Source organism: Roseomonas populi, from assembly GCF_024594815.1.
Taxonomy (GTDB): Bacteria; Pseudomonadota; Alphaproteobacteria; order Acetobacterales; family Acetobacteraceae; genus Roseomonas; species Roseomonas populi.
In genome coordinates this window covers 1-55,629 of sequence record NZ_JANJOU010000017.1, presented here as the reverse complement: position 1 = coordinate 55,629, position 55,629 = coordinate 1, and the positions used below count along the sequence as shown (strand labels likewise).

Genomic DNA, 55,629 nt, shown 5'->3' with positions numbered 1-55,629 from the left:
CTCCAGCCGCCCGAAGGTCAGGCCATAGCCGCGCGTGAACTGCGGCGGCTCGCTGCGCGATCCCTTGAACTGGTTCACCATCTCGCACTCGGTGACCTCGATCTCGCCGATCTCGATCGGGAAGCCGAGTTCCTCCGGCACGATGGAGACGGCGACCGAGCCCTGGCGCAGCTCGCCCACGAAGGGGTGGCTGTTGCCGTAGCCGCGCTGGGTGGAATAGGCCATGCCCAGCAGGAAGCCCTCGTCGCCGCGCGCCAGCCGTTGCAGACGCAGCGCGCGGGTGGCGGGGTAGGTGGTGGGCGTGCGCGTCACGTCCGCCGGCTCTTCGTCGCTGGCGACCTCGGGGGCCATCAGCCCCTCGCCCGCCAGCAGCCCGGTCACGCGCGGGAAGGCGGCGTCCTCGCCAGGCTCGGCTTCCTCCGATCGCGCAGGGGCGTAGCCCTCGGCCGCCAAGGCGAAGTCCAGCAGGCGGTGCGTGTAGTCGAAGGTCGGGCCCAGCACCTGGCCGCCCGGCAGGTCCTTGTAGGTGGCGGAGACGCGCCGCCGCACCGCCATGGCGCCCGTGTCCACCGGCAGGCTCGCCGCGAAGCGGGGCAGGGTGGTGCGATAGGCGCGCAGCAGGAAGGCGGCCTCGATCCCGTCGCCGCGCGCCTGCTTCACCGCCAGCGCGCCGAGGCCGGGATCGTAGAGCGAGCCCTCCGACATGGCGCGATCCACCGCCAGCGTCAGCTGCCCCGCCACCTGATCGGTGGTGAGCTCCGGCACGGAAGGATCGCCGCGCCGCGCCTCGTCCAGCCAGGCATGGGCGTTGGCGATGGCGGTCTCGCCGCCCTTCACCGCGACGTACATGGCCTCAGCCCTCCTCGATCATCGTGCCGCGCGGCAGGGCCGCGACGCGGTCGCCAGCGCAAAGGATGATGTCCACGCCGCGCGGGGAGAGCGCGCGGTTGGCCGCCCACTGCGCCAGGAAGCCCTCCGGCGCACCGGCCACGCGCAGACGGTGCTCGCGCTCAATCCCCGGCCCCGTCAGGCGCCAGCCGGCGCCTTCCTCCAGCGCCTGCACCTGCAGGATCAGCGTGGCGGAGCGGTGCGGGTCCTCATCCGTGCCCACTTGCAGGGCGGAGAGGGCGGGCGGCGCGCCGATGGCGAGCACGAACTCCGCCTCACCCGCATCGGCCACCACCGGGCAGCCCGCATGGAAGCGCGCCCATTCCGTCGCATCCGCCCCGGCATTGAGCCAGAGCGGCGTCTCGCCATCCGCCAGCGCCAGCAGCACCGCGCCGGCCGCCGGGGAGAGCGGCGCGGGTGCGGCGGGAGGCGCGGAGAGGCGATGCACGCGGCCCGGGCGGGCCATGGCCTCCAGCACCGCGCGGAAAGTGGATTGGGCATCGACGACAGGATCGGCGAAGCCGGGGAGCAGGCCGGTCATCGGGTGGTCTCCATCGCCAGGAAGCGCACGCGAGTGGCGGCGGCGCGGCGGGCCTCCCGCTCGCGGGCCTCGGTCTGGGCGGCGGCCAGGGGCTCCACGACCGAGGCCATCAGGGCCGGGCGGCGGGCGGGGTCCTGCAAGGCGGCGTCCAGGGCTGCGGCCAGTTCCGCCGCACGCGCGTCGCGCCCGGCTTGGTAAGCGTGTCCCACCGTTCCGTCCGCCAGACGCACGGCGCAGCGGGTCACGGTCATCTCGCCGAGGTTGAAAGGGGCGCCGTCGCCGCCGGCGCGGCCGCGCACCATCACCAGCCCCGTCTCCGGGCCGCGCAGGCGGGTGTGGGACGGCAGCGCGGGGGCTTCCGCCAGCCGCGCCTCGATCGCCGCCGCGTTGGATCTGGCAAGAATGCCCATCCAGCGGCGACGCTCCGCGTCGTCCGCGCGCTGGCGTTCCTGGGTGCCCTCCATCACGCGGCCTCCGCCACCGCCATCATGGCGGGCGACCAGCCGTCGGAATGGATCATCCGCCCCTCGCGCCACACGGCGCGCACGCGCGGGGGCGGGGCGCCGGCGGCCTCGGAAGTTTCCAGCAGCACCAGGTCGGCGCGCAGGCCCGGGGCGATGGCGCCCCGATCCGTCAGCCCCGCCGCGCGGGCCGGGTTCACCGTCAGCAGCGCGATCGCCTCGTGCAGGGGCAGCCGCCCGTCCCGCACCCAGGTGGCCACTGCCGGCAGCATCGCGCCCTGGTGGTAATCCGCCGCCAGCGCGTCCAGCAGCCCCGCCTCCATCACGGAGAGCGCGGTGATATTCCCCGTCATGCTCCGGCCGCGCAGCGCGTTCGGCGCGCCCATCAGCGTCGCCATCCCCATCTCCCGCGCCGCGCGCGCGGCCTCGATCGTCACGGGGAATTCGGAGATGGTCGCGCCGAGCGAGCGCATCAGCGCCACCTTCTCCGGCGTGTCGTCGTCGTGCGAGGCGATCGGCAGGCCCTGCGCGCGGGCCAGCTCCGTCACGGCGCGCGCGATCTCCCAGGCGGGCGGGGCGGCCATGCGGGCCTCGGCGCGTGCCCGCGCCTCCTCCTCCGTCCGGTTCTGCGTGCGGCTGTAATAGGCGACGTACTGCTCGACGTTGCGGTACTGGCCCTGCCCCGGCGTGTGGTCGGTCAGGGACACCATGTCCACCATCCCGCGCGCGATCAGGTCCCGCATCACGGGCTCGGCGCGGGCGTTCGTCACCTCGAAGCGGGCGTGCACGCGCAGATCGGTGCGGGCATGGCCGCGCAGCCGCGCCAGGGCCTCCACCAGCTCGCCCGCCCGCTCCTCGCTCCGCAGCCCCTTCTTGCCCTCGGCGAAGGAGACGCCGGCATAGGCGGTGGTGACGCCCGATGCCGCCAGGCGGGAATCCAGGTTCGCCACCGCGACATCCAGCGGGAAGGCGCAGTCCGGCCGAGGCTCCACCTCCTTCTCGATCATGTCCCCGTGCAGGTCCACGATCCCCGGCATCAGCGTCAGCCCGGCCGCCGGGCCGGCACGCTCCACCACCTCGGCGATGCGCCCGTCCTCGATCCGCACGGCGCCGCGCGGCACGACACGGTTCGGCAGCACCAGGCGGATGTCATCCAACCACATCGGGCATCTCTCCAAGATCAGCGGCATCCGCCGCGGCATGTGCATGGTCTACCGAGAGCTGCACCCGCTCCCCGGCCCAGACCGTTTCCGAATAGGCGACCGGCACTCCGGCCAGGTCGGCGTCCACCTTCCGCACCACCAGCACCGGCCAGCTCGCGGGCTGGTCCAGGTGCCGCGCCTCTTCGGCGCTGGGCAGGCGTGTCAGCACCGTGCTGCTCAGCCGCCGGTAGTCCGGCAGCCCGCAGGCCGCGAGCAGGGCTGTGACGCTCTCCACCCTCGCCCAGGCCTCGATCAGCCCGGGGAAGCGGCGCGCGGGGTAGTAGGAATCCGAGAGGTTGATCGGCACGCCATCGCCGAGGTTCAGCCGGCGGATGTTGTGCACCGGCTCCTCCGGCGGCAGGCGCAGCGCCCGCGCCACCTCCGGCGTGGCCGGCACCAGCGCCGTCCCGAGCGACCGCCCGGAGGGCTCCCGCCCCTGCTCCAGCAGGTTCTCCGAGAAGCGGGTGCGCTCGGAGAGCCGGTAATCCAGCACCGGCGCCGGCCGCACATAGGTCCCGCTGCCCTGGCGCGTCTGCACCAGCCCCTGTGTCTCCAGCCCGCCGACAGCACGGCGGACGCTGTGCCGGCCCACGCCGAAGCGCGCCATCAGCGCCGGCTCCGTCGGCAGGCGCTCGCCGGGACCGGGAACCCCGGCGCGGATCTCCGCCGCGAGGGCTGCCTCGACGTCGCGCCAGGAGGTGATGTTGTCGGGTGCTGTCATTTCGGTGTCCGGGGTACACCTATAATTCGTTCGAATGATTTTAGGATGAAGGATGGATGACAAGCTGAAGTCAAGCGCTTCGTCCGTCCCGAGAGGGGCTCCGGGAACCCTTCCTGCGGGCGCAGTCCGTCCCGGGAAGAGAAAGAAGGAATTCTTCCTCTCCCCGGACCCCTCGCCGTCATCTTCTTCTATCTGCTTGGAATCGCTCGGCTAAGGGCACGCCTCGGCTCCTGGAGCCGAGGCGACCGCAAGGGCAGGAATTGGTCGTTGACCAGGGACTCCGGGTCAGGACGGCGCGGCGGCAGCCCGATCGCGGGGTCCGGGGGGCCCGCTGGCCCCCCGGCGGGGGTTCCAGGGGGCGGCGCCCCCTGGTTCCGAAAGTTCAGGACGAAGTCCAGGCCACGCGGCCCGGGTGGCGCTTCAGTTCAGCCGCCCCCGCCACTCGTCGATCATCTCCCGCCCGCGCGCGGCGGCGTCGCCGACGGGCACGAGGTCCAGGAAGCGCTCCATGGCCTCGATGGCCGCGCCCAGCTGGCCCAGGCGGGCGTTCATCACCGCGGCTTCCCGCCACAGCGGGGCGGCGTCGGGCGCCAGGCGCAGCATGTCGGCGGTGCAGGCCAGGGCGCCGTCCAGTTCGTTGACCTGGAGGCGACGCAGCCGGATGTTGGTCTGCAGGCGCAGCAGAACGGCGCGGCGGCTCATCGGCGCCAGCATGCCCGGCCGCAACTCCGCCTCCGGGCCCTCCACCCGCTTGATGAGGGCGCGCAGAGCGGGCGCCGGCAGGGCCGCGCCGCCGCCGAAGGGGTCCACCACAACCGATCCGCGCCGCGCGTCGCCATCGATCGCGATGAGGAAGTGGCCGGGGAAGTCCAGCCCGCGCGCAGCCCATCCCGCCGCTTCCGCCGCGTGCAGCCAGAGCAGGCCGATGGCGACGGGCAGGCCGCGCCGCCGCTCCGTCACCCGGATCAGGTTGGCGTTGCGGAGATCGTCATAGGTCTCGGAATCGCCGGAATAGCCGCTCTCCTCGTGGATGACGCGGGCGAGGAGAGCGCGGCGCGCCTCCGCGTCGCCCGGGGCAGGGGCGGAGAGCACGGCGCGCACGAGGTCGGAGACGCGGTCGGCGGCGGCGCGCCAATCGGCCTCGGGCGCGTCGATGCGGGCGAATTGCAGCGCGACCGCGGCGAGGTCCAGCTCGTCGTCCGGCAGCCGCCCGGCAGCCTCGATGGCCGCGCGCGCCTCGGCGACGGGATCTGCCATCAGGCCCCGCCGGCCCCGATCATGCGCCCCAACGGCCGGCCGCCGAAGAGGTGAACATGGAAGTGCGGCACCTCCTGCCCGCCCTGCGGCCCCATGTTCGTCAGCGCGCGGTAGCCCTGCGCCTCCAGCCCCAGCTCCTTCGCTACGTGGCCGACGGCGCGCCAGAACCCGACGATCTCCGCCTCCGAGGCGGAGGCGCTGAAATCGGCGATGGAGACGTAGGCGCCACGCGGGATCACCAGCACGTGCACCGGCGCCTGCGGGTTGATGTCGTGGAAGGCGACAGCGAACTCGTCCTCGTAGGCGCGGCGGCTGGGAATCTCCCCTCGCAGGATGCGCGCGAAGATGTTGGTCTCGTCATAAGGCGGCAGGCCGGTCGGGGGCATGGGCATATCCTGGCGCAATACTCGGTCTTTCCTGCGACCATGCCGGGGATCGCGCAAGGGGTGGTGCCTCGGTGGCCCCGGGGCAGGGAGACGGAATTCTCCTCTCCCCGGGGCCGCCCCACATCGTCCTCTGTTAGGCGCCCGCGGATTGTTGAACCTGAGGCTCGCCAAGCGGCCACGCCGCTCGGCGCGGGATGGGTCCTTGCCGGTTCCTGCCGGTTCAGGATGTCTGCCCCGCGGGCCGGATTCGCGTTCCGCGGCAGCCTTGAGGAGAAGGGGGGCGGAAACCTGCGGGGGAATTTCCTTCGCCACCCGGGCCGTCAGCTCCTCCCGATCCGCCCGTCCAGAACCGGTGCCACCGGTCCCCGCGCCTGCAGGTGGTCTGCCACCACCTCCTCCAGCGGGGGTCCGTCGTCATAGGCCTCCAGCGCCTCGTTCCGCAGCACCGCGTAGCCGTCGCCGCCGCCGCGCATGAAGTTGTTCGTCACCACGCGGTAGGCGCGGTCCGGGTCCAGCGGGCCATCGGCCGTCCGCACCTCCCGCAGGCGCTGGCCGGGCGGGGCGGCGGGGTCGAAGGTGAGGCGCAGCCCGGCCAGCTGGGGGAAGCGCCCGGCGGGGGTGGGCAGGCGGGACAGGCCGTTCTCCAGCGCCGCGCGCAGGGCGCCGCCGCGGATAGTGAGGGTGGCCAGGGTGTTGCCGAAGGGGAGCACGGCGAGGACGTCGCCGTAAGTGAGGGTGCCGGCGGGCAGGCCGGCGCGCATCCCGCCGCCGTTGACGATGGCGATCTCCGCGCCGGGGGTGCGGGCCAGGGCGGCCTCGGCGACGAGGTTGCCGAGGCCGCACTCGCCCTCCCGGCAGGGCTCGTTGGGAAAGGGGGCCTGGGCCAGCCCGACGGGGCGGCGGCGCAGCTCGCCCAGAGGCTTCGCGTACTCCGCCACGATGGCGGCGACCTCCGGGTCCGGCGCCACGTCGGGGCCGATGGGGCGGACGGTGCCGACATGGGCGGCCACGCGGCCGTCCGGGGCGAGATCCAGGTCCAGCCGGCCGAGGTAGCGGCCGTGGCAGGCCACCTGGGTGATCCGCACATCGCGGTCGCGGCCCTGGACCGTCGTGGGATAGGGGCCGACGGCGCCAGGAAGGCCGTTGGCGAGGAGGAGGTGGGAGTGGCCGCCGACGATGGCGTCGATCCCCGCCACCTCCGCCGCCAGCCGCCTATCCGCGGGCAGGCCGAGATGGGAGAGGACGACCACGGTGCCGATCCCCTGGCGGCGCAGTTCGGAGGCAGCGCGGTCGGCGGCCTCCATCGGGTCGGTGAAGCGGAGGCTGGGGCCGGGGGAGGAGGAGGTGGCCGTCTCCGGCGTGGTCAGGCCGATCACGCCGATCCGGGCGCCGCTCGCCTCGAGAATCGCGGTGGCCGTGACGCGGTCCCGCAGCATCGGCTCCGCCCGCGCGTCCAGGTTGGCCGAGAGCAGGGGGAAGGGCACGGCGGCGGCGTAGCGGGCCAGGGTCTCCGGCCCGTTGTCGAACTCGTGGTTGCCCAGCGCCATGGCCATGGTCCCGACCGCGCGCTGCACCGCCGCCTCCGCCAGGCCGCGGTGGTGGGTGTAGAACAGGCTGCCCATGAACTGGTCGCCCGCATCCAGCAGGAAGGGCGCGCGGCCTTCCGCCAGCGCGGTGGCGCGGGCCTCCCGGATCGCGCCGGCCAGGCGGGGGGAGGTGCCGGCGCAGGGCGTCCCCTCGCGGCAGGCGGCGCCGCCATCGGCCACGCCCTCGTGCTTGGAGTGGAAGTCGTTCAGGTGGACCAGGGCGATTCGCGGCCCTTCCGCCGCCAGGGCCCGGCGGATGGCCGGGGCAGCCAGCGGGACAGCCAGCGGCAGGGCGGCCACGGCGCGCATCAGCGCGCGGCGGGAGAGGCGTTTCTCGGGATGGTGCCGCATGATCGCCCTTTTCGGCCGGCATATTCGCCGGGCCGTCCTTGTGGGATGCCAGGGTTCTAGCGCTGTCGGGTTGCGGTGCGGAATGGGCCTTGCACCGGGCGGTTCGCCGGTCCAAACGGCCCGGAACGGCCGCCCGACCAGCGGCCGGTGATCGCGCCGCGCAGCACGCGCGGCCCCGCCCGCGCGCGGCCCGCGCGGATGCTGTCTTGCCCCTCTCGCCGGGGGCGGAGCGGGAAACCTATGCCGGTTTACCTGCCGATCGCCGAGATGTCGGTGGATGCCGGGCTGCTGCTCGGCATCGGCCTCGGCGTGGGCTGGCTCTCCGGCCTCTTCGGCGTGGGCGGCGGCTTCCTGCTGACGCCGCTCCTCATCCTCATCGGCATCCCGGCGCCGGTCGCCGTCGCCTCCGGCGCGAACCAGACGCTCGGGGCCTCCGTCTCCGGCCTCATCGCCCAGTGGCGGCGCGGCAACGTGGACGCGCGGATGGGGGTGGTGCTGCTGGTGGCGGGCCTGGCCGGCTCCTTCGCGGGCACGCAGCTCTTCGTGCTGCTGCGGCGGCTGGGGCAGGTCGATCTCGCCGTCTCGCTCTTCTACGTCGTCGTGCTCGGCACGGTGGGGGCGCTGATGGTGCGCGAGAGCGTGCGCGCCATCTTCCGCCGGCGCCGCGCGGCGCCGGCGCGGACGCACCAGCACTCCTGGCTGCACGGCCTGCCCTTCAAGATGCGGTTCCGCCAGTCCCGCCTCTATATTTCCGTCATCCCGCCGGCGCTGGTGGGCTTCGGGATCGGCATCCTCTCCGCCATCATGGGCGTGGGCGGCGGCTTCATGCTGGTGCCGGCCATGATCTACGTGCTGGGCATGCCCACGGGCACGACCATCGGCACCAGCCTGTTCCAGGTGACCTTCGTCAGCGCCAACGTCACGCTGCTGCAGGCCCTCCAGACCGGCTCGGTGGACGTGGTGCTGACGCTGCTGCTGCTGGCCGGCGGGGTGGCGGGCGCCCAGTTCGGCGCGGCCATGGGCACGAAGCTGCGGGGCGAGGAAACGCGGGCGCTGCTCGGGCTGCTGGTGCTTGGGGTGGCCATCAGCCTTCTGGTGGCGCTGGTCCGCACGCCGGGTAGCCTCTACCTCCTCGGCCCCGTGACATGAGGCGGGCCACGTGAGGGGGGCGACGCTGGCGGCAGCCCTGCTGGCCGCCGCCCTCATCGCCGCCCCCGCGCAGGCCCAGCGCGAGGGGCAGCCCGCCCCGCCGCCCCAGGCCGGGCCGGCGCTCGCGGCGGAGCTCGCCCAGCCCCGCATCGCCGTGGACACCGCCTTCACCGGTGCCGACCTGCTGGTGTTCGGCGCCACCGACCGGCTGCTGGGCCCTTCGGGCGACAACGTGGTGGTGCTCGGCCTCGGCGCGCCACGGGACGTGGTGGTGCGGCGGCGGGTGAGGCGGCTGGGCATCTGGGTCAACGGCCCCTCCGCCCGTTTCCGGGAGGTGCCGAACTACTACGCCCTGGCCGCGACCGCCCCGGTGGCCGACCTGCTGGACGAGCCGGCGCGGCGGGAGCGGCGGCTGGGGCTGGAGTTGATGACCGCCCGCCTTCCCGGCCCGCGCGAGCCGGAGTTCCGCCAGGCGCTGATCGACCTCAAGCACGCCTCCGGCGGGTGGAACGAGGAGGCGAGCCCGGTGGAGATCTCGGGCGGGCGCCTGTTCCACGCGCGGCTTCCCCTGCCCTCCACCATCGCCACGGGGGACTATGTGGTGCAGGTGATGCTGGTGCGGGCCAACCGGATCGTCGCGCGGCAGGAACTCTCCTTCCGGGTGGACCGGGTGGGGGCCACGGCGCGGATCGCCGACTTCTCCCGCGGGCAGCCCCTGCTCTACGGCCTGGCCTGCGTCGTCCTCGCCGCCCTGGCCGGCTGGCTGGGAAGCGTCGTCTTCCGCCGCGGCTAGGGCCCGCGCGCCCGAGGGTGTAGATCCACGCGTCGGACAACAGGCTGGGGGTTTGCATGCCGCAGGACCGCGTCTTCCTCGTGGTGGTGGACGACAGCCCGGAGCGGGCGGTGGCGCTGCGCTACGCCTGCCTGCGCGCGCGGAAATCCGGCGGGCGCGTGGCGCTGCTGCGGATCACGGAGCCGCCGGAGCTGCAGGAATGGGCGGGGGTGGGCGCGCTGATGCAGGAGGAGCGGCGGCAGGAGGCCGAGCAGCTCCTTTCCGCCCTCGCCGCCCAGGTGCAGGAGATCACGGGCGGGCTGCCCCTGCTGCTGATCCGGGAAGGGGACGCGGTGGAGGAGGTTCTGGGCGTGCTGGCGGAGGACCCGCGCATCTCCATCCTGGTGCTGGCCACCGCGACGGAGGGCGGGCCGGGGCCGCTGGTGACGGCGCTGACCGGCCGCCAGGCCGGGCGGCTGCGCTGCCCGATGACGATCGTGCCGGGCGGGCTGGCCGATGCGGAGCTGGACCGGGTAACCTGAGGGGCGGCCCCGCCGCCGTCGCGCCCCACCTTTGCGCCGGGCGCCGTTGCACCCCCGCCCGGCCTGCCCCACATGCGCGGAAAGACCGCGGCAGGCCCGCTGCAGAGGAAATACCCCCATGTTCATCGAGACCGAGGCGACGCCGAACCCCGCGACCCTGAAGTTCCTTCCGGGCGAGACGGTGATGGGCGAGCGCGGCACCGCCGACTTCACCGGCGCCGAGGTGGCCGCCCGCTCCCCGCTCGCCACGCGGCTCTTCGAGCTGGAGGGCGTGGCGCGGATCTTCCTCGGCGCGGATTTCATCACCGTCACCAAGACGAACGAGGCCGACTGGGCCACGCTGCGCCCGCAGGTGCTGGGCGCGGTGATGGAGCACTTCATGGCCGGCCGCCCGGTGATGGCGGGCGACGAGGCCGAGGACATGGCGGAGGATACCGATCCCGCCGATGCCGAGGTGGTGGCCCAGATCAAGGAGCTGCTGGACACGCGCGTGCGCCCGGCGGTGGCCGGCGACGGCGGCGACATCGTGTTCCGCGGCTTCCGCGACGGCATCGTGAAGCTGCACATGCAGGGCGCCTGCTCGGGCTGCCCCTCCTCCCGCGCCACGCTGAAGCACGGGGTGGAGAACATGCTCCGCCACTACGTGCCGGAGGTGGTGGCGGTGGAGCAGGTCGAAGCCTAGCGGCTTCGCCCGGGGTCGAGGCCTGGCGGCCTCGCCCGGGGATCGGCCCGGCGCGGTTCACGGCGGGGCAATTCATAACGAGTATGGCGGCGATCCCCGACGGGGATTGGCCGCATCCCCCGGGGCGGCCCATCATGCCGGGCAAGGAGACCCTCCCATGCCCGATACCCACGTGACCACCCCTGGCGACCGGCTGGACGACGCGGCGCTGGACCGCCTGTTCCGCACCGCCCGCACCGCCAATGCCTGGCAGGACCGGCCGGTGACGGACGAGACCCTGCGCGAGCTCTACGGCCTCGTCGCCCTTGGCCCCACCAGCGCCAACCAGTCCCCGGGCCGCTTCGTCTTCGTCCGCAGCCCGGAGGGGAAGGAGAAGCTCCTTCCCACCGTCTCCGCCGGCAACCAGGACAAGACGCGGACCGCCCCCGTGACCGCGATCGTCGCCTTCGACCCGCAGTTCTACGAGCACCTGCCGCGCCTCTTCCCCCACGCCGACGCCAGGTCCTGGTTCACCGGCAACGCGGCCTTCGCGGAGCGCAGCGCCTTCATGAACTCCACCCTGCAGGCCGCCTACCTCATCCTCGCCGCCCGCGGGCTGGGGCTGGATGCCGGGCCGATGGCCGGCTTCGACGCCAAAAAGGTGGACGAGCTGTTCCTGGGCGAGAGCGGGTGGAAGTCTACCATGCTCATCAACCTCGGCTACGGCGACCACTCCAAGACGTTCGGCCGCCTGCCGCGCCTGGGCTTCGACGAGGCGGCGGCCCTGGCCTGAGGCTGCGGGGGCAGGCCCCGCGCCACCTCCCTCGTAACCGACCTTCGCAACCAACCTTCCGGGGCCGCCACGATGTGCCGGGCGGCCCCGCGAGGACAGCGCCTCCGGGCCGGGCCCGCGAATGCCGGGTCAGCCGCGGACCGGGCATTCCGCCCGCCCGTCCAAAAAAGAAGGCGGCGGCGGGGCCTGCCGGAGGAAGAATTCTTCCCCTCCCCGGCCTCGGCCACAACCATGACGCATGTTCCGCGCTTGACCGTCTCCCGCACCAGGAGCAATCGGCCGATGTCATCATCAGGACATCCGGCATGCTGGCCCTTCGCGTAATTCCCTGCCTGGACGTGAAGGACGGGCGCGTCGTGAAGGGCGTGAACTTCGTCTCCCTGCGCGACGCCGGTGACCCGGTGGAGCAGGCCCGCGCCTATGACCGGGAGGGGGCGGACGAGGTCACCTTCCTCGATATCGGCGCCACGCACGAGAACCGCGGGACGATGCTGGACGTTGTTTCCCGCACGGCGGCCGAGGTGTTCATTCCACTCACGGTCGGGGGCGGGGTGCGGAGCGTGGAGGATATGCGGGCGCTGCTGCTGGCAGGTGCCGACAAGGTTTCCGTCAACTCCGCCGCGCTGGCGGACCCTGACCTCGTGCGGCGGGGGGCCGAGGCCTTCGGCAGCCAGGCCATCGTGGTGGCGGTGGATGCGCGCCGCGTGGCGCCGGGCCGGTGGGAGATCTTCACCCATGGCGGCCGGCGGGAGACGGGGGTGGACGCGGTGGACTGGGCGCGCCGGGTGGAGAGCCTGGGCGCCGGGGAAATCCTGCTGACCTCCATGGACCGCGACGGCACGGGGGAGGGCTTCGACCTCGACCTGCTGGGCGCCGTGCGCGCCGCGGTGCGGCTGCCGATCGTTGCCTCCGGGGGCGTCGGCAAGCTGGAGCACTTCGCGCAGGGCGCGGCGGCCGGGGCGACGGGGTTGCTGGCGGCCAGCGTGTTCCATTACGGCCAGTTCCGGATCGCGGAGGCGAAGGCGGCGCTGGCGGGGGCCGGCTGGCCGATACGCCCCGTGCCGGAATCAAGGGAGGCGGCGTGATGGGGAAGGGAGCGAAGAAGGCCACCGGAACGAAGGCGACGCGCGGCAAGGCGGCAACCAAGTCGGCGGCCCAGACGAAGGCCACCCCGGCGGAGACGCGGAAGAAGTCGACCAAGCTCAAGCCGGCGAAGTGGAAGGAGGACCTGCGCGTCCGCCAGCCCCTGCCCGTGCCGAAGGACCTCGCGGACGCGCCCATTGCGGCGGATGCGCGCGCTCCCAAGCGCGTGCGCCATGCCGAATCGCGCCATCTGGCGCCCCTGGATCCTGGCCCGGGCGTGGCCGAGGCGGCGGTGCTGGACAGGCTCTGGGAGACGGTGGAGGAGCGGCGCCTCTCCGGCGACTCCACGACCTCCCACTCGGCCCGCCTGCTGGCGCGGGGCACGGCGAAGGTGGCCCAGAAGCTGGGCGAGGAGGCGGTGGAGGCGGTGATCGAGGCCATGGCCGGCAATCGCCGCGCCCTGATCGGCGAGAGCGCGGACCTGCTCTACCACCTCATCGTCACCTGGGTGGACGCGGGGATTCGGCCGGAAGACGTCTGGGCCGAGCTGGTGCGGCGCGAGGGAATCAGCGGCATCGCCGAGAAGGCCGCGCGCCAGAACTTCTCCTCGGCCGGGGTGGTCAGGGCCGGGGATACGACGAAGCTGCCCTGACCAGGGGAACCCGACGGGGTTCAAGCACCCTCGGCGCACCTCCAACGAAACATCCCGCGGAAGCCCCGAGAAAGAAGATGAGAGGCGGTCCAGGGCGAGAGAACTCTTTCTCTCCCTCTGGCTCTCTCCCTGGGGCCGCCCGCGCCACACCCCACCGGGGTCGCGTTGCATTCCAACTCCCTTGTCATCGCCCCGCGCTTGCGCCGGGCGGCAACGGCTCCGATCCTCGGGCACAGCGAGGAGAACGCCATGCCGGACGACCTGACGCATGCCCCTGCCGGGGCGGAGGGGATGCGGAGCGCGCTGCTGGCCGAGGCCGGGGCGGCGCTGGTGCGCCTGGCGCCGGCGCTTCCTCCGGCCGCCGGGGCGCTGCTGCGCGGCCTGGGCACGGCCATGCCCCTGGAGGAGCTGGCGGGGATGCCGCCGGAGGGGCTGGCGGCCTGGGCGGCCTCGCTGTTCGGCGTGGCGGCGGCGCGCCGGCCGGGGGAGGTGGCGCTGCGGCTGACGCCGCCCGCGGGCGGCATGGGCGCGGGGGCGGTGGCGGAGATCGCCACGGAGGACATGCCCTTCCTGGTGGACAGTGCCCTGGCGGCCATCACCCTCTCCGGCCGCAGCGTGCGGCGGCTGCTGCACCCGATCCTGGCGGTGCGGCGCGGGCCGGATGGCGGGGTGGAGGCGATCGGGCCGGCGCTGCCGGGTGGGCCCAATGAGAGCGTGATGCGGATTGAGATCGCGCCGCACGGCAGCGGGCGCGGTGCGCCGGCGGACTGGCCGGCGGTGGAGACAGCGCTGCGCGGGGCCCTGGCCGAGGTGCGGCTGGCCGTGGGCGATTTCGGGCCGATGCTGGAGTGCCTGCGGGCCGCGGAGGGCGAGGTGGCGGCGGCGCCCGAGGGGGCGGAGGCGGCGGCCTTTCTGCGCTGGCTGGCGGAGGACAACTTCGTCCTGCTCGGCCATCGGCTGCTACGGATCCCGGCGGATGGCGGGCCCATCACGGCGGAGCAGGGGCTGGGGCTGCTGCGCGATCCCGAGATGGCGCCCTTCGACGCGCTGCGGGACCTCTCCGCCGTGCCGGCGGCGGTGCGGCACTCCCTGACCGAGCCGGTGGCGCTGGCCGTGGCCAAGGGCAACCTGCGGATGCGCGTGCACCGGCCCAGCCACGCGGATGTGGTGGCCACCCGCATCCTGGGGCCGGATGGCCGCGTGGCGGGGATACGGCTCTTCATGGGGCTCTTCGCCGCCACCGCCTACAACCGCAACCCGCGCGGCATCCCCTGGCTGAAGTCGAAGGTGGCGCGCATCCTCACGGCCTCGGGCGCGGCGCCGGAGAGCCACGACGCGCGGGCCTTCCAGTCCATCCTGGACACCTGGCCGCGTGACGAGCTGTTCCAGGCGAGCGAGGCGGAGATCCTGGCGGGCGCCCGGCGCGCGCTGGACCTGACGATCCGCCCGCGCCCGGCGCTGGTGGTGCGGCGGGACGCCTTCGGGCGCTACGTCTCCGCCATCGCCTGGTTCCCGCGCGAGGTCTTCGACACGCAGCTGCGGGAGAGGGTGGCGCGGCTGCTGGCAGCGGCCTTCGGCGGGCGGCTCTCCGCCTTCTACATCGCCATCTCCGACACGCCGCTGGCGCGGGTGCACTACGTGATCGGCACCGATCCCGGCGCAGCCCCGGAGGTGGACGTGGCGGCGCTGGAGGCGGCGGTGGTGCAGGCCGCGCGGGGCTTCCCGGAGGCGCTGGCGGGCGCGCTGGCCGACGCCTCGGGCGAGGCGGAGGGGGCGCGGCTGGCCGCGCGCTGGGCGGAGGCCTTTCCCGCCGCCTATGCGGAGGCGATGACGCCCGCCCAGGGCGTGGCGGACCTGCATCTGGCCGAGGCGGCGCTGGCGGCGGGGCGGCCCGTGGCCGACGTGTCCCGCATTCCCGGCGAGGGGGCGCGGCGGCTCCTGCTGCGGCTCGCGAATCCGGGCGGACCGCTGCCGCTGGCCGACGCGCTGCCGCTCTTCGAGAGCCTGGACCTGCGCGCGATCGAGGAGCAGCCCTGGCGGCTCACGCCCGCGGGGGGCGGGCCTGTCGTGCTGCACCTCTTCACGCTGGAGGCGGGGACGGAGGCACCGGAGGACCGGTTCGACGAGCTGCTGGGCGCCCTCTCCGCCCTGCTGGAGCACCGGGCGGAGGCGGACGGCTTCAACCGGCTGGTGCTGCGCGCCGGGCTGGAGTGGCGCGAGGCCTGGCTGATCCGCGCCCTGTTCCGCTGGTGCAAGCAGGTGGGCTTCGCCTTCCCGCAACCGGCCGTGGAAGCGGCGCTGGCCGCGAACCCGGAGGCGGCGCGGCTGCTGGTGGCGCTGTTCCGGGCGCGCCTGGACCCGGATGGGGGGAGCCAGGAGGCGGAATCGCAGGCCCGGGCCGGGTGGGCGGCGCTGATGGAAGCGGTGGCGGACCCGGATGCGGACCGCATCCTCTCGCGCCTCCGCACCGCGCTGGATGCGGTGGTGCGGACCAACTACTTCCAAGGCAAGGACTACCTCTCTCTCAAGTTCGAGAGCGCGCGGGCCGGCGAGATGCCGGATCCCCGGCCCTGGCGGGAGATCTTCGTCTCCGCCATGCACATGGAGGGCTGCCACCTGCGCGCCGGGCCCGTGGCGCGCGGCGGCATCCGTTGGTCCGACCGGCGCGAGGATTTCCGCACGGAGATCCTCGGCCTGATGAAGGCGCAGCGGCTGAAGAACGTGATCATCGTGCCCACCGGCGCGAAGGGCGGCTTCATCCTGAAGGGTACGGTGCCGCCGCCGAGCGAGCGCGAGGCCTTCATGGCCGCGGGCGTGGCCGCGTACAAAACCCTGATCCGCGCCATGCTGGACGTGACGGACAACCTCGGCGCCGATGGCGGCATCATCCCGCCGGACCGCGTGGTGCGGCTGGACGGGGACGATCCCTACATCGTGGCGGCGGCGGACAAGGGCACGGCCACCTTTTCCGACATCGCCAACGCGCTCTCCCTCGAGTACGGCTTCTGGCTCGGCGATGCCTACGCCTCCGGCGGCTCGGCGGGGTACGACCACAAGGAGATGGGCATCACCGCCAAGGGTGCCTGGGTCATGGTGGCCCGCCACTTCGCGGAGATGGGGCGCGACATCCAGGCGGAGCCCTTCACCTGCGTCGGCGTGGGCGACATGTCCGGCGACGTGTTCGGGAACGGGCTGCTGATCTCGCGGAAGACGCGCCTGCTGGCGGCCTTCGACCACCGCCACATCTTCATCGATCCCGATCCCGACACGGAGGCCTCCTTCAACGAGCGGGAGCGGCTGTTCCGGTTGCCGCGCTCCTCCTGGGACGACTACGACAAGGGCCTGATCAGCGCGGGTGGCGGGGTGTTCCCGCGCAACGCCAAGACGATCCCGCTCTCGCCCCAGGCGCGGGCGCTGCTGGGGATCGAGGCGGAGCGCGCGGAGCCGGCGGCCGTCATGCGCGCCATCCTGAAGGCCGAGGTGGACCTGCTCTACTTCGGCGGCATCGGCACCTACGTGAAGGCGAGCACCGAGAGCCAGGCGGAGGCGGGCGACCGCGCCAACGACGCGCTGCGCGTGGACGGGCGGGAGATCCGGGCCAAGGTGATCGGGGAGGGGGCGAACCTCGCCGTGACCCAGGCAGGGCGGATCGAGGCCGCGCGCGGAGGCGTTGCGATCGACACGGACGCGCTGGACAACTCCGCGGGCGTCTCCACCTCGGACCATGAGGTGAACATCAAGATCCTGCTGGCCGCCGCCGAGCGCAACGGGGCGCTGACCCGGCCGCAGCGGGACGCGCTGCTGGAATCCATGACGGACGAGGTGGCCGCGCTGGTGCTGGCGGACAATGCCGCGCAGTTCGCCGCCCTGACCCTGGAAGGGGCGGCGGGCACGGAGGCGCTGCCGGCCCAGGCGGCGCTGATGTCGCGGCTGGAGGTGGCGGGGCTGCTCGATCGCGCCGTGCTCGGCCTGCCCTCGGCGGCCCAGATGGCCGAGCGGATCGGCTCGGGCGACGCGCTGACGCGGCCGGAGATCGCGGCGCTGCTGCCAGTGGCGAAGCTGTGGCTGACGGACGCGATCGAGGACGGGACGCTTGCCGACGACCCGGCCTTCCTGCCGCTGCTGCGGAGCTACTTCCCGCACGCCTTGCAGGAGCGCTTCCCGGAGCTGATCGAGGGGCATCAGCTGCGCCGGAACCTCGTCGCCACCCTGCTGGCGAACGCGGCGGCGAACCGGCTGGGCCCGGCGGGTCTCTCGCGCCTGGCGGAGGGCGACCCGGCTGCGGTGGCGCGGGCGGCCTGGCTGGCGGACCGGCTCTTCGGTATCGGCGCCGCGGCGGATTCCCTGGACGCGGCGGCGCTGACGCCAGAGGCGCGGCGCTCCGCCCTGCTGGCGCTGCGCCGGCTGCACGAGGACGCCGCGCGGGCGCTGCTGGACGACAGCGCGCCGCTCGCGGAGGCCGAGGCGCGGCTGCGGCCGGGCATCGCGGCCCTGATCGAGGCGGTGCCGGTGCCGGAAGGGAGCGGCCTGCCGGAGGCGGCGGCGCGGCTGGTGGCGGGGGCGGGCTCGCTCTCCGCCGCCATCGGCGTCGTGCGGCTGGCCGAGGCGGCGGGCGTGGCCCCGGCGGACGCGGCCGGGGCCTGGAACACGGCGGGGCGCGACTTCGGGCTGGAGGCCCTGCGCGCCACCGCCCGCGCGGCCCCGGCCCCCGGCGCCTTCGGCCCGCGTGCCCGCACGGCGCTGCTGGAGGACCTGGGCGCCCTGCAGATGCGCCTGGCCCGGGCCGCGCTGTCCGGCACGGCGCCGAGGCTGCCGGAGCCTGTCCTGCGCATGGCGCGGGAGGCGGCGGGCTCGGGCGAGCTGGCGGCCGTTTCCGTCGCGCTGCGCGCCCTTTCGATAGCAACCAGCACCGGGGCAACCGAGGCCGGGGGAATGGAGGCCGCTTGAACCGACGCGAATTCGCCTGGGCCCTCTACGACTGGGCGAACAGCGCCTTTCCCACCGTCGTCACCACCTTCGTCATCGCCACCTGGTTCGCCCAGGGCGTGGCGGGGGATGCGGTGGCGGGGCAGGCGCAGTGGGGGTGGATGCAGACCGGGGCGGGGATCGCCATCGCCTTTCTCTCCCCCGTGCTCGGCGCGGTGGCGGATGCGGGCGGGCGGCGGCGGCTGATGCTGGCGCTCTGCACCCTTGCCACCGCCGCGCTGACCGCCGCCATCTGGTTTGCCCACCCCGCGCCGGCCTGGGCGGGCTACGTGCTGCTCTGCGTGGGGCTGGCGACGGTCGCCTTCGAGGTCGGCACGGTGTTCTACAACTCCATACTGCCCGACGTGGCGCCGCCATCCCGGATGGGCCGCATCTCCGGCCTTGCCTGGGGCCTGGGCTACGCGGGCGGGCTGGCCTGCCTTCTCGTCTGCCTCTTCGGCCTGATCCGCCCCGACCCCGCCCCCTTCGGCCTGGACCGCGCGGCCGGCGAGCCAGTCCGGGCTACCGCCCTGCTGGTCGGCGCCTGGATCCTCGCCTTCGGCTGGCCCGTGCTGCTGGCCATGCCCGACCCGCGCGGCCCCCGCCCGGGCTGGGGCGCCGCCGCGCGCGCGGGCCTGGGCGAGATCGCCGCCGTGATCCGCGGCCTTCCCGCCCGGCCGAACATGCTGCGCTTCCTTGTCGCGCGGCTCTTCTACACCGATGGCCTGAACACCCTTTTCGCCTTCGGTGCCATCTTCGCCGCCGGCGTCCACGGCATGTCCTTCCAACAGGTCCTGCTGTTCGGGATCGCCATGAATGTTTCCGCCGGCCTCGGCGCCGCCCTGGCCGGGCTGGTGGAGGACCGTGTCGGTTCCAAGCGCATGGTGCTGATCGCCCTGTGCTGCCTCGTCGCCCTCGGCATTGCCATCGTGCTGACCGACGGCGTGGCCCTGTTCTGGTGCCTGGCCCTCCTCCTCGGCTTGTTTTTTGGCCCGGCCCAGGCCGCTTCCCGCACCCTCATGGCCCGCCTTGCCCCACCGGAGGAGATGGCGGCCCATTTCGGCCTCTTCGCCCTTTCCGGCCGCATCACCGGCTTCCTCGGCCCCGCCGTGCTGGCGGCGGTGACGCAGGCCAGTGGCAGCCAGCGCGCGGGCATCGCGACGACGGCGGCCTTCATGGCGGTGGGGGCGGTGCTGCTGGCGGGGGTGCGGGAGAAGGCCTGATCTGCCCGGCCCAAGGGGCTCTGCCCCTTGGATCCCCGCCAGGAGGCTGAGCCTCCTGGACCTGCATCGGGCTGCCGCGGGACCGACTTGAGACGGGGACTCCGGTGCGGGTCTCTATCCTGCCCTTGCAGTCGCCTCGGCTCCACGAGCCGAGGCGCACCGTCAGCGAAGCCCAGACCAACTCCTGAAAAAAGATGATGGTGAGGGGTCCGGGGAGAGGAAGAATTCCTTCTTCCTCTCTCCGGGACAGACCCCCAGCCCAGAACCGGGGCGAAGCCGCGCCGCCGGAACGAGGTTCACGCCGCCCCGCATCGGGGCCACAAGGGTTCGTGCCATGACCCTGCGCCGCTATCTCGACCAGCGCCTGAAGCTGCATCACCTGCGGGCGGTGGAGGCGATCGTCGCGCAGAGCAGCCTGTTGAAGGCGTCCGCGGTGCTGGGCATCACGCAGCCGGCGCTGACGCGCACGGTGCAGGAGCTTGAGGAGATCCTGGGCCAGCGGCTGTTCGATCGGCTGCCGCGCGGCGTGCGGCCGACGGAGGCGGGGAACCTGCTGGCGGCCTCGGCCCGGCGCATCCTGGTGGAGTTGCGGCGCCTGGACGAGGCGCTGGACCGCCTGGAGGACCCGGAGGGCGGGACGGTGGCGATCGGCACCCTGCCGGTGGCGGCGACGGGGGTGCTGCCGGGGGCGCTGACGCGGCTGACGAGCGGCCATCCCGGCATTCGCGTGCGGCTGGAGCAGGGGCGGACGGAGGAGTTGCTGCCGAAGCTGGCCTCGGGGGAGATCGACCTCATCGTGGGGCGCCTCTATGAGCCAGCCAGCCCGGACGGCTTCCCGAGGGAGCCCTTGTGGGAGGAGCCTATCTCCATCCTGGCCCGGCCCGGGCATCCTGTTTTCGCCATGGGCGCGGTGCCGCTCGAGGCGCTGCGCCGCTACGACCTGATCCTGCCGACGGTGAGCCAACGGGTGGGGCAGGAGATCGAGGCGCTGCTGGCCATGCTGGAGTTGGAGCCGGCCAGCTCCATGCGCTCCAGCTCCTACGGCTTCATCCGGGAGATGCTGCTGGCGACCGACCTGATCGCGGTGATGCCCCGGCTGATGATGGCGGGGGACCTGCTGCGGGGAATGCTGCGGGTGGTGCCGCTGCCCGTGCCGGCGCCGCGCCGCCCGGCAGGGATCATCCGGCCGCGCGACCGCGCGGTGCCGCCGGCGGGAGAGGCGTTCATCGACTGCCTTCGCGCGCACGTCGCGGAGATCGGGCAGCGAGGGCTTACCGATATAACCTCCGGTCATACCGCGCCTGTGGAAAGCGATAGGACAGGGGCGCGAAGCGGGTCTAGGGAGCGGGCGCAGCCCCGGCAGCGGACGGGGCGGGAGGAACCTTCCCATGACGGCACCGGATAACGGGGCGCCGGCCCCGCAAGAAACGACCGCGCTGAGCGCGGCGATCGGCACCTACCCGCGCACCCGCGCGCTGAAGGAGGGCTCCGTTCCCTCCCCCCTATTGCGGCTGGACTTCGCCGACATCCCCGTGATCAGCCGCGCCTTCGCGCCGATGGTGCGGGAGCTGCGCTTCGACGTCTCGGAGATGGCGATCGCCACCTTCCTGCAGGCCCGCGCGGCGGGGCGGCCCGTGGTGCTGCTGCCCGTGGTGCTGGCCTCCCGCTTCCAGCAATCCGCGCTGATCTGCCGGGCGGAGAGCGACATCCGCGGCCCTGCCGACCTGGCCGGCCGCCGCATCGGCGTGCGCGCCTACAGCCAGACCACGGGCATGTGGCTGCGGGGCATCGTCATGGAGGAGGGCGGGCCGAGGCCCGACGCGATCCGCTGGATCACCTTCGAGGACGCGCATGTCCAGGGCATCGCCGACCCGCCTTTCGCGGAGCGGGCGCCGAAGGGTGCGGACATGATGGCCATGCTGAAGGCCGGGGAACTGGACGCGGTGATCGTCGGCAACGACATGCCCGACGATCCCGGCCTACGCCCCGTCTTCGCGAACCCTGACGCTGCCGCCCAGGCCTTCTACGCGCGCCACCACCTGGTGCCGGTGAACCACATGCTCTGCGTCACCCGCCGCCTGGCGGATGAGCGGCCGGAGCTGGTGCGGGAGGTGGTGCGGATGGTCCGCGCCTCCGCGGCCCCCGTGCCGCCCGGCCCGCACGGCGCCCCGCCTGCCACGCGCGCGGCGCTGCGCCCGGTGATCGAGCTGGCCCTGCGCTACATGACCGAGCAGGACATGCTGCCCCGCCCCCTGACGGTGGACGAGGTGTGGGACGGACTGCCCAAAGGCATCGAGTAAGGAGGAAACGGCGCCATGACGGATTTCGCGATCATCGGTTTCGGCGAGGTCGGCAGCATCTTCGCGCGGGACCTGCGCGCGGGCGGGGCCGGCGCCATCCACGCCTTCGACGTGCTGGAGGCCGCGCGCGAACGCGCCAGGGAGTTCGGCGCCACCGTCCACGGCACGGCGGCGGAAGCGGCGGCGAAGGCACAGGTCGTCTTCGTCTCCGTCACGGCCGGATCCGCGCTCGCGGCCTGCCAGTCCCTTGCGGGCGGCCTGTCCCACGCGCCCTTCGTGGTGGACGTGAACTCCATCTCCCCCGGCGCGAAGATCGAGAACGGGCAGGTCGTGAATGCGGCCGGCGGGCGCTACGTGGAGGCCGCGGTGATGGCCAGCGTGCCGCCCAAGGGCCTGCGCTCCCCCATCCTGCTCGGCGGGGCGGACGCGCAGGGCTTCATCGACGTCATGCAGCCCTTCGGCATGGACCTGACGATCTTCTCCGAGGAGATCGGCAAGGCCAGCTCCGTGAAGATGTGCCGCAGCGTGATGGTGAAGGGGCTGGAGGCGATCACCACGGAGTGCATGCTCGCCGCCCGCCACTACGGGGTGGAGAAGGAGGTTCTCGCCTCCCTCAAGGACACGCTGCCGCATGAGGACTGGCGGGGCCTGGCGCGCTACGTCATCAGCCGCGCCCTGATCCACGGCAAGCGCCGCGCCGAGGAGGTGCGGGAGGTGGCCCGCACGGTGGAGGAGGCGGGGCTGGAGCCACTGCTGAGCCGCGCCATCGCCGAGCGCCAGGACTGGGCGGCCGGCCGCGGCCGCGAGATGGGCAAGGCGCTGCTGGCGACCGACGACCTGGACACGCTGCTGGACGGCATCACCGCGACGATGAACCGGAAAGCCGCCGCGGAGTAACCGCACGTCAAGCGTGCCCCGATAGAGGGCACGCACACCGAGGAGAGACGCACATGACCATCACGCGCCGCGGCGCGCTGCGGCTGGGCGGGTTTGCCGCCACGGCCCTCGCCATTCCCAACTTGGCGCGCGCCCAGAGCCCGCTACCCGACAAGCCCATCCGCCTGCTGGTGCCGAATGCGGCTGGCGGCGTGGCGGACCTCACCTCCCGCACCGTGGGTGCCGCGTTGTCCGAGCGCATCGGCCGCGCGGTGGTGATCGAGAACCGGCCGGGGGCGGGCGGAATCGTCGCTGGGCAGGCCCTGCTCTCGGCGCCGGCGGACGGCTCCACCTTCATGGTGGCGACCAATGCCAATGCCATCAGCAAGTCGCTGTTCCGCAGCCTGCCCTTCGACCCGATCAAGGACTTCGCGCCGGTCGGGCTGATGGGCACCTTCGCCATCGCCATCCTGGTGGCCCCGTCCTCCCCCCTCCGTACCGCGCAGGACCTGATCGCGGCGCTGAAGAAGGACGTGCGGAACACCAATATCGGCACGATCAGCGTGGGCAGCACGCAGAACCTGGCGGCGGAGCTGTTCAAGACGAGCGCGGGGCTGGACACCACCACCGTGCCCTTCTCTGGCACGCCCGCTCTGCTGACCAGCCTGCTGCGCAACGACGTGACGGCGGCCTTCGAGATCGTCGCGCCGCTGATGGGGCAGATCAAGGACGGCTCGCTGCGCGCCATCGCCGTCACCTCCTCCACCCGCGCCGCAAACCTGCCGGATGTGCCGACGCTGCAGGAGGCGGGGGTGAAGGATTTCGACGTGACCTCCTGGAACGCCATCGTGGCGCACGCCAAGGCGCCGCAGCCGGTGATCGAGTTCCTCAACCGGGAGCTGAACGCCGTGCTGGCCGATCCCGGCGTGCGGAGCAAGCTGCTGGAGGCGGGCGTGGAGGCGAAGGGCGATTCCCCCGCCCAGCTCGGCGCGCTGATGACGAGCGAGGCGGAGAAGTGGCGCGCGGTGATCGAGCGCGCTGGAATCGAGAAGCAGTGAGCGAGAGAGCCATGGCCATCAAGACCTGCAAGGGGCCGGACCCCAACACGAAGACCCCGAAGTACAAGCTGCCGGCCGGCTCCGTGGACGCGCACTGCCACGTCTTCGGCCCCGCCGATAAGTTCCCCTACGCGCCGGACCGTTCCTACACCCCACCCGACGCGGGGGTTGAGGACCTGCGGCGCGTGCACAAGATCCTCGGCGTGGATCGCGCGGTGATCGTGCAGGCGAGCTGCCACGGCACCGACAACTCCGCGATGATCGACGCGATCGAGCGCAGCAACGGCGCCTACCGCGGCGTGGCGATCGTGGACGGCACCATCACCGACAAGGGGCTGGAGGAGCTGGACGCGGGCGGCGTGCGCGGCGTGCGCTTCAACTTCGTCAAGCACCTCGGCGGCACGCCGGACCTGGATGTGTTCGACCGCGTGCTGGACAAGGTGAAGCCGCTGGGCTGGCACGTGGTGCTGCACCTCGACGCCGGCGACATCCTGGAGCACGCGGAGCGCATCTCCCGCATCAAGGTGCCCTTCGTGATCGACCACATGGGCCGCGTGCAGGCGAAGAACGGGCTGGAGCAGGAACCGTTCCGCCGCCTGCTGGAACTGATGAAGAACGAGCTGGCCTGGGTGAAGATCTGCGGGCCGGAGCGCGTGACCTCGGAGGGTGCTCCCTTCCACGACGCCGTGCCCTTCGCCCGCAAGCTTGCCGAGGTGGCGCCGGACCGCGTGCTCTGGGGCACCGACTTCCCGCACCCGAACATCGCCGGCGACATGCCGAATGACGGCGACCTGGTGGACCTGCTGGCGCTCGCCGTCGAGGACGAGTCCGCCCGCCGCAAGGTCCTGATCGAGAACCCCGACCGCCTCTACTGGGCGCGCTGAGAGGAGCCCCCGATGTCCGACAAGCAGAAGTCCGGCCTCGTCGTTACCGCCCATCCCGGTGATTTCGTTTGGCGCGCGGGCGGCGCCATCGCGCTGCACGCGAAGCTCGGCTACCGCATGAAGATCGTCTGCTTCTCCTTCGGGGAGCGCGGCGAGAGCCAGGGCGCCTGGAAGCAGCCGGGCATGACGATGGAGCAGTGCAAGGCCGGCCGCCGCGCCGAGGCCGAGGCCGCCGCCGCCATCCTTGGCGCCGAGATCGAGTTCTTCGATTCCGGTGACTACCCCCTGAACTTCACCGACGGGATGATGGACCGCCTCATCGACATCTACCGCGAGGTGAACCCCTCCTTCGTCCTCACCCACGCCGTGCGCGATCCCTACAACGTGGATCACCCCAAGGCCTCCGCCATCGCGCAGGAGGCGCGCATCATCGCCCAGGCCGCCGGCCACAAGCCCGGGCCGTCCGGCGTGACCTACACCGCCCCGCAGGTCTTCCAGTTCGAGCCGCACCAGCCCGAGCAGTGCGACTTCAAGCCGAACCGCATCCTCAACATCACCGAGGTGTGGGACACTAAGTGGAAGGCCTTCCAGGAGCTGCCCGCGCAGCGCCACCTGTGGGACTACTACGAGCGCGTGGCGCTGAACCGCGGCATGCAGGGCGGCCGTAACTCCGGCAAGGCCATGAAGTACGGCGAGGCCTACCAAACCATCTTCCCGGATGCGGTCGAGGTGCTGGCGTGACCCCCGTCGTCGTCCGCCACAACCCGCGCGCCGATCTCGCCACGATCGACCGCTTCGCCCCCCTCGGCGTCTCCACGACGCATGAGGCGAGCGGGCGCGCGCCGAACCTGATGAAGCCCTATATGCGCCCGGCCTGGGCGGGGGCCTCCATTGCCGGCAGCGTCGTTACCGTGCTGCTGCAGCCCGGCGACAACTGGATGATCCACGTCGCCGTGGAGCAGTGCCAGCCCGGCGACGTGCTGGTGGCCGCCTGCACCACCGACAACACGGACGGCATGTTCGGCGACCTCCTCGCCACCTCGCTCAAGGCCCGCGGCGTGCGCGGGCTGGTGATCGATGCCGGCGTGCGCGACGTGGCCGTGCTGAAGGAAATGGGCTTCCCCGTCTGGTCCCGCGCCATCTCGGCCAAGGGCACGGTGAAGGCCACCCCGGGCTCCGTGAACGTCCCCATCGTCTGCGCCGGCGTCGCCGTGCGCCCGGGCGACGTGGTGGTGGCCGATGACGACGGCGTGGTGGTGGTGCCCGCCGCCGACATCGCCTCCACCCTCGCCGCGGCCGAAAAGCGCCAGGCGAACGAGGGCGAGAAGCGCGAGAAGCTGGCCTCCGGCGTTCTCGGCCTCGATCTCTACAATATGCGGCCGGCGCTGGAGAAGGCGGGGCTGCGCTACGTGGACAGGCTCGAAGACCTGTAAGGGTCGCGCCTGTTGCCTCAGGGGGGAGAGAAGGAATTCTCTCCCCCTGGCCCCCCACTCATCTTCTTCTAGAGGGCTGCCGCGGAATGCTGGGCTGGCCCGCGAAGCAAATTTCCTGATTCATCGGTAGCGCGGGCTGCCCTGTCCCGCGCCTCGGGTCATGGACCCGAGGCGAACCGCCAGTCCCGCATTCCGCGGCAGCCCTCTAGAAGAAGATGAGGGCGAGGGGTCCGGGGAGAGGGAGAATTCCTTCTCCCTCTCGCCGGGACATCCCGCAGGCGGAGAAGCAGCATGCCCCCCTATCTCTGGATCGCCCTCGGCGGCGCTATTGGCAGCGTCGCACGCGGCTGGTTCAGCACCGCCGCCGCGCGCTGGTGGGGCTCGGGCTTTCCCTGGGGCACGATGGCGATCAACGTCGGCGGTTCGTTCCTCATCGGCCTGTTCGCCGCGCTCACTCTTCCTGGCGGGCGCTTCGCGGGGAATGCCGATCTCCGCGCCTTCGTCATGGTTGGGATCTGCGGCGGCTTCACCACCTTCTCCTCCTTCAGCCTGCAGACGCTGGAACTGTTGAGAGAGGGGAGGGGGCTGGCGGCCCTGGGGAACGTCGCGGGCTCGGTGCTGCTCTGCCTCGCGGCCACGGCCGCAGGCTATGCCCTGGCAGCGCCGCCAGTTCCGTCATCAACGGTGGCGGCGATGGCGGATGAGGAGACGGGGCGTCCCGGGCCGCGGCCGCCGGCCAGGGGCTGATGGCCTACTGCACCCGCAGGGCCTGCACGCGGCGGTTCAGTTGCCGTCCGGGCTCGGTCCTGTTGTCGGCGATGGGCTCCGCCGGCCCGCGGCCTTCGGCGCTCAGCCGGGCGACATCCACGCCGTTCGTCACCAGCCAGGCCCGCACGGATTCCGCGCGGGCGATGGAGAGCGGGGTGTTGATCCGGTCGTTCCCCGTGTTGTCCGTGTGCCCGACCAGCCTCAGCCTCAGCGTCGGATCGGCCACCATCGCGTCCCGCACCTGCATCAGCACCGGGGCGGCCGTGATGTCGAGGTCGGCGGAGTTGGTGCGGAAGGTGACGTAGAGCTGCACCTGCCCGGCGCGCCGAAGGGCCTCTGCCACCGGCGCCTGAACCGGGCCGATGGCGCGGGGGCCGAAGCCGGTGATGCGGTAGCTGGCCCGGTAGGCGCCGTAGTTTTCGCTGCGCACGCCGTTGCGGGTGGTGCCGGGATAGCGTGTCTGCGCCGGCAGCATTTGCACCGTTACCATCCCGCCGATCTGCGGGATGGCGCCGGCATGCACCGCCGCGCGGCAGATGGCGCTGTCGGCGGTGTAGGTGTCGGTGCCCCAGACCGGGCCGCGCACCGTTGCCTCGCCGGGGCAGAGGCAGGTCAGCTGCTCGCTCGAATCCGCGTAGACTCCCATGTTGTCGGGGCATTGAGTAGGACCGGTGGCGGCAGGCGCGGGAATCGCGGCCGGCTGGGCGGGCGGTGCCACGCCCTCGAAGCGGAAGCTGGCCCTGTACTCCCCGTAGTTGTTGCTGCGGACACCGTTGCGGGTGGAACCGGGATAGCGCGGCTGGCCCGGCAGCATGCGCACCGTCACTGTGCCACCCTGCTGTCTGATCGCGCCCGCATGTACGGCCGCCGAGCAGGTGCGGCTATCCGCCGTGTAGATCTCACTGCCCCAGACGGGGCCGCCCGCGCCCGCAAGGCAGGTGCAGGTCACCTCCTCGTCCGAGTCGGCGTAGGCCAACATGTTGTCCGGGCACTGGCTGGGTGGCACGGCCGAGCTGACAGCGGGCGACCCGGCGGCGGGCGCGCGCCCCACCGGCGGTACAGGCGGTGCGGGCGGTGCCACGCCGGCGAAGCGGTAGCTCGCGTCATAGGCGCCGTAATTGTCGGACCGCACACCGTTCCGCGTGGATCCGGGATAGCGTGGCTGCCCTGGCAGCATCTCCACTGTCACCAGTCCGCCGCGGGGCCCCGTGGCCCCTGCATGGACCGCTGCCCGGCACACCCGGCTGTCGGCGGTGTAGGTGTCGCTGCCCCAGACCGGCCCGCCCACGCCCGCCGGGCAGAAGCAGGCCAGCGTTTCGCCCGAGCCCGCGTAGGTTCGCATGTCGTCTGGGCACTGGGTAGGAGGCGCTGCCGTGGAAGCCGCCGGGGATGGTATCGGTGGCGGGGCTGAGGGATCGGGCGCAGCCGTCTCTGGCGCATCCAGTGGTGGCGGCTTGGTCAGTTCCTGCCCCACCGCGGGCGCCCCGGCCAGCAGCACCAACACCAGGAGCGCGGAACGACGAAGGGCGAAGGGCATCGCTGGCCTGCAGGAAAGTTCCGGAATCCGGACTATTTGCCGATCGACCCGAGCCGCCAACCGTTCCGGGCGCATCCCGCACGGCCCCTCACGCGATTGCTACGCGTGCCCCCCGGGACCGGGCGGCCGGAACCTTCGCCCACCACCCATTCTCACCCGGAGCCGTGGCCCCGGCCTGGCCGGAGGCGTGCGGCCCCTGCAGGTGCCGGCCCGGTCGCGGCAACCCGGACGGGGTGCGCCACCGGCACCAGCGCGCCGGCCCGCGGCGGGGGCCTCGTCTTCCTCCGGGCTTTCCATAGGTAAGTGGTCCGGATTCAAGGAACACCGGCCCTGCCCCTTGGCGATCCGGCCCCCCGCGCAAACAATGACGGCATGACGATGGAACGACGGACCCGGGGCTGGACCCTGCATCGCGGCGGGCGCGGCACGCCGGGCGAGGTACTGCGCAAGCTGACGCGCGCGATCATGGGCGTCTGCCTGTGGGACCCGCAGGAGGAGGGGGTGTCCTGGGCGCTCGGCGACATGCGCTTCCTCACCGTCTCGGCCATGCTGCCGGATATGGGGGAGGCGGCCTATGCCCAGGTCTTCTCTGCGCCCTACGCCAGCAGCGCGGTGGAGGTGGCCTCCGGCCGCTTCGCCGCGCGCGGCGCCTTTGCGAAGCTGCCCGTCTCCGCCCGGAAGCGCGCCTCGGTGCTGAAAGAGTTGGGGTTGACCCTGCCGCCCCAGGGCCGGGAGGACTGGTCGCGCGACCTCCCTCCCCTGGACGAGGCCGGCTGCGCCTCCCTCGCCCGCACGGTGCTGGAGGCGCTGACGGGAGCCTTCGGCTGGACCCCGGACGTGCCCCTGCAGGCTTCGGTGATCCATGAGACGGCCCTGGGCGAGACGGAGGCCTTCATGGAAGGGCTGCGCCCCATCCATGTGGAGGGCCTGCTGCGCGAGGCCGGGCTGGAGATCGTAGAGGGCGAGCCGGAGGACGACGACTCCGCCCCCGCCTTCCTCGTCCAGCACGGCGCCCCGCTGCCCTTCCAGGTGGAGCTGACCGATCCGGTCGAGGAGGAGGACCCGCCCGCCCTCGCCTGGCACTACGGCACGATCGTCTTCTCCCTCGCCATCAACGTGGAGGAAGGGGACGCGCTGGCCCTGGCCCTGGCCCTGCACGCCCTGACCCGCTGGGCCCGGGTGGAACTGCCCGAGGAGAAGCGCGTGGTCGTCTCCCGCCTCGACGGGGTGGAGGGCGTCACCCCCGAGGGCCTGCGCGCCATGCTGGACCGATGGCTGGAGGAGCTGACGGCGGTGCGGAGCCGCCTGGAGCAGGGGCCGCCGGAGATGCGCGAGGAGGAAGACTGATCCGCGTCACCATGGAGCGCGGGCCCGCGGCCGCGCGTTAGGCCAGGGCAGCGAACCGGAGTCCTGGCATGGCCTACATCCTCGCGGCGATCGCGGGCGTCCTCAACATGCTGCAGTCCGGCAGCAACGCGACGCTAAACGGGAAGCTGGAGGCAGGGCCCGTGGTGCCGGCCCTTGTCGTCTACCTCGTCGGCATCCTCGGCGTGCTCGCCGCCTCCCCCTTCATCGGCAAGCCGGCGGAGGGCCTGCTCCGCAATGCCGGCACGGTGCCGTGGTGGGGCTGGATCGGCGGGCTGCTCGGCGCCTTCTACGTCGTTGTCACCCTCACCCAGGCGAAAGCCATGGGCGCCGGCCCCTTCACCGCCGTGACGCTGACGGCGGCCGTGGTCGCCAGCCTCGTGCTCGACCACTTCGGGCTGCTGGGCTTCGACGTGCACCCGATCTCGGCGCTGCGCCTGCTGGGCGGCGCGCTGATGGTGGCTGGGGTGGTGCTGGTGGCGCGGTTCTGATTGGTCCGGGACCAGGGGGCGCTGCCCCCTGAAACCCCCGGGCAAACGCGAAGTGTTTGTCCCGAGCCAGGAGCCCCGGGGCACCTGGACCTGCATTGGGCTGCCGCGAGACTGGCTTGAGAGAGGGCACCCGGTGAGGCGCCAAGCTCTACCCTTGCAGTCGCCTCGGCTCCACGAGCCGAGGCGCACCGTCAGCGAAGCCCAGACGAACTCCTAGAAAAAGATGATGGAGAGGGGTCCGGGGAGAGGAAGAATTCCTTCTTCTCTCCCCGGGACAGACCGCTGCCGGAGAACCCAGCCCTCTCAATCCACCTTCAGGAACAGGAAGCCAACGGCCGCGATCAGGCAGGCCATGGCGGCGAGGTAGTTCCAGCGCAGCGGCTCGCCCAGCACCGTGACGGAGAAGCCGGCGAAGACGGCGAGGGTGATCACCTCCTGCATGACCTTCAGCTGCTGCCCGGTGAAGGTGCCGTAGCCGATGCGGTTGGCCGGCACGGCGAGGCAGTACTCGAAGAAGGCGATGCCCCAGGAGGCGAGGATCGCCAGCCAGAGCGGCCAGGACGGGCGCTTGAGGTGCCCGTACCAGGCGAAGGTCATCAGCACGTTGGAGCCGATGAGGAGGAGGGGGGTCCAGATCGCGGCGGGGATCATGCGAGGGGCTCCACGATCCGCGCCGGCTCGGCCGGCGGCAGGCGCCAGAGGAGGAAGAGCATGATCGCCATGGCGGGCAGGGCGGCGGCGGTGGTCATCAGGAAGAAGCCCGGCCAGCCCAGGGATTCCGCCAGGCTGCCGGAGAAGGCGCCGAGCGTGCGCAGCGGCACGGCGGCCAGCGAGGAGAGCAGGGCGTATTGCGTGGCCGTGAAGGCGCGGCTGGTGAGCCCGGAGAGGTAGGTGACGAAGGCGGCATCGGCCAGGCCGTCCGTGAAGTTCTCGATGCCCACCTGGAGCCAGAGCATCGGCAGGTCGTGCCCGGCATGGGCCAGCGCGACGTACATGAGGTTGGAGAGCATCTGGCCGAGGCCGGTGAGGATGAGGGCGCGCGCGGTACCAAGGCGCGCCACCACCCATCCGCCGGCCAGCGCGCCGCCAAGCGTGGCGAAGAGGCCGAAGACCGTGCCCACCGCCGCCACATCCTCCCGGCTGAAGCCGAGGGAGCGGTAGAAGGGCGTGGTCATGATGCCCGCCAGCGCCTCGCCGAGCTTGAAGAGCGCGATGAAAAGCAGGATCGCCAGCCAGTAGGGACGCCGCATGAAGTCCGCGAAGGGCTGCACGACGGAGGCGCTGAGGCGAACGGCCCAGGAGAGGGGTGGGGCGGGGCGCGCCGGCCCTTCCCGCGAGGCGAGGGTGGCCGCCACGCCGACCAGCATCAGCGCCGCCGCGTAGGCGTAGGCCCCGCCCCAGCCCAGCGCGCCGACGAGCCAGAGCGTGCCGCCGCCGCTGGCCAGCAGCGCCAGCCGGTAGCCCCAGACATAGCAGGCCAGGCCGTAGCCCTGCTCCTTCTCCTCCAGGATCTCGATGCGGTGGGCGTCCACCACGATGTCCTGGCTGGCCGAGAGGAAGGCGACGGCCGCGGCCAGGGCGGCCGTGGTCAGCGGCGCGGCCGCCGGATCGCTGAAGCCGGTGGCGAGGATGGAGAGGATCAGGAGCGGCTGGATCAGCAGCAGCCAGCCGCGCCGCCGGCCCAGCCGCGCGGCGAGAGGCGGCGCCACCGCGTCCAGCACCGGGGCCCAGAGGAACTTCAGCGAGTAGGCGAGGCCGATGAGGGCGGTGAGGCCGATGTCGGTCAGGGAGAGCCCGCTCTCCGTGAACCACTGGCGCAGCACTTGGCCGGCGACCAGCGGCAGCGGCACGCCGGCGGAGAAGCCGAGGGCGAGAAGGACGAGGAAGCGGCGTTCGCGGAGCGGGTGCATCGCGCCCGACCCTGCCACGGGCCGGGCCGGGGTGGGAGGGCCGTGCGGCGTGAGGGGCGGCCCGAGGGCTGACGCGAAGGGCGTCCGGGGCGGCCACGGCCGCCCTGGGATCGGTCCTCCGGGAAGGCAGGGCCTTCCCGGAAGGTTCGGCGGGATCAGACCGTCCAGATGTCGTCGGCGGTCAGCCCGGCATTGGCCTGGGTGAGGCCGATGACGATACCGGCCTCGCCGCCGGCACCATCGGCGTCGTAGACGATCCTGCCGGTGGACGCGTCGTAGATCACCCGCTGCTCCGCCGTGGTCGCGACGCGGCCGAGGCCGAACTGCTCCGCCGCGATCGGGCCGGCTTCGGAGAAGGCGGTGAAGGCCGAGCGGTCCAGCTCGATCCGGTCCAGGCCCGCCTCGAAGTCGCGGATGGTGGTGCGCGTGGCGCCGTCCGCCGGGCCGTCGAAGCGGAAGCGGTCCGCCCCTTCGCCGCCGGTCAGCGTGTTGCGGCCCGCCCCGCCGATCAGCAGGTCATCGCCGTCGCCGCCGAGCAGCGCGTCATTCCCCGCGCCGCCATCGAGCACGTTGCCCAGCTCGTTGCCGATGATGTGGTTGGCGAGCGCGTTGCCGGTGCCGCGGATCGCCGTGCCGAGGAGGGTGAGGGCCTCCACATTCTCCGCCAGCGCGTAGTCGATGCTGGCCAGGACGCGGTCCGTGCCCCCGTTGGCCGCCTCGACCACGATGTCGCCGGCATCTTCCACGCTGTACCGGTCGTCGCCCGCGCCGCCGGCCATGAGGTCGTTCCCGGCGCCACCCACCAGGCGGTCCGCGCCCTCGCCGCCCAGCAGCGTGTCGTTGCCGTCGCCGCCGACCAGCGCGTCATCGCCGTCGCCGCCCTCAAGGCGATCGTTGCCACGGCCGGCGGCGATCCAGTCATCCCCGCCCAGGCCCTGGACGATGTCGTCGCCGGAGAGGTTCGTGGCCGTGCCGTAGTAGCTGGCGAAGGTGCTCGGATTGATCACGTCGTCGCCCTCGGTCGCGAGCGCCGCGGAGCGGGCCAGCACGAAGGAGACGACCGACGGGTCATGGTCCGAGATCTGGTCGGCGAACTCGGCGTTCATGTGCACCGCGTCGTACTGCATCCCGGCATTGGCGGCGCCGGAGAGCAGGATCTGGTCGAGGACCTGGGAGTTGCCCTCGAAGACGTAGGTGTAGCGCTCGTTCTCCGGCAGGCTCTCGATGGTGGGAAAGAGGATCTGCGTGCCGGGGATCAGGGTGGGGGGCGTGTTCTCCGCCGCGCCGCCCTGCCACTGGCCCGTCATCTCCAGCTCACCCGTCAGGATCTTCGTCGCCGGGAAGAACTGGTACTCGTTCAGGTCACCGGTCACGACGACCTTCGGCACGGTGCCGAGCATGCTCTCGATGTAATCGCGCACCGCCTCGGCCTGGGCCTCGCGGCGGTAGCCGGACTGGTTCATGTCCTCGTTCGGCAGCGGCGTGTCCTGGTCCGTGCCGAAGAGGGCGTTGGAGCCGCCCTTGGAGTTGAAGTGGTTGTTGACGACGAGGAAGTTCTCGCCGCTCAGCACGCTCTCGAACACCACGGGCACGGACTTGCGGGTGCCGCCCTGGGTGGCGCCGCTGGCGTCCACGTAGGGCTCGAACTCCGGGGCGTCCACGCCGATGCGGTTCTCGGTGGGGTAGCTGTAGATCAGCTCCTGGTAGGCGGTGGAGGGGTCGTCGGAGCCGGAGACGAGGGTGAGGTTGTTGATGCCGTCCAGCTCCGCCGTGCCGCCGGCGCGCACCGCGGTGGGGTCGAAGAGGTAGGCCACGCGGATGTTGCCGCCCGGCGCGCCGCCGTCCCCGTTGTTCTCGGGCGGCGCGTCGATCGCGGCGTAGAGCTTGCCGGTCTGGTTGTAGATGGCCTGGATCAGCTCGCGCAGCGTTGCGGTGGCGTCCACCACGCCGTTGTCGGTGGCGCCGCTGCTGTCCTGCACCTCCTGCAGGGAGATGATCTCGGGCAGCTTCAGGTTGTCGCGGATGGCGCTGACAAGGCGGTCCAGCTTGTCCGGGGTGGCGTCGGGCTCCGGCGTGCCGTCGTTGGGGGCCAGGTTCTCCACGTTGAAGCTCGCGATGCGGATGCGGTCCGCATGGGCCTCGATCGTGGTGACCTCCTTCTCAGTCAGCGTGCTCACGGGGGCTTGGCCCTCGGTCACGTGCACCTCGAAGGCGCCGCGGTCGTAGCTGACGATGCCCGTGGCGTCGCCGAACCCCGCCCCGGTGTTGTTGGTCCAGGTGAAGTCGTAGGCGCCGTCCTTGTTGTTATCCAGGTCGTTCTCGAGCTGGATGCGCTCCGGGTTGAAGTCGTAGGTCCCGGTCTGGCCAGGCTCATGGCTGACGAAGGGCGTCTCCTCGGAGGCGATCACGCCGCCGTTCGGCGTCTCGTCCGGGTTGGAGGCGCCGTTGGTCACGCCCCAGGTCTCGGTGAAGGAGGAGGAGGGGGCGGTGGCCTGGAAATCCTCCAGCGTGACCGCCATGCCCTCCAGGCTCTCGTAGAAGTCGATCGCGTGGTTGGCGATGTCAAAGGTGCCGGTCTCCGGATCGTCACCGAAGCTGCCGGTCGGGGCCACGCGCTCGCCGGGCGTGTCGCCGTTGCCGATCACCACCGGGGTGATGTTCACGGGCAGGCCGGTCTCCGGGTTCACCTCCACGGCGCCAGTCTTGAGGACGGTGGCGCCCGTCAGCTCGGTGAGGGAGAGATTCCCGGCCTGTCCCGCGCGGGTGAACTCGGTGACGCGGGCGGTCACCTGCACCACGTCGCCCACAGCGACGTCGGCGTAGCTGCCGCCGGTGAAGACGAGGATGCCGTCGGAGGTGGCGTCGTTGCCGTCACCGCCCGGGTCCTGGATGAAGAAGCCGCGCTCCCCGGTGGCCTTGCGGTAGATGCCGGTTACCACGCCCGTCGTGGTCACGGTCTGGCCGGCATGGTCAGAGGTGTGGCCGGCGCCCTGGATGTCGAAGATCCGGGTGATCTCGACGTCGTCGTTGGTGATGGTGCCGGTGCCCGTGGCGTCGGTGATCTCCACCCCGCCGGTCGCGCCGGAGAGGTTGAGGGTGAGGATCTCGTTCCCCTCCACCACCGTGTCACCGGCGATTGCGACGGTCACGGTGCGGGTCAGCCCGTCGCCCAGGCCGAAGGAGAGAGTGCCGGCAACGGCGGTGAAGTCCACGCCCTCGGTCGCCGTGCCGGCGGCGGTGGCGAAGTCCACCGTGAAGGCGGAGTCCTCGTTGCTGCGGGTGACGGTGAAGACGAGGTTCTGCGTGCCATCGTCGCTCTCGACCACCTGGGCGTCGGAGACCGTGAGGGTGGTGGAGCCAGCCCCGAGCGGGGAGGAGGTGACGGCGATGTCGTCGATGCCGACCCACTCGTCGTTGCCGGCGGCGTTGGTGGTGATGATCCGCACCTCGACCTGGCCCTGGTTCGCCGCGTCGGGCGGCAAGGTGACGGAGACGTCCGTGGCCTGGGTGGCCAGGTTCGGGCCGGTGGTGGCGTCGGCGATGGTGCCGGCGGGGAGGTCCGTCCAGTTGCCGGTCCCGCCCACGCGGTATTGCACGGCGAGCTGCTGCACGGCGTTGTCCGTGGTGCCGTCGATGTCGCGGGCGGTGAAGGCGAGGTTCACGTTCTGCACGCCCGTGGTGTCGAGATAGATCACCAGGTAGGGGGCATCGGCCGTGCCCGAGCCCTGCAGGGCGACAGTGGGGTTCGCGATCTCGAACTCGGCCACGCCGCCGTTGTTAATCGTCGTGCTGGTCTGGTTGGCGATCACATCCACCGGGGTCGCGGTGCCGGCCGTCAGGGTCCGCGGGTCCGTGCCGGTCGCGGCCGTCAGGTCGTCGCCGCGGTAGCCCATGATGGAGGGCGCGCCGGACCAGTCGTCGTCCGCGGTGATGAGCCCGGCATCGGTCCAGTTCTGGGTGAGGCTGCCCTGGGTCCGCAGGGACCAGTAGGTGGTGCTCATGATCGCTCCCCGTCGCCCGCCGTGCCGGGCGCAACCTCCCGGGCGGCGGCCCAGGCCGGGGGTGCTTAGGAGAGTTCCATGACAGCCCGATGATGGAGATGTTGCGGCACGTGGTTTTCCGGCAATCGTTCCTTAAGGTGTGAACGGGTCGCGGGCAGGTGGGCGGGCACCCGGGAAATGAGCCGCTGGAGCTTGTTTTCTCGGAATTTTACACCATCTCGAGGATTGACGCCGGACCGGCGAGGCCCTTAGGCTCAGCTTTGGTACGGGACCACGAACGATCCCTCATCGGCGTTCGTCCGCTGCCACCATGCCCCTGCCCCAGTAGCCCTCTGCCCCGCAGAGGGGCCCGGCAGAAGGCGCATCGTCCCCGGAACCCCGCCGCCCGGCGGAGGCGCGCCCCGCGTCGATCCAGGTTCCGCGCACCCTCCTCCCCCTCGGCCACGCCGATCGAGACCACCCGAATGCACCTATCCGAATTGAAGGCCAAGAGCCCCGGCGACCTCCTCGCCTTTGCGGAGGAGGTCGGCGTCGAGAACGCCTCCTCGCTCCGCAAGCAGGACATGCTCTTCGCCATCCTCAAGCAGCTCGCCGAGAACGACCAGGCGATCTACGGGGACGGCACACTGGAGATCCTGTCCGACGGCTTCGGCTACCTGCGCAACCCGCAGTCCAACTTCCTGCCCGGCCCGGACGACATCTACGTCTCTCCCGCCCAGGTCCGCCGCTTCGCGCTGCGCACCGGCGACACGGTGGAGGGACAGATCCGCGCCCCGAAGGACGGGGAGCGCTACTTCGCCCTGCTCAAGGTCAGCTCGGTGAACTTCGAGCCGCCCGAGGCCGTGCGGCACCGCGTGAACTTCGACAACCTCACGCCCCTCTACCCCACCCGCCGCCTGCGGATGGAGAACCCGGAGCTGGAGGCCCAGCCCGCCGACAAGAAGGGGCCGCTGAAGGACAACACCCACCGGGTGATCGACCTCGTCTCCCCGATCGGCATGGGGCAGCGCGCGCTCATCGTCGCGCCGCCGCGCACGGGCAAGACGGTGATGCTGCAGAACATCGCCAAGTCCATCTCCGCCAACAACCCCGACGTCTTCCTCATGGTGCTGCTGATCGACGAGCGGCCGGAGGAGGTGACGGACATGGCGCGCACGGTCCGCGGAGAGGTGGTGGCCTCCACCTTCGACGAGCCGGCGACGCGGCACGTCCAGGTGACGGAGATGGTGCTGGAGAAGGCCAAGCGCCTGGTGGAGCACAAGCGGGACGTGGTGATCCTTCTGGACTCCATTACCCGCCTCGGCCGCGCCTACAACTCCGTCGTGCCCTCCTCCGGCAAGGTGCTGACAGGCGGCGTGGACGCGAACGCGCTGCAGCGCCCGAAGCGCTTCTTCGGTGCCGCGCGCAACATCGAGGAGGGCGGCTCGCTCACCATCATCGCTACCGCGCTGATCGATACCGGTTCGCGCATGGACGAGGTGATCTTCGAGGAGTTCAAGGGCACCGGTAACTCGGAAATCGTCCTGGACCGCAAGCTCTCCGACAAGCGCGTCTTCCCCGCGATCGACATCACCAAGTCCGGCACCCGCAAGGAGGAGGTCCTGGTGGACCGCTCCGAGCTGTCGAAGATGTGGGTGCTGCGGCGTATCCTGAACCCGATGGGCACCCAGGACGCGATGGAATTCCTGCTGGACAAGCTGAAGTACAGCAAGACGAACCAGGACTTCTTCGACGCCATGAACACCTGAGGCAGGCCCGGCATCGTTCCGGTCCCGGTGGCCTTCCTCTTCCCGGGGCAGGCCGCCTCCAGGGGATCGGAACAGAGGTGCCGGCCTCCCCGCCTCGGGCACATACTCCAGAAATGAGAAGGGCCTGTCCGGCTTCCCGGACAGGCCCTTTCTACGTCAGCGCCTCACGCCGTGGTTCAGTTGCCCTGCTGGGACGGGGGCTGAACGCCCTGCGAGCCGGCCTGCGGGTTCGGCGGGCCGCCGGCGCTGCCCATCGGGGCGGCGGGGGAGGCGGACATGCCGGGGGCGCCCGCGCCCTGGTCACGGGTCACGCCGCCCGGCGCGCTCGGGGTCGGGGCGGTGGACACCTGGGCGAAGGCCGGGGCGGCGATCAGCCCGGCAGCGAGAGCAAGCGCGAAAGCCGTGGTCTTCATGACTGTCTTCCTCTTCTGGTCAACATCGTCTGCCGTGGACCAACGCCGCCCCTCAGGGCCGGTTTCGTGGACCGGATCGCCGACCGGGCATTTGGCAGGGTGCCGCCGAAGGTTCATCCTGCCAGGCGAACCGGGGGCAGAAGACAGTGATGGATCACACGGCGGTGGCGGATGCCGCGCTGCTGGAGCGGGCGGCACTGAACGCCGTGCCGGCGCCCCGCGTGGCCTGGGACGGGCCCTTCGTACTGCGGGCCTTCCACGGGGGCACAGGAAGGGCGAATGCCGCTTCCTCGCTGGATCCCGCGGAGGATCCGGACCTGCCTTCCCGCGTGGCGCGCGTGGAGGCGCATTACGCGCGCCTCGGCCTGCCCTGCCGTTTCCGATCGACGCCCCTGGACCCGCCGGGGCTGCCGGGGCTGCTGGCCGAGCGGGGCTACAGCGAGGCCGAGGGCGCGCTGGTGATGACCGGCCACGTCACCCCGACTGACGATCCGGCAGCCCGCTGGTGCGACGAGCCGGACGCGGAGTGGCTCTCCGTCCTAGCCACGGTGGAGTACCAGGGTGCCAGCCGTCGGGCGGAAAAGGAGGAGGCGGTGCCGCTGATGGCCCGCCCGGCTGCCTGGCTGGTGCTGCGAGTGGATGGAATGGCCGCCGCCTGCGGCCACGCTGTCGCCGACGGCGGGCTCTGTGGCCTGTTCGATCTAGCAGTGCGGCCGGAGTTCCAGCGTCAAGGGCTGGGCCGGCGGCTCCTCGGCGCCCTGGCTGGTTGGGGTGCAGGGCAGGGTGCCGGGTTGTGCTGGCTGCAGGTTGCGCCGGGTAACGCGGCGGCGCGCCGGGTCTACGAGGCGGCAGGCTTCGTGGAGGCCTATCGCTACCAATACTTCCTTCGGGATTAGGCCTTCGTTCAGGAAAGGAGAGAGGACATTCTCTCCTTCCCTGGCCCGCCATTCCCCTCAGAAGCGGAGGGTCGGCCCTTGGCTTCGACCGGCCCTGTGCTGGTGATGTGAGATCGGCATCAACACGCAGCCTCGCACCTCGCGTGGGGCCGACGGAGGCATAGGACAGGACAGAAGATTGGGAAGACGGTAATTTCCCCCGAATTCCTTAGCCTTCTGCCCCTATGGACGCAAGTTTTTCCGGTCTAGTCCTATCAACACCAATTCCGGAAAGACTACGGCCTAAGGATGCTACTGCCTGTTGTTTTCCTGGACTCGAGATCCCGGTGTGCATTCGCCGCATCGCGCAGAGCGTATGTCTGGTTGATCTCGATGCGGACTTGGCCGCTGCGAACCACGGCGAACAGCTCGTCCGCCATGGCGAGCAGGTCCGCGCGCTTGGCGGTATGGGTGGCAAGGGTTGGGCGCGTGACGAACAGGCTACCCTTGGCGGCGAGAATGCCGAGATCGACGCCTGTGACGGGGCCGGAAGCGTTGCCGTAGGAGACGAGCAGGCCGAAGGGTGCGAGGCAGTCGAGCGAGGCGGAGAAGGTGTCGCGGCCGACGCTGTCGTACACCACGGGAAGGCGTGCCCCGCGGGTGATGTCGTTCACGCGCGCGGCCAGATCCTCGCCCTGCAGGATGACGTGGTCCGCACCGTGCGCGCGCGCCAGTTCGGCCTTTGCCTCTGAGCCCACGGTGCCAATGACTGTGGCACCCAGTGCCTTGGCCCACTGGCAGAGGATGAGGCCGACGCCGCCGGCGGCAGCGTGGACGAGGATGGTCTCGCCCGCCTTCACCTTGTAGGTGCGGCGTAGGAGGTACTGGGCGGTGAGGCCCTGCAGCATCATCGCGGCCGCCGTGTCGAACGCGATGTCGTCCGGCAGCTTCACGAGCACTTTGGCAGGGATGGTGCGCGCCTCCGCGTAGGCCCCGATCGGGCCCATGGCGTAGGCCACGCGATCGCCAACCTTCAGATCCTCCACCCCGTCTCCCACCGCCTCAACCGTGCCCGCCGCTTCCATGCCGATGACCGCTGGAAGGGAGGGCGCCTTGTAGAGCCCGGTGCGGAAGTAGATGTCGATGAAGTTCAGCCCGACCGCGTGGTGACGTACCAGCGCCTCGCCCGGCTTCGGGCTCGGCAGGGGCACCTCCTCCCAGACCAGCTTCTCCGGGCCGCCGGGCTCGTGCAGGCGAATGGCGTGGTTCATGGTGGGTGTCCTAGGGCGCCTCGGACGCGCCGAAAGCGCGCCGCTCGGGCAAGTTGGGTTCGTCCAGCAGGTCGGGGCTGTCGGGGTTGGCACGCCTGGTGCGGCGCTCCAGCGCCAGAAGCCACCGCTTCGTGCTGATGCCTTCCCCGCCGGAATAGCCGCCGATGGTGCCTCCGGCGCCGATCACGCGGTGGCAGGGAATGATAACGGGGATGGGGTTCGCACCATTCGCGCCGCCAATGGCGCGGGAGGCGGTGCCGAGATCCCGGGCCAGTTCCGCGTAGCTGCGCGTCGCGCCGTGCGGGATGTCTTGCAGCGCCTGCCAGACGCGGCGGCGGAAGGGGCTTCCCATCGGGTTCAAGGGCAGATCAAAGCCGGTCCGCAGCCCGTCCAGGTAGTCCTGCAGCTGATCCGCGGCGCGCCGCAGCAAGGGCGTTTCCTCGCGGTCCCGTCCTTGCCCCCAATCTAGGGCGACGATCGCGCCGTCCTCCTCGGACAGGGTAAGGGTGCCGAGAGGCGTGTGGAGGAAGGTTTGTGGCATGGGCTGGCGATCGGCATTGGTCGGCCCGGTCGGGCCCGGCGTCAAGCGGGGATCGCTCCGCGGGCCTCGCCTCCGGCCCTTCCTGCCCCTAGATGTGGCACAGCCGTCCTGCCCTCGACGAGAGATGCCCGCCTTGCCCGACAGCGCTGCCGTTTCACGTGAAACAGAGGCCGACCCGCCGCCCTGGTTCCAGTCCCACATCTTCGTTTGCACCAACCGGCGTCCCGATGGTCACCGGCGCGGATCCTGCGCTGCCCGGGGAAGCGAGGTCCTTAGGGACTATATGAAGGCGCGAGCCAAGGAGCTGGGCATCAAGGGCATTCGGGTGAACAGCGCCGGTTGTCTCGATCGGTGTGAGTTCGGCCCGGTCGTGGTGATCTACCCCGAAGGCATCTGGTACCGGGCCGAGACGCGCGACGATGTGGACGAGATCCTGGTGACGCATGTGACCGAAGGGCGCCGGGTGCATCGCCTCATGCTCACCGAAAAGGACGTGCCCCCCGGCAAGGGCTGAGGGCCGGAAACCCGGGAATGGACACGATCTTCGCCCTCGCTACCGCGCCGGGGCGCGCGGCGATCGCCATTATCCGCCTTTCCGGCCCCGCCAGCCGGGATCTGCTGAAAGAGCTCTGCGGCCGCGTGCTGCCGCCACCACGCAAGGCCGCGCTGCGCCGGCTCCGGGCCGCCGGCGGCGCCACCTTGGACGAGGCCGTGGTGCTCTGGCTCCCTGGTCCCGGCTCCTACACCGGCGAGGACTCGGCCGAACTGCACCTCCATGGTGGCGCCGCGGTGGTGGCCGGGGTTGGGGAGGCATTGGCGACTCTCGGCGCCCGCCCGGCCGAACCGGGGGAGTTCACCCGGCGCGCCGTCCTGAACGGCCGCATGGACCTGACAGCGGCCGAGGGCGTGATCGACCTGATCGAGGCGGAGACCGCCATGCAGGCCCGCCAGGCCCTAGCCCTGGCCGGCGGCGGGCTGACCGCCCTCTGCGCGGAATGGGCTGCCCGCCTCACCGGCCTACTGGCGCGGCAGGAGGCGCTGATCGAGTTCGAGGATGAGGGGCTGCCGGGCTCGCTGGAGGCGGAGGTGGCCCGCGCGACCGCCGCCCTGGCGGCCGAGATGACCGACCGGCTACTGGCCGACGAGGGCGGCGAGCGGGTGCGGGCAGGGCTGGACGTGGCCATCCTGGGCGCGCCGAACGCGGGCAAGTCCTCCCTACTCAACGCCCTGGTCGGGCGGGAGGCCGCCATCGTCTCCGCACGGGCCGGAACGACGCGGGACATCGTGGAGGCGCGGATCGTGCTGGCGGGCCTGCCCGCCGTGCTGGCCGATACGGCGGGGCTGCGGGAGGCCGGGGACGAGATCGAGGCCGAAGGGGTGCGCCGTGCACTGCATCGGGGGGAGGCGGCCGACATCGTGCTGGCCGTGCTGCCCTGCGGCGCTCCGCCGGACGAAGCGACGCTGGCGCTGATCGGCCGGCGGAACTGCCTGATCGTCGCCTCCAAGGCCGACCTGGGCGGCCCGATACCGCCCGGCGCCTTGGCCGTCTCTGCGCGGACGGGCGACGGGATCGCCGTGCTGCGAGCCAGGCTTGAGGAGGAGGCCGTCCGCCTAGCCCCGGCTTCCGGCGCCGCCCTGCTCGCCCGGCCCCGCCACCGGGCGGCCGTGCGGGACGCGCTGCGCTGGCTCGGCGAGGCGGAGGCAGCCCCCTTGCCGGAGCTGCGGGCCGATGCCTTACGCGAGGCGCTGCGGGCCCTTGGCCGGCTGACCGGGAGGGTCGATGCGGAGGCTGTCCTGGACCGCGTTTTCGCGGAGTTCTGCATCGGGAAGTGACCCCGCCGAATGGTGGCGGTATAGGCGCGGCATGGGGTGCGCTTTCGATGTTGTGGTGGTGGGCGGCGGGCATGCCGGGGCCGAGGCGGCCGCGGCGGCGGCCCGGTGCGGCGCCCGCACCCTGTTGCTGACCCACCGGGCGGACCGGCTGGGCGAGATGTCCTGCAACCCTGCCGTCGGCGGGGTGGGGAAGGGGCACCTCGTACGCGAGGTGGACGCACTGGACGGGCTGATGGGCCGCGCGGCGGATGCGGCCGGGATCCACTTCAAGCTGCTGAACCGCAGCAAGGGCCCGGCCGTGCGCGGCCCCCGTGCCCAGGCCGACAGGGCCCTCTACCGCACCGCGATCCAGGACCTGCTGCGGGCCACCCCGAACCTCACCATCCAGGAGGGCGCGGCCGAGGGGTTGGAGCGCGCCCGCGATGGCGGGATTGCCGCCGTGCTGACGGGGGAGGGCGAGCGGATCGGCTGCGGCGCCCTCGTCGTGACCGCCGGCACCTTCCTGCGCGGCGAGATCCATCTCGGGCCGGAGCGTCTGCCCGCCGGGCGCCATGGCGACCCCGCCTCGGTCGGGCTGGCGCTGGCGCTCGCCGCCCTGGATCTCCCCGTGTGCCGGCTGAAGACCGGCACCCCGCCTCGGCTGGACGGCCGCACGATCGACTGGGCGGGGATTGATGCCCAGCCCGGCGACGACCCGCCCGAACCCCTCTCCTGGATGACGGAGCGGATCACCAACCCGCAGGTGGTCTGCGGCATCACCGCCACCACGCCGGAAACCCATGCCCTGATCCGTGCCTCGCTGGACCGGGCTCCGATCTACACCGGCCAGATCCAGGGGGCGGGGCCGCGCTACTGTCCCTCGATCGAGGACAAGGTGGTCCGCTTCGCCGAGCGCGACCGGCACCAGATCTTCCTGGAGCCGGAGGGAATCGACGACCCGACCGTCTACCCGAACGGCATCTCCACCAGCCTGCCGCGGGACGTGCAGGAGGCGGTGATTGCCTCCATCCCCGGGCTGGAGCGGGCGCGCATCCTCCGCCACGGCTACGCGATCGAGTACGACCATCTCGACCCGCGCGCCCTGCGCCCGAGCCTGGAGGTGCGGTCGGTGCCACGCCTCTTCCTCGCGGGGCAGGTGAACGGCACCACGGGCTATGAGGAGGCGGCCGCTCAGGGCCTGCTGGCCGGGGTGAACGCCGCCCACCGTGCCAGCGGCGGCACGGAGCCGCGGGTCCTGCTGCGGACGGAGGCCTATGCCGGCGTGCTGGTGGACGACCTGGTCACCCAGGGCGTGACGGAGCCCTACCGCATGCTCACCGCACGGGCCGAGCACCGTCTGCGTCTGCGCGCCGACAATGCCGGGCTGCGCCTGACGGAGCGCGGCCTGGCATGGGGTTGCGTGGGGCCGGAGCGCGCCGCCCGGCACCGCGCCTTCGCCGCAGCCATCCGGGACGCCTTGGCCCGCGCCCGCGCCGAGACCGCCACCCCTGCCGCCCTGGCCGCCGCCGGCCTTCCCGTGAACCAGGACGGCGTGCCCCGAACCGTCCTGGAGGTGATGGCCCTGCCCGCTGCCGGGGCACCAGCCCTGGAGCAGGCCTTTCCCTGGCTGCGTGATCTTGCCCCTGGCGTGCGTGCGCAGCTCGAGACAGAGGCCCTCTACGCTCCCTACCTCGCCCGGCAGGCCGCCGAGTTCGCCGCGCTCGAGCGGGAGGAACGGCTTCGCATCCCGGAGGATGTGGATTTCGCCGCCATCGCCGGCCTCTCCACGGAGATGCGGCAGCGCCTCTCTGCCGCGCGCCCCGCCACGCTCGGCGCTGCCGGCCGGGTGCCAGGTGTCACGCCCGCGGCGCTGGTCGCGCTCGCCGGCCACTTGCGGCGCGGTGCCTCCCCGGCGCGGGCGGGCGTGGCGTGAGGACACCCGAACCGGTCGTTTCACGTGAAACGGAAGCGCGGCTGGATGGGTTCCTGTCGCTGCTCCTGCGCTGGAACGCCCGCATCAATCTCGTGGCCGAGCGCGATCCGGAAACGCTGCGCGCCCGCCATATCGCGGACTCCCTGCAGCTCCTGCCCCTGCTGCCCGGTGGGGGAGGGGAGGCTGCCGACCTCGGCACCGGGGGCGGCTTCCCCGGCCTCGTCCTCGCCATTGCGGACACCGGTCGCTCCTGGAACCTCGTTGAATCGGATCGCCGTAAGGCGGCCTTCCTCACTGCCGCCGCGGGCGAGCTCGGCCTCTCCCACGTCCGGGTCCATACCCGGCGGATCGAGGCCGTAACCCTCCCGCCGCTCGCCCTCGTCACCGCCCGGGCTCTCGCGCCCCTGCCAGTGCTGCTGGGCCACGCCGCCCGGCTGCTCTCCCCGGGCGGTACCGCCCTTTTCCCGAAAGGCCGCAGCGCGGCCGACGAACTCACCGCCGCAGAGGCGGAATGGACCATGCACACCGAGCGCTTCGAGAGCCGCACCGAACCCGGCGCCACCATCCTCCGCATCACGGAACTCCATCGTGCCGGCAGCTGAGCGGACCCCTTCCGGCCCGCGCCGGATCGCCCTGGCCAACCAGAAGGGCGGGGTGGGCAAGACCACCACCGCGATCAACCTCGCCACGGCACTCGCCTCCACCAAGCGCGTGCTGCTGCTGGACATGGACCCGCAGGGCAATGCCTCCACAGGCCTCGGCGTACCCCGCAACGCCCGCGGAGCCGGCAGCTACGCCCTGCTGGTGGGGGACCGCCCGCTGGGCGACCTGATCCGTCCCAGCCAGATCCCTGGCCTGGACCTGCTGCCGGCTGATAACGATCTGGCCGGCGCCGAAATCGAGATGGTGGGGATGGAGGACCGGGAGCGCCGCCTGGCCCAGGCCCTGGAGCGCAGCGGCCCCACCCTCGCCCGCTACGACTACATGCTGATCGACTGCCCCCCCTCGCTCGGCCTGCTGACCCTGAACTCCCTCGTCGCCAGCCAGTCCGTGCTGGTGCCCCTGCAGACCGAGTTCTTCGCGCTGGAGGGCATCTCCCAGATGACGCGCACGGTGGATCGGGTGAAGCGCCTCAACCCCGCCCTCGCCCTGGACGGAATCGTCCTGACCATGTTCGATCGCCGCAACAACCTCTCCGAGCTCGTCGCGCGCGACGTGCGGAGCTTCTTCAAGGACCGGGTGTACGACACGGTGATCCCCCGCAACATCCGCGTCTCCGAGGCGCCCTCCCACGGTCTTCCCGTCATCCTCTACGATGTGCGCTCGGCCGGCGCCCAGGCCTACATCCAGCTGGCGGCGGAACTGCTGAAGCGCGACCGGGCCCGCGCCCGCGCGTTGAAGGCCGCGGAGGGCACGAAGTGAGCCGCAAGCCGACCCGCCTGGGCATGGGCCTCTCCGCCCTCCTCGGGGATGAGCCCGCCTCTGCCACCGCCTCTGCGGTGCCCCAGACCCTGCCCGTGGAGGCGCTGGAGCCCGGCCCCTTCCAGCCCCGCGGTCCCATGGACCCGGAGGCCCTGGCCGAACTCGCCGCCTCCATCCGGGAGCATGGCGTCCTCCAGCCCATCCTCGTCCGCCCGAAGCCTGGCAATGCGGGCAGTTACGAGATCATCGGCGGGGAGCGCCGCTGGCGCGCCGCACAGGCCGCTCGCCTGCACGAAGTGCCGGTGGTGGTGCGGGAAATGGACGACCGCGCGGCCATGGCCGCCGGCCTCGTCGAGAACCTGCAGCGCGAGGACCTGAACGCGCTGGAGGAGGCCGAGGGCTACCGCCGCCTCACCGAGGAGTTCGGCCTGAAGGCGGATGCCCTGGGCAACGCCGTGGGGAAGAGCCGCAGTCACGTCGCCAACACCATGCGCCTCCTCGGCCTGCCCTCCTCCGTCCGCCAGATGCTTGGCCGCGGCAGCCTCACCGCCGGCCATGCCCGCGCCCTTCTGACCGCGCCTGACCCGGTGCGCTTGGCCGAGCAGGTGGTGACCCGCGGTCTGAACGTGCGCCAGACGGAAGCCCTGGCCGCCGCCGGCGACCGCCCCCGTACCCAGCGCCGCCAGCCAGACGCCGATACCCGCGCACTGGAGCGCGAACTCTCTGAGCGCCTGGGCCTCCGGGTGACCATCGAGCACGGCGGCCGGGGCGGGAAGGTCGTCATCTCCTACCGCGACCTCGACCAGCTCGACGGCATCGTCCGCCTGCTCCAGGCCTAGCTTCCGCGCCGGACCCAAGGGAGGAGAGAAGGAATTCTCCCCTCCCTTGGAACCTACCCTTCATCCTTCGTTTTCGGGCTGCGGCGGGATGCAGGGCTGGCACCTTGCCTCGAGCCATGACCCGAGGCGCGGGACACGACAGCACGGGCTGACCTGCATTCCGCGGCGTCCAGAGCCGCCCTCGATCATCGGGCCTACGACATCCCCCTTGCAGGAGCCTGGATGGCCGTTGCTGTCCGGGCAGAGTAGTCCCTGGCCTTCGAAGCACTGGCCCCGAGCTTCGAAAGCTACATGCCTCCTCAAAACATCAGCACCGATACACCCGAGCCAGGGAGGCGGCCCGTCGTTCAATCTTCTTCACTTGGGAAGTACGGCGGGCGTGCTACCTCCCCAGCGACATCGCGACGAGGTGCAGAGAGTGGCAGGCAATCGGAACAAGGCGCGGGCCCGTGTGAGCGGCCCCGTGACGCCCACCAGGATGATCATGGCGGCCCCACCTCCGCCTCCGCCGCCGAAGGGCCTTCTCGGCCTGTCCTGGCCAGTCCTGGGCGCCGCCGCGGTCGGGGTGGCGCTGCTGGTCACAGGCTGGTCGCTGGCCTTCTCCCGCGGTGCAGGGTTGGAGCGGGCGGAGGCGGCAGGCCGAGCTCAGGCGGCCCGGACGACGGAACTTGAGAGCACGCTCGCAGGGGAACGGCGGGCGGCCGGGGATCTGGCGGCTCTGACGCAGCGGGCGGAAGCGGCCCGGGCGGCGGGTACGGCAGCCGAGGGCCGGGGCCGGGAGCTGGCCGCATCCGTAACGCAGGCAGAGGCACGGCTGGCCGACCTGGGGCGTCAGGCGGAAGCGGCCCAGGGACGGGTGTCCGCGCTGGCTGCGGAGACGGAAAAGGCGCAGCAGACCCTGACGGAGCGGCAGGCCGGAGCGGCCCGGGATACCGAGGCACTGAACGGACGACTTGCGGCGCTGCGCGGCCAGGTGGGCGAGGCCGAGACGGCGCTGCAGGCCCGGCAGGGCGCGCTGACCGGGGCGGAGCGGCAGGCGGCGGAACTGGAAACCCGCCTGGCGACGCTGCGCAGCCAAATGGGCGAGGCCGAGACGGCGTTGCGCGCGCGGCAGGGCGAGGTGGCCGAGGCGGAGCAGCGGGTCGCCGTACTCCGGGCCGAGGTCAGCAACCTGGACCGCCAGTTGGCCGAGCGCCGGCAGGCGGCACCGCCGGTGGACGGAGCCGCGCCGGGCACCGCGCCCTGAGGGTTGGCGTCAGCCCTGCGCCAGGATCCCGTCCCGGCGCAGGGCCTCGATCTCGTCCGGGGTGAAGCCGGCCTCGGCGAGGACTTCCGCGTTGTTCTCGCCCATGCGCGGCGGCTGGCGCTGTAGGGCGGTGCGCTCCTTCGCGCCGCCGAACTCCACGGGCAGGGCGGGCAGGAGCGCCTCCGTCGTGCCGCCACCGAGGACCGACATGGCGGTGGCCAGCAGCCCGCCGCCGGCGAGAAGGTGCGGATCCTCGAAGAGGTCGGCGGGCTTGCCCACGGGTGCCCAGGAGATGGCGGCCTTCTCGCAGCGCTCCACCACAGCATCGCGCGGCAGTGTCCCGATGCGCTCCTTCAGTTCGGGGATCAGCCAGGGGCGGGCGCGGGTGCGCTCGGCGTTGGTATGGAGGCGCTCGTCGGCCGCGAGGTCATCGAAGCCGAAGACCTCGCAGAAGCGCACCCACTGGGCATCGCTCGTCACGCCGATGAAGACCTGCCCTCCATCGGCGGTGGTGAAGGGCTCGTACACGCCCCAGGCACCGCGGCGGGCGGGCATCGGCGGCACGGGCTCACCGGTCGCGGCCGCGCCGGCCATGTGGGAGCCGACGAGGAAGACGGCGGATTCGAACAGGGCGCTGCCCACCCGTTGACCCTGGCCCGTGCGGTCCCGCTCGCGCAGCGCCGCCAGCACGGCGACGATGCCGAACACCGCACCCATGATGTCCACCACGGAAGCGCCGGCGCGCAGCGGCTGACCGGGCGGGCCGGTCATGTAGGCGAGGCCGGCCTGGAACTGCACCACCTCGTCCAGCGCCGGGCGGTGCTCGTAGGGCCCGGCGAGGAAGCCCTTGAGGGCGAGGTAGATCAGGCGCGGATTGAGGGCGGAGAGGGTGTCCCAGCCGCAGCCCAGCCGCTCCATCGTGCCCGGGCCGTAGTTCTCCAGCACCACGTCGGCCTCGGCCGCCAGACGGTGCACCGCGGCACGGCCCTCAGGCTTCTTCAGGTCGATCGCCAGGGACCGCTTGTTGCGGTTGAAGGTGGCGAAGAAGCCGGAGGCGAAGCCGGGCAGGCGGCGTGTGTGGTCGCCGGCAGGGGCGGGTTCCACCTTCACCACATCGGCACCCAGGTCGGCCAGCAGCAGGCCCGCGCAGGGGCCCATGATGGTGTGGCTGAACTCGAGGACGCGCAGGCCCTGCAGCGGGCGGGCGCTCATGCCGCCACGCCCGCGGTGCGCTCGCGGAAGGCGCGCAAGCTGCCGCCGCGAAGCAGGGCGCTCGGCAGGGAATGGCCGACGATGCGCTCGGCCAGGTGCCCGGCCTCGATCAGAGCGTCCAGGTCCACGCCCGTCTCGATGCCCAGCTCCTCGCAGAGCAGGGCCAGCTCCTCGCTGGCGATGTTCCCCGGCGCCCCCTTATGGGCGGCAAAGGGGCAGCCGCCGAGGCCGCCCACCGTTGCGTCGAAGCTCACCACGCCCATCCGCAGCCCGGCATGCGCGTTGGCCACCGCCAGGCCGCGCGTGTCGTGCAGGTGCAGGGTGATCTCCGGCTCCGGCCAGCGGGCGCGGACCTCGCCCACCAGGCGTTCCACATGCGCGGGGTTGGCCCAGCCCATGGTGTCGGCCAGCGAGAGGCGGGTGATAGTGGTCCCGGCCTCCGCGGCGATGCCCATACCATCCTCGATGGCAGTGAAGACCTGGGCGGGCGTGACCACGCCGGAGAAGTTGCAGCCGAAGGAGGCCATGACGCCGATGCGGGTCACGGGGATGCCAGCCGCAAGGTGCGCGGCCGTCTGCTTGCGCATGGCCTCGATCTGCCCGGCGCGGTCACGGTTGAGGTTCTTGCGGGAGAAGGCCTCGGAAGCGGAGAGGGAGATGGAACCGGTGAGGTGCAGCCGGTCCTCGAAAGCCAGCGCCCTCTCCAGCCCGGCGGCGTTGAACCACAGCGCCGTGTAGTCCACGCCCGGGCGTGGCGTGAAGCCGGCCACCGCTTGCTCAGCGTCGGCCCAGCCCGGAACAAGCTTCGGCGAGACGAAGGAGGCGACCTGGATGTGCTTCAGGCCGGTTGCCGCCAACGCGTCGATGAGCGCGATCTTGTCGGCCGTCGGGATCGGGCCCGGCTCGATCTGAAAGCCCTCGCGCGGGCCCTCCTCGTTGATGGAAACGCGGCGGGGCAGGTCGTTCACGGAGGGATCCCTTCGGGCCGGCACGGTTGACGTCCGGCCGTTCTGTCTGGCAGAACTATTGTTCTGTTCTGAGAAAATGGCGATGCCGGACCTCCAGGTCAAGCAGGACGAGGCCTCGCGCGGTGCCGAGGGCGTGGCGGCGCTGGAGCGCGGGCTTGCCGTGCTGGACGCGATGGGCGCCTCGGAGGGCCCGCAAAGCCTGGCCGAGCTCGCCCGCCGCACCGGGCTGTACAAGAGCACCCTGCTGCGTCTCCTCGCCTCGCTGGAGCGGCGCGGCTACGCGGTGCGCGGCGGGGATGGGCGCTACAGGCTGGGCCCGGCCCTGCCGCATCTCGGCGCCGCCTACCTGCGCGGCCTGGACCTGCGGGCGGCCCTGGACCCGGTCCTCGGCTCCCTCGCGGCGGAGACGCGGGAAACGGCGGGCTTCTTCGTGCGGGAAGGCGAGAAGCGCCTGCTCCTCGCCCGGGTGGAAGGGCAGCAGGCGGTGCGGGACTGGATCACCGTCGGGTCCTTGCTGCCCCTGCAGGGCGCTGCCGGACACACGCTGACCCGCTTCGCCGGGGGCTGGCGCCCCGGCCAGCCGGTGCTGGACTCCTCCTTCGGGGAACGCACGCCGGAGATGGCCGCCATCAGCGTGCCCGTCTTCCGCGCCGGCAACACCCTCGCTGGGGCCCTGACCGTCAGCGGCACCTGCACCCGCTTTCAGGACCCGGCCCGCCACGCCGCCCTCTCCGCCGCGCTGCTGCGGGCCGGTGCAGCGCTGACGCGTGCGCTGGACGGAGACGCGGCAGCTTACGACGCGCCGGATAAGGACCCGTGAAAACAATCCAGTGACCGGCTGTTCCCTTGGCCGGACGCGGCGTTTCCCCCTCTCTGCTGCTGGATTGGAAAAGCTCCGTGTGCGACGTGCTCGTCCTGGAGGATGACGACCTGGTGCTGGACGTGATGGTCCAGGCCCTGGAAGACGCCGGCTATGCCGTGCAGATGGCCGAGCACGGCGACGAGGCGCTCGAACGCCTCGTCTCCTCCTCCTGCCGGCTCATGCTGAGCGACATCAACCTCGGCGAGCCGATGAACGGCTTCGACGTGGTGGAGCGCGCCCGGGCGGCGCGGCCGGACCTGAAGGTGATCTACCTCTCCGGCATGCCCTCCAACTGGGCCGGCCGCGTGTTCGACGAACGGACGCGGCGCCTGAACAAGCCCTTCCGCTTCGAGGAGCTGCTGCAGGCGATCCAGGAACTGGGCGTCTGGCCCAGCCAGCCGCCGGCAATGGCCGGGGACCGGGCCTCGTTCTGACGACCCCAAGGGAGGGGAGAAGGAATTCTCCCCTCCCTTAGATCCCACCCCTCATCTTCTTCAGGAAGGCTGCCGCAAAAGGCCCGACCTGCGGTTCGCCGAGCTGCATGGCCGCTCGGCGCGGGACATGTCAGCCCGCGCTGAACTAAATTCAGAATGCCTGCGGCACCAACCCCGCATCCCGCGGCAGCCTCGAAAACGAAGATGATGGGGTCCAGGGGAAGAATTCCTTCTTCCTCTGGTGGAGGGCTCGGGAGGCGAAGCCTCCCGAAAATTAGGCATAGCTAACCAAAGGGGTTGGCGATCGAATCCGTGTCCCGCCCCGTCTCGACCTGCTCGGGCAGCCGCTCCGCCTCCTGCTCCAGCACGGCAAGGGTGGCGTCCAGAAGGGCTTTCAGGCGCTTGGCGCGATCCAGGCCGGCGCGGTCGCGGGTCAGGTCCAGGCTGCCGAAAAGGGAGACGCGGTCCAGGCGGTTCTCGGCGGTGAGGCCGCCGATGCGAAGGGTAGCGGCCTCGTCGGCGTAGGGGTTGAAGGGCATGGCCGGTCCTTCCCTCATCGGCGGCCCAGCACGCGGATCAGGGCCACGATCATCACCAACGCGAAGACCCCCGCCAGGATCAGCCCGATGCGGCCGCCGGACGGGGCGGGCTGCGCCGGGGCCGGGGGAGGCCCGGCGGAGGGCGAGGGCGGTGCGGGCGGGGCCGTGCCCTCCGGCTGGTTGTCGCAGCTGCCGCGCACATTGCTCGGGCGCGGCTCCGGTAGGGCCATGGCGCGGGCCTTGACCGTGGCGGGAAGGGCGGGGAAGGCGTCCAGCCCCGTGGCCTCGCGCAGCGCGTCCAGGGACACCGCGCGCCAGGCCAGGCCGGGGGCATTGGAGGCGAGGTAGGCGCCGGCCTCACCGCGCCCGGGCAGGTAGATCGCCTTGTAGAGGGCGGTGGGAACCAGCACGCGGCCGTTCAGGCGCTGCAGCGTCTCGCCCTGGAAAACCGGGCCGGTCAGGACCCAGACCTCGCCCTCCTCCATCGCCAGCTCCCGCACCGTGCTCTCGATGCCTTCCCAAAGGCAGCGGTTCGAGCCGGGGTGCTGGGGGACCATGTTGGCGAGCGAGAAGCTCTCCGCCTGGGCGGAGGGTGTAGGCATGTCGCCGGAAGGGGCCATGTGACCGCGGTCGAAGCCGGAGCGGGCATAGTCGGAGAGGCGCGCCCGCTCCTCCTCGGGCAGCTCGCTCTCGGCATGGAAGGCGTCGTCCCGCTCCAGCCCCCGTGCCTGCTGGATGCGGCGGCGGGTGAGGTGCTCGGCAGCGGCCAGGGCTGTGCGGGACACGCCGCTATGGACCACCGAATAGGCCTCGAAGCACAGCTCCCGCGCCTGGGTCGCCAGGGACGGGCGCAGGATATCCGGGGCCTGGCCGCCGGGGTGGTGCTGCGGGCAGGCGGACGGCGCCGCCCCGGCGACGGGAGAGAGCAGCAGGCCGACGAAAAAAACCGCGCTGGCCCACCCGCGCGCCTGAAAACCGATCGCGGGGTCCGGGGTGGCCGCCACCCTGGCAGAGTGTGCGGGGGGCTGAGCCTCCTGCGGGCCGCCGGCACTGCATCGGAAATCGGGCATCCTGTGACGTCGCTCGGCGGTCATGGCGCCTATGTAGTTCCCGCCCGCCCAGGCGCCATCAGCGCAGGAGCCAGTCCACCACCCAGACCGCCGCGAGCCCCAGCGCCAGGCCGGGCAGAAGCCGCCGCCCGGCGAGGATGAACACGGCCAGCGCCACCCCCGCGCCCGCCAGCCGCGCCGCGAGAGGCCAGGGCCCGGGCGAGACGAGGGCGAGGACCACCCAGGCGGAGAGAGCGGCCTCGCTGACCGCCGTGGCCCAGGCTATGGCGGGATGGTCCGCCGGCAGGCGCCAGGCCAGGGCCACCCCGATCCCGCGCAACGCGAGCATGAGCAGGATCGCGGCCAGCAGCGGGCCCCAGCCGTCCCCCATCAGCGGCGCCGCAGAAGAAAGGCCGCCGTTCCCCCCACCAGGGCCGCCAGCAGGATGCCCCAGGCCGGCGGCACGCCCGCCGGCAGCAGGAAGGCCAGCGGCGCCGCAACCGCCCCGCCCGCCGAGGCCCGCCAAGCCCCGCCCCGCGCCAGCCCGGCCGCAATCATCAGGGCGAAGTAGAGCACGTTGACCATCAGGAGCAGCCGCAGCACGGCGGGCGAAAGCCCGCCCGCCAGGGCATAGCCCAGGGTGGTGGTCAGCAACCCCACCACCCAGCTGGCCAGGGCGAAGCCGAGGAACCAGTGCGCCCGGTGCGGCGGCGGCAGGTCCGGCAGGCGCCGCATGGCGGCCGCCCAGGGCGTGATGGCGACGAAGGGCACGCAGAGCGGCGCGAGACGCCCGCGGACCAGGGGCGCCAGCGCCGCGGCCATGGGCAGGAAGCGGGCATTGGCCATCACGCAGCCCGCCACCGCCGCCGTGCCCGCCCCCGGGACTGCACCATGGGCCGCGCCCAGCAGCACCATCTGCCCGGCCATGCCATAGACCCCCGCGGAGGAGGCCAGGCCCCAGCCCAGCCCGAAGCCCGCCGCCCGCACCGCCGCGCCGAAGGCGATGAAGGTGGCGGCCATGGCGACCATCTGGGCGCCGACGGCCTCTGTGACGCCCTGGCGGAAGGCGGGGTGCATCCGCGCAGCCTGCCATGGCGGGCGCCGCGCCGGGAGGCCCGCCCCATCGATCCGCTTGACCGGGATAGGGCCCCAGCGGAAACCTTCCGCCATGGAACAGAGTGCCGAACCCGATATCCTCGTCGTGGGCGGGGGGCCGGCGGGCTCCACCGCCGCTGCGCTGCTCGCCAAGGCCGGGCGGGACGTGGTGCTGGTGGAGAAGGAGGCGCACCCGCGCTTCCACATCGGCGAGAGCCTGCTGCCCAGGAACCTCGACATCCTCGAGCGGCTGGGGGTGCTCGGGGCGGTTCGGGAGATGGGCGTCCACAAGCCAGGCGCCGAGTTCGTCTCGGACCGCACCGGCCGCTCCTGCCCCTTTCCATTCGCCCATGCGCTGAACCGGGCGCGCACCCACGCCTGGCAGGTCCGGCGCTCCGAGTTCGACGCCGCCCTCTTCTCCAATGCCCGCCGCCTCGGCGCGACGGCGCTGGAGGAGACCCGGGTGACGGATATCGCCTTCGGCGGGCGCGGCGAGCGTTCCACCGTGACCGCGCGCACGAAGGAGGGCGTGGACCTGACCTTCCGCCCGCGCTTCGTGCTGGACGCCTCCGGCCGCGACACCTTCCTGGCCGGCAAGCTGCGGCTGAAGGAGAGCAACAAGCACAACAACACCGCCGCCATGTACGCCCACTTCACCGGCGTGGAGCGGCGCGATGGCGAGCTGGACGGCTACATCTCCATCCACCTCGCCGAGGATGGCTGGTTCTGGCTCATCCCCCTGCCCGGCGACGTGATGAGCGTCGGCTTCGTCGGCAACCAGTCCGCCTGGAAGGGCCGCAAGGGCACGGCGCAGGAGCTGTTCCTTGCCCGCATCGCCTCCAGCCCCACCGTCTCCGCCCGCACGCGCGGCGCGACGATCACGAGCGAGATCTACTCCACCGCCAACTACTCCTACCGCGCCACCTCTGGCTCCGGCGAAGGCTACCTGATGATCGGGGACGCCTTCGGCTTCGTGGACCCGATGTTCTCCACCGGCGTGCTGATGGCGATGACGGCCGGCGAGCTGGGCGCGAAGGCCGCCGAGACCTGGCTGGAAAACCCCGCCCGCGGCGCCGCCGCCTGCCGCGCGGTGAACCAGGAGCTGGCGCGGGCGATGGACCGCATCGGCTGGCTCATCTACCGCATCAACGACCCCGTGATGCGCAGCCTGTTCATGGCGCCGAAGAACACGCTGTGGATGCGCGACGGCATTATCAACATGCTGGCCGGCAACCTCGCCGGCGGCCGCTTCGGCGACCCGCGCGCGGTGCTGCCGATCCTGTCCTTCAAGGCCGTGTACCACGTGATGTCCTGGCTGCACCGGCACGGGATGGGGCCGGAGATGCCGGAAGCGCGCCCGGCCATGATGGCGGCGGAGTAGGTGGCCGGGGGGGGGGGGGGGGGGGGGGGGGGGGGGGGGGGGGGGGGGGGGGGGGGGGGGGGGGGGGGGGGGGGGGGGGGGGGGGGGGGGGGGGGGGGGGGGGGGGGGGGGGGGGGGGGGGGGGGGGGGGGGG

The 55,629-nt window shown here is 72.1% G+C and carries 52 protein-coding genes (1 of these 52 only partly in view); 31 read left to right on the top strand and 21 right to left on the bottom strand.

What is annotated here, in order from left to right:
* From NRP21_RS17960 to NRP21_RS27930, 8 genes are all read right to left on the bottom strand, one after another.
* Window positions 1-849, bottom strand: partial view of a carbon-phosphorus lyase complex subunit PhnI gene (locus NRP21_RS17960; protein ID WP_257717604.1) — the 5' portion only. The gene continues 261 nt to the left of window position 1, outside the view; the window shows 849 of its 1,110 coding nt (coding positions 1-849); the start codon lies at window positions 847-849; its stop codon lies off the left edge, out of view.
* A gap of 4 nt (window positions 850-853) precedes the next feature.
* Complete coding sequence (phnH, locus tag NRP21_RS17955) at window positions 854-1,429, bottom strand: phosphonate C-P lyase system protein PhnH (RefSeq protein WP_257717603.1); 576 nt, start codon at window positions 1,427-1,429, stop codon at window positions 854-856.
* A complete protein-coding gene (gene phnG / locus NRP21_RS17950; protein WP_257717602.1) occupies window positions 1,426-1,893 on the bottom strand; it encodes a phosphonate C-P lyase system protein PhnG in 468 nt (155 codons plus the stop codon). The genes phnH and phnG overlap by 4 nt, the downstream gene beginning before the upstream one ends.
* Complete coding sequence (locus NRP21_RS17945; RefSeq protein WP_257717601.1) at window positions 1,893-3,047, bottom strand: alpha-D-ribose 1-methylphosphonate 5-triphosphate diphosphatase; 1,155 nt, start codon at window positions 3,045-3,047, stop codon at window positions 1,893-1,895. The genes phnG and NRP21_RS17945 overlap by 1 nt, the downstream gene beginning before the upstream one ends.
* On the bottom strand, window positions 3,040-3,813 hold the full coding sequence (gene phnF / locus NRP21_RS17940) for a phosphonate metabolism transcriptional regulator PhnF (RefSeq protein WP_257717600.1): 774 nt from the start codon (window positions 3,811-3,813) through the stop codon (window positions 3,040-3,042). The genes NRP21_RS17945 and phnF overlap by 8 nt, the downstream gene beginning before the upstream one ends.
* Before the next feature lie 420 nt (window positions 3,814-4,233).
* Window positions 4,234-5,070 carry a SirB1 family protein gene (locus NRP21_RS17935; protein ID WP_257717599.1) on the bottom strand — a complete coding sequence of 279 codons (837 nt, stop codon included), beginning with the start codon at window positions 5,068-5,070 and terminating at the stop codon, window positions 4,234-4,236.
* Window positions 5,070-5,456, bottom strand: a complete 387-nt coding sequence (locus NRP21_RS17930) for a histidine triad nucleotide-binding protein (protein ID WP_257717598.1) — start codon at window positions 5,454-5,456, stop codon at window positions 5,070-5,072. The genes NRP21_RS17935 and NRP21_RS17930 overlap by 1 nt, the downstream gene beginning before the upstream one ends.
* Before the next feature lie 320 nt (window positions 5,457-5,776).
* Window positions 5,777-7,393: a bifunctional metallophosphatase/5'-nucleotidase gene (locus NRP21_RS27930; protein ID WP_308219910.1), complete on the bottom strand. Its 1,617-nt coding sequence runs from the start codon at window positions 7,391-7,393 to the stop codon at window positions 5,777-5,779.
* Window positions 7,394-7,633: 240 nt separating this feature from the next.
* On the opposite strand from NRP21_RS27930, the gene NRP21_RS17910 reads away from it, so the two are divergent.
* The 17 genes from NRP21_RS17910 to crcB all read left to right on the top strand — a co-directional run bounded on the left by NRP21_RS17910 (window position 7,634) and on the right by crcB (window position 26,531).
* Complete coding sequence (locus tag NRP21_RS17910; protein WP_257717597.1) at window positions 7,634-8,542, top strand: sulfite exporter TauE/SafE family protein; 909 nt, start codon at window positions 7,634-7,636, stop codon at window positions 8,540-8,542.
* 10 nt (window positions 8,543-8,552) lie between these two features.
* Window positions 8,553-9,335 (top strand): TIGR02186 family protein, encoded by a 783-nt coding sequence (locus NRP21_RS17905; RefSeq protein WP_257717596.1) that lies wholly within the window; start codon window positions 8,553-8,555, stop codon window positions 9,333-9,335.
* 56 nt (window positions 9,336-9,391) lie between these two features.
* On the top strand, window positions 9,392-9,856 hold the full coding sequence (locus NRP21_RS17900) for a universal stress protein (protein ID WP_257717595.1): 465 nt from the start codon (window positions 9,392-9,394) through the stop codon (window positions 9,854-9,856).
* 118 nt (window positions 9,857-9,974) lie between these two features.
* Entirely contained in the window at window positions 9,975-10,538 is a 564-nt protein-coding gene (locus NRP21_RS17895) for a NifU family protein (protein WP_257717594.1), read from the top strand.
* A 157-nt stretch (window positions 10,539-10,695) separates the two neighbouring features.
* Window positions 10,696-11,310 carry a malonic semialdehyde reductase gene (locus NRP21_RS17890; protein ID WP_257717593.1) on the top strand — a complete coding sequence of 205 codons (615 nt, stop codon included), beginning with the start codon at window positions 10,696-10,698 and terminating at the stop codon, window positions 11,308-11,310.
* Between the two features lie 305 nt (window positions 11,311-11,615).
* Entirely contained in the window at window positions 11,616-12,395 is a 780-nt protein-coding gene (hisF, locus tag NRP21_RS17885) for an imidazole glycerol phosphate synthase subunit HisF (protein ID WP_257717592.1), read from the top strand.
* A complete protein-coding gene (locus NRP21_RS27925) occupies window positions 12,395-13,045 on the top strand; it encodes a phosphoribosyl-ATP diphosphatase (RefSeq protein WP_308219909.1) in 651 nt (216 codons plus the stop codon). Before hisF ends, NRP21_RS27925 begins: the two co-directional genes overlap by 1 nt.
* 249 nt (window positions 13,046-13,294) lie before the next feature.
* Window positions 13,295-17,992, top strand: a complete 4,698-nt coding sequence (locus tag NRP21_RS17875) for an NAD-glutamate dehydrogenase (RefSeq protein ID WP_257717591.1) — start codon at window positions 13,295-13,297, stop codon at window positions 17,990-17,992.
* Window positions 17,989-19,233, top strand: coding sequence for an MFS transporter (locus NRP21_RS17870; RefSeq protein ID WP_257717590.1), 1,245 nt, complete (start codon window positions 17,989-17,991; stop codon window positions 19,231-19,233). The genes NRP21_RS17875 and NRP21_RS17870 overlap by 4 nt, the downstream gene beginning before the upstream one ends.
* A 334-nt stretch (window positions 19,234-19,567) precedes the next feature.
* Window positions 19,568-20,638: a LysR family transcriptional regulator gene (locus NRP21_RS17865; protein ID WP_257717589.1), complete on the top strand. Its 1,071-nt coding sequence runs from the start codon at window positions 19,568-19,570 to the stop codon at window positions 20,636-20,638.
* Window positions 20,622-21,533, top strand: coding sequence for an ABC transporter substrate-binding protein (locus NRP21_RS17860; protein WP_257717588.1), 912 nt, complete (start codon window positions 20,622-20,624; stop codon window positions 21,531-21,533). The genes NRP21_RS17865 and NRP21_RS17860 overlap by 17 nt, the downstream gene beginning before the upstream one ends.
* 15 nt (window positions 21,534-21,548) lie before the next feature.
* The gene (locus NRP21_RS17855) at window positions 21,549-22,430 is read left to right on the top strand and encodes an NAD(P)-dependent oxidoreductase (RefSeq protein ID WP_257717587.1); all 882 of its coding nucleotides are present in this window, start codon (window positions 21,549-21,551) and stop codon (window positions 22,428-22,430) included.
* A 53-nt stretch (window positions 22,431-22,483) separates the two neighbouring features.
* Window positions 22,484-23,467 carry a Bug family tripartite tricarboxylate transporter substrate binding protein gene (locus NRP21_RS17850; RefSeq protein ID WP_257717586.1) on the top strand — a complete coding sequence of 328 codons (984 nt, stop codon included), beginning with the start codon at window positions 22,484-22,486 and terminating at the stop codon, window positions 23,465-23,467.
* The gene (locus NRP21_RS17845; RefSeq protein WP_257717585.1) at window positions 23,464-24,351 is read left to right on the top strand and encodes an amidohydrolase family protein; all 888 of its coding nucleotides are present in this window, start codon (window positions 23,464-23,466) and stop codon (window positions 24,349-24,351) included. The genes NRP21_RS17850 and NRP21_RS17845 overlap by 4 nt, the downstream gene beginning before the upstream one ends.
* Before the next feature lie 12 nt (window positions 24,352-24,363).
* Entirely contained in the window at window positions 24,364-25,092 is a 729-nt protein-coding gene (locus tag NRP21_RS17840) for a PIG-L deacetylase family protein (protein ID WP_257717584.1), read from the top strand.
* A complete protein-coding gene (locus NRP21_RS17835; RefSeq protein WP_257717583.1) occupies window positions 25,089-25,784 on the top strand; it encodes a 4-carboxy-4-hydroxy-2-oxoadipate aldolase/oxaloacetate decarboxylase in 696 nt (231 codons plus the stop codon). The genes NRP21_RS17840 and NRP21_RS17835 overlap by 4 nt, the downstream gene beginning before the upstream one ends.
* 291 nt (window positions 25,785-26,075) lie before the next feature.
* Window positions 26,076-26,531 carry a fluoride efflux transporter CrcB gene (gene crcB, locus NRP21_RS17830; RefSeq protein WP_257717582.1) on the top strand — a complete coding sequence of 152 codons (456 nt, stop codon included), beginning with the start codon at window positions 26,076-26,078 and terminating at the stop codon, window positions 26,529-26,531.
* A 4-nt stretch (window positions 26,532-26,535) separates the two neighbouring features.
* Here crcB and NRP21_RS17825 read toward each other — a convergent pair whose 3' ends face one another.
* Window positions 26,536-27,894 carry an LCCL domain-containing protein gene (locus NRP21_RS17825; RefSeq protein WP_257717581.1) on the bottom strand — a complete coding sequence of 453 codons (1,359 nt, stop codon included), beginning with the start codon at window positions 27,892-27,894 and terminating at the stop codon, window positions 26,536-26,538.
* Between the two features lie 573 nt (window positions 27,895-28,467).
* Between NRP21_RS17825 and NRP21_RS17820 the strand changes: the two genes are divergently transcribed.
* Window positions 28,468-29,436 (top strand): hypothetical protein, encoded by a 969-nt coding sequence (locus tag NRP21_RS17820; protein ID WP_257717580.1) that lies wholly within the window; start codon window positions 28,468-28,470, stop codon window positions 29,434-29,436.
* 68 nt (window positions 29,437-29,504) lie between these two features.
* On the top strand, window positions 29,505-29,945 hold the full coding sequence (locus NRP21_RS17815; RefSeq protein WP_257717579.1) for a DMT family transporter: 441 nt from the start codon (window positions 29,505-29,507) through the stop codon (window positions 29,943-29,945).
* A gap of 303 nt (window positions 29,946-30,248) precedes the next feature.
* Here the strand turns inward: NRP21_RS17815 and NRP21_RS17810 are convergent, their stop codons facing one another.
* The 3 genes from NRP21_RS17810 to NRP21_RS17800 all read right to left on the bottom strand — a co-directional run bounded on the left by NRP21_RS17810 (window position 30,249) and on the right by NRP21_RS17800 (window position 35,856).
* Window positions 30,249-30,596, bottom strand: a complete 348-nt coding sequence (locus NRP21_RS17810) for a DMT family protein (RefSeq protein WP_257717578.1) — start codon at window positions 30,594-30,596, stop codon at window positions 30,249-30,251.
* Window positions 30,593-31,855, bottom strand: coding sequence for an AmpG family muropeptide MFS transporter (locus NRP21_RS17805; protein ID WP_257717577.1), 1,263 nt, complete (start codon window positions 31,853-31,855; stop codon window positions 30,593-30,595). Before NRP21_RS17805 ends, NRP21_RS17810 begins: the two co-directional genes overlap by 4 nt.
* Before the next feature lie 155 nt (window positions 31,856-32,010).
* On the bottom strand, window positions 32,011-35,856 hold the full coding sequence (locus tag NRP21_RS17800) for a Calx-beta domain-containing protein (RefSeq protein WP_257717576.1): 3,846 nt from the start codon (window positions 35,854-35,856) through the stop codon (window positions 32,011-32,013).
* A gap of 464 nt (window positions 35,857-36,320) precedes the next feature.
* On the opposite strand from NRP21_RS17800, the gene rho reads away from it, so the two are divergent.
* Window positions 36,321-37,604: a transcription termination factor Rho gene (gene rho / locus NRP21_RS17795; protein WP_257717575.1), complete on the top strand. Its 1,284-nt coding sequence runs from the start codon at window positions 36,321-36,323 to the stop codon at window positions 37,602-37,604.
* 176 nt (window positions 37,605-37,780) lie between these two features.
* Here the strand turns inward: rho and NRP21_RS17790 are convergent, their stop codons facing one another.
* On the bottom strand, window positions 37,781-38,017 hold the full coding sequence (locus NRP21_RS17790; RefSeq protein WP_257717574.1) for a hypothetical protein: 237 nt from the start codon (window positions 38,015-38,017) through the stop codon (window positions 37,781-37,783).
* A gap of 149 nt (window positions 38,018-38,166) precedes the next feature.
* Here NRP21_RS17790 and NRP21_RS17785 point away from each other — a divergent pair, with 149 nt between their 5' ends.
* Complete coding sequence (locus NRP21_RS17785) at window positions 38,167-38,913, top strand: GNAT family N-acetyltransferase (RefSeq protein WP_257717573.1); 747 nt, start codon at window positions 38,167-38,169, stop codon at window positions 38,911-38,913.
* Between the two features lie 275 nt (window positions 38,914-39,188).
* On the opposite strand, the gene NRP21_RS17780 is transcribed toward NRP21_RS17785, so the two are convergent.
* Window positions 39,189-40,163, bottom strand: coding sequence for a quinone oxidoreductase family protein (locus tag NRP21_RS17780; protein ID WP_257717572.1), 975 nt, complete (start codon window positions 40,161-40,163; stop codon window positions 39,189-39,191).
* A 10-nt stretch (window positions 40,164-40,173) separates the two neighbouring features.
* Window positions 40,174-40,704, bottom strand: coding sequence for a methylated-DNA--[protein]-cysteine S-methyltransferase (locus tag NRP21_RS17775; protein ID WP_257717571.1), 531 nt, complete (start codon window positions 40,702-40,704; stop codon window positions 40,174-40,176).
* Window positions 40,705-40,837: 133 nt separating this feature from the next.
* On the opposite strand from NRP21_RS17775, the gene NRP21_RS17770 reads away from it, so the two are divergent.
* From NRP21_RS17770 to NRP21_RS17740, 7 genes are all read left to right on the top strand, one after another.
* On the top strand, window positions 40,838-41,218 hold the full coding sequence (locus tag NRP21_RS17770) for a (2Fe-2S) ferredoxin domain-containing protein (protein WP_257717570.1): 381 nt from the start codon (window positions 40,838-40,840) through the stop codon (window positions 41,216-41,218).
* A gap of 17 nt (window positions 41,219-41,235) precedes the next feature.
* The gene (mnmE, locus tag NRP21_RS17765) at window positions 41,236-42,537 is read left to right on the top strand and encodes a tRNA uridine-5-carboxymethylaminomethyl(34) synthesis GTPase MnmE (protein WP_257717569.1); all 1,302 of its coding nucleotides are present in this window, start codon (window positions 41,236-41,238) and stop codon (window positions 42,535-42,537) included.
* A gap of 31 nt (window positions 42,538-42,568) precedes the next feature.
* Window positions 42,569-44,449 (top strand): tRNA uridine-5-carboxymethylaminomethyl(34) synthesis enzyme MnmG, encoded by a 1,881-nt coding sequence (gene mnmG, locus NRP21_RS17760; protein WP_257717568.1) that lies wholly within the window; start codon window positions 42,569-42,571, stop codon window positions 44,447-44,449.
* Window positions 44,446-45,051 (top strand): 16S rRNA (guanine(527)-N(7))-methyltransferase RsmG, encoded by a 606-nt coding sequence (rsmG, locus tag NRP21_RS17755; protein WP_257717567.1) that lies wholly within the window; start codon window positions 44,446-44,448, stop codon window positions 45,049-45,051. Before mnmG ends, rsmG begins: the two co-directional genes overlap by 4 nt.
* Window positions 45,038-45,871 carry a ParA family protein gene (locus NRP21_RS17750; RefSeq protein ID WP_257717566.1) on the top strand — a complete coding sequence of 278 codons (834 nt, stop codon included), beginning with the start codon at window positions 45,038-45,040 and terminating at the stop codon, window positions 45,869-45,871. Before rsmG ends, NRP21_RS17750 begins: the two co-directional genes overlap by 14 nt.
* 23 nt (window positions 45,872-45,894) lie before the next feature.
* The gene (locus tag NRP21_RS17745; RefSeq protein WP_257717674.1) at window positions 45,895-46,710 is read left to right on the top strand and encodes a ParB/RepB/Spo0J family partition protein; all 816 of its coding nucleotides are present in this window, start codon (window positions 45,895-45,897) and stop codon (window positions 46,708-46,710) included.
* Between the two features lie 463 nt (window positions 46,711-47,173).
* A complete protein-coding gene (locus NRP21_RS17740; protein WP_257717565.1) occupies window positions 47,174-47,956 on the top strand; it encodes a hypothetical protein in 783 nt (260 codons plus the stop codon).
* A 9-nt stretch (window positions 47,957-47,965) separates the two neighbouring features.
* On the opposite strand, the gene NRP21_RS17735 is transcribed toward NRP21_RS17740, so the two are convergent.
* Together NRP21_RS17735 and NRP21_RS17730 are read right to left on the bottom strand one after the other, a co-directional pair.
* Complete coding sequence (locus NRP21_RS17735) at window positions 47,966-49,168, bottom strand: CaiB/BaiF CoA transferase family protein (protein WP_257717564.1); 1,203 nt, start codon at window positions 49,166-49,168, stop codon at window positions 47,966-47,968.
* Window positions 49,165-50,136 carry a hydroxymethylglutaryl-CoA lyase gene (locus tag NRP21_RS17730; RefSeq protein ID WP_257717563.1) on the bottom strand — a complete coding sequence of 324 codons (972 nt, stop codon included), beginning with the start codon at window positions 50,134-50,136 and terminating at the stop codon, window positions 49,165-49,167. The genes NRP21_RS17735 and NRP21_RS17730 overlap by 4 nt, the downstream gene beginning before the upstream one ends.
* A gap of 82 nt (window positions 50,137-50,218) precedes the next feature.
* Between NRP21_RS17730 and NRP21_RS17725 the strand changes: the two genes are divergently transcribed.
* Entirely contained in the window at window positions 50,219-50,956 is a 738-nt protein-coding gene (locus tag NRP21_RS17725; RefSeq protein ID WP_257717562.1) for an IclR family transcriptional regulator, read from the top strand.
* A gap of 77 nt (window positions 50,957-51,033) precedes the next feature.
* Complete coding sequence (locus NRP21_RS17720; RefSeq protein WP_257717561.1) at window positions 51,034-51,432, top strand: response regulator; 399 nt, start codon at window positions 51,034-51,036, stop codon at window positions 51,430-51,432.
* Window positions 51,433-51,716: 284 nt separating this feature from the next.
* On the opposite strand, the gene NRP21_RS17715 is transcribed toward NRP21_RS17720, so the two are convergent.
* The 4 genes from NRP21_RS17715 to NRP21_RS17700 all read right to left on the bottom strand — a co-directional run bounded on the left by NRP21_RS17715 (window position 51,717) and on the right by NRP21_RS17700 (window position 54,097).
* On the bottom strand, window positions 51,717-51,971 hold the full coding sequence (locus NRP21_RS17715; RefSeq protein WP_257717560.1) for a hypothetical protein: 255 nt from the start codon (window positions 51,969-51,971) through the stop codon (window positions 51,717-51,719).
* Window positions 51,972-51,985: 14 nt separating this feature from the next.
* A complete protein-coding gene (locus NRP21_RS17710) occupies window positions 51,986-52,975 on the bottom strand; it encodes a DNA/RNA non-specific endonuclease (protein WP_257717559.1) in 990 nt (329 codons plus the stop codon).
* 124 nt (window positions 52,976-53,099) lie between these two features.
* The gene (locus NRP21_RS17705; protein WP_257717558.1) at window positions 53,100-53,411 is read right to left on the bottom strand and encodes an AzlD domain-containing protein; all 312 of its coding nucleotides are present in this window, start codon (window positions 53,409-53,411) and stop codon (window positions 53,100-53,102) included.
* The gene (locus NRP21_RS17700; protein ID WP_257717557.1) at window positions 53,411-54,097 is read right to left on the bottom strand and encodes an AzlC family ABC transporter permease; all 687 of its coding nucleotides are present in this window, start codon (window positions 54,095-54,097) and stop codon (window positions 53,411-53,413) included. The genes NRP21_RS17705 and NRP21_RS17700 overlap by 1 nt, the downstream gene beginning before the upstream one ends.
* A 91-nt stretch (window positions 54,098-54,188) precedes the next feature.
* Here NRP21_RS17700 and NRP21_RS17695 point away from each other — a divergent pair, with 91 nt between their 5' ends.
* On the top strand, window positions 54,189-55,496 hold the full coding sequence (locus NRP21_RS17695) for an NAD(P)/FAD-dependent oxidoreductase (protein ID WP_257717556.1): 1,308 nt from the start codon (window positions 54,189-54,191) through the stop codon (window positions 55,494-55,496).
* Window positions 55,497-55,629 lie beyond the last annotated feature (133 nt).

Excerpts from the sequence above, each read along its gene's own strand:
- phnH (WP_257717603.1), bottom strand. The coding sequence starts at position 1,429 with ATGACCGGCCTGCTCCCCGGCTTCGCCGATCCTGTCGTCGATGCCCAA.
- phnG (WP_257717602.1), bottom strand. The coding sequence starts at position 1,893 with ATGGAGGGCACCCAGGAACGCCAGCGCGCGGACGACGCGGAGCGTCGC.
- phnF (WP_257717600.1), bottom strand. The coding sequence starts at position 3,813 with ATGACAGCACCCGACAACATCACCTCCTGGCGCGACGTCGAGGCAGCC.
- NRP21_RS17935 (WP_257717599.1), bottom strand. The coding sequence starts at position 5,070 with ATGGCAGATCCCGTCGCCGAGGCGCGCGCGGCCATCGAGGCTGCCGGG.
- NRP21_RS17930 (WP_257717598.1), bottom strand. The coding sequence starts at position 5,456 with ATGCCCCCGACCGGCCTGCCGCCTTATGACGAGACCAACATCTTCGCG.
- NRP21_RS27930 (WP_308219910.1), bottom strand. The coding sequence starts at position 7,393 with ATGCGGCACCATCCCGAGAAACGCCTCTCCCGCCGCGCGCTGATGCGC.
- NRP21_RS17910 (WP_257717597.1), top strand. The coding sequence starts at position 7,634 with ATGCCGGTTTACCTGCCGATCGCCGAGATGTCGGTGGATGCCGGGCTG.
- NRP21_RS17900 (WP_257717595.1), top strand. The coding sequence starts at position 9,392 with ATGCCGCAGGACCGCGTCTTCCTCGTGGTGGTGGACGACAGCCCGGAG.
- NRP21_RS17895 (WP_257717594.1), top strand. The coding sequence starts at position 9,975 with ATGTTCATCGAGACCGAGGCGACGCCGAACCCCGCGACCCTGAAGTTC.
- NRP21_RS17890 (WP_257717593.1), top strand. The coding sequence starts at position 10,696 with ATGCCCGATACCCACGTGACCACCCCTGGCGACCGGCTGGACGACGCG.
- hisF (WP_257717592.1), top strand. The coding sequence starts at position 11,616 with ATGCTGGCCCTTCGCGTAATTCCCTGCCTGGACGTGAAGGACGGGCGC.
- NRP21_RS27925 (WP_308219909.1), top strand. The coding sequence starts at position 12,395 with ATGGGGAAGGGAGCGAAGAAGGCCACCGGAACGAAGGCGACGCGCGGC.
- NRP21_RS17875 (WP_257717591.1), top strand. The coding sequence starts at position 13,295 with ATGCCGGACGACCTGACGCATGCCCCTGCCGGGGCGGAGGGGATGCGG.
- NRP21_RS17865 (WP_257717589.1), top strand. The coding sequence starts at position 19,568 with ATGACCCTGCGCCGCTATCTCGACCAGCGCCTGAAGCTGCATCACCTG.
- NRP21_RS17860 (WP_257717588.1), top strand. The coding sequence starts at position 20,622 with ATGACGGCACCGGATAACGGGGCGCCGGCCCCGCAAGAAACGACCGCG.
- NRP21_RS17855 (WP_257717587.1), top strand. The coding sequence starts at position 21,549 with ATGACGGATTTCGCGATCATCGGTTTCGGCGAGGTCGGCAGCATCTTC.
- NRP21_RS17850 (WP_257717586.1), top strand. The coding sequence starts at position 22,484 with ATGACCATCACGCGCCGCGGCGCGCTGCGGCTGGGCGGGTTTGCCGCC.
- NRP21_RS17840 (WP_257717584.1), top strand. The coding sequence starts at position 24,364 with ATGTCCGACAAGCAGAAGTCCGGCCTCGTCGTTACCGCCCATCCCGGT.
- crcB (WP_257717582.1), top strand. The coding sequence starts at position 26,076 with ATGCCCCCCTATCTCTGGATCGCCCTCGGCGGCGCTATTGGCAGCGTC.
- NRP21_RS17825 (WP_257717581.1), bottom strand. The coding sequence starts at position 27,894 with ATGCGAACCTACGCGGGCTCGGGCGAAACGCTGGCCTGCTTCTGCCCG.
- NRP21_RS17820 (WP_257717580.1), top strand. The coding sequence starts at position 28,468 with ATGGAACGACGGACCCGGGGCTGGACCCTGCATCGCGGCGGGCGCGGC.
- NRP21_RS17815 (WP_257717579.1), top strand. The coding sequence starts at position 29,505 with ATGGCCTACATCCTCGCGGCGATCGCGGGCGTCCTCAACATGCTGCAG.
- NRP21_RS17810 (WP_257717578.1), bottom strand. The coding sequence starts at position 30,596 with ATGATCCCCGCCGCGATCTGGACCCCCCTCCTCCTCATCGGCTCCAAC.
- NRP21_RS17805 (WP_257717577.1), bottom strand. The coding sequence starts at position 31,855 with ATGCACCCGCTCCGCGAACGCCGCTTCCTCGTCCTTCTCGCCCTCGGC.
- NRP21_RS17800 (WP_257717576.1), bottom strand. The coding sequence starts at position 35,856 with ATGAGCACCACCTACTGGTCCCTGCGGACCCAGGGCAGCCTCACCCAG.
- rho (WP_257717575.1), top strand. The coding sequence starts at position 36,321 with ATGCACCTATCCGAATTGAAGGCCAAGAGCCCCGGCGACCTCCTCGCC.
- NRP21_RS17790 (WP_257717574.1), bottom strand. The coding sequence starts at position 38,017 with ATGAAGACCACGGCTTTCGCGCTTGCTCTCGCTGCCGGGCTGATCGCC.
- NRP21_RS17785 (WP_257717573.1), top strand. The coding sequence starts at position 38,167 with ATGGATCACACGGCGGTGGCGGATGCCGCGCTGCTGGAGCGGGCGGCA.
- NRP21_RS17780 (WP_257717572.1), bottom strand. The coding sequence starts at position 40,163 with ATGAACCACGCCATTCGCCTGCACGAGCCCGGCGGCCCGGAGAAGCTG.
- NRP21_RS17775 (WP_257717571.1), bottom strand. The coding sequence starts at position 40,704 with ATGCCACAAACCTTCCTCCACACGCCTCTCGGCACCCTTACCCTGTCC.
- mnmE (WP_257717569.1), top strand. The coding sequence starts at position 41,236 with ATGGACACGATCTTCGCCCTCGCTACCGCGCCGGGGCGCGCGGCGATC.
- mnmG (WP_257717568.1), top strand. The coding sequence starts at position 42,569 with ATGGGGTGCGCTTTCGATGTTGTGGTGGTGGGCGGCGGGCATGCCGGG.
- NRP21_RS17745 (WP_257717674.1), top strand. The coding sequence starts at position 45,895 with ATGGGCCTCTCCGCCCTCCTCGGGGATGAGCCCGCCTCTGCCACCGCC.
- NRP21_RS17735 (WP_257717564.1), bottom strand. The coding sequence starts at position 49,168 with ATGAGCGCCCGCCCGCTGCAGGGCCTGCGCGTCCTCGAGTTCAGCCAC.
- NRP21_RS17725 (WP_257717562.1), top strand. The coding sequence starts at position 50,219 with ATGCCGGACCTCCAGGTCAAGCAGGACGAGGCCTCGCGCGGTGCCGAG.
- NRP21_RS17715 (WP_257717560.1), bottom strand. The coding sequence starts at position 51,971 with ATGCCCTTCAACCCCTACGCCGACGAGGCCGCTACCCTTCGCATCGGC.
- NRP21_RS17705 (WP_257717558.1), bottom strand. The coding sequence starts at position 53,411 with ATGGGGGACGGCTGGGGCCCGCTGCTGGCCGCGATCCTGCTCATGCTC.
- NRP21_RS17700 (WP_257717557.1), bottom strand. The coding sequence starts at position 54,097 with ATGCACCCCGCCTTCCGCCAGGGCGTCACAGAGGCCGTCGGCGCCCAG.
- NRP21_RS17695 (WP_257717556.1), top strand. The coding sequence starts at position 54,189 with ATGGAACAGAGTGCCGAACCCGATATCCTCGTCGTGGGCGGGGGGCCG.